The organism is Ferrovibrio sp., assembly GCF_964218355.1.
Classification (GTDB): Bacteria; Pseudomonadota; Alphaproteobacteria; order Ferrovibrionales; family Ferrovibrionaceae; genus Ferrovibrio.
In genome coordinates this window covers 1-55,714 of sequence record NZ_CAXPMC010000024.1, presented here as the reverse complement: position 1 = coordinate 55,714, position 55,714 = coordinate 1, and the positions used below count along the sequence as shown (strand labels likewise).

The 55,714-nt window shown below is 67.6% G+C and carries 55 protein-coding genes and 1 tRNA gene; 26 read left to right on the top strand and 30 right to left on the bottom strand.

Features of this window, described 5'->3' with window-relative positions; genetic code table 11:
- Positions 1-169: 169 nt before the first annotated feature.
- Positions 170-706, bottom strand: a complete 537-nt coding sequence (locus ACEQZY_RS17520) for a hypothetical protein (RefSeq protein WP_341705182.1) — start codon at positions 704-706, stop codon at positions 170-172.
- A 56-nt stretch (positions 707-762) separates the two neighbouring features.
- On the bottom strand, positions 763-1,356 hold the full coding sequence (locus ACEQZY_RS17515) for a TMEM165/GDT1 family protein (RefSeq protein WP_370156150.1): 594 nt from the start codon (positions 1,354-1,356) through the stop codon (positions 763-765).
- 461 nt (positions 1,357-1,817) lie between these two features.
- Between ACEQZY_RS17515 and ACEQZY_RS17510 the strand changes: the two genes are divergently transcribed.
- Complete coding sequence (locus tag ACEQZY_RS17510) at positions 1,818-2,561, top strand: hypothetical protein (protein WP_370156148.1); 744 nt, start codon at positions 1,818-1,820, stop codon at positions 2,559-2,561.
- Positions 2,562-2,627: 66 nt separating this feature from the next.
- Complete coding sequence (locus ACEQZY_RS17505; protein ID WP_370156146.1) at positions 2,628-4,142, top strand: YifB family Mg chelatase-like AAA ATPase; 1,515 nt, start codon at positions 2,628-2,630, stop codon at positions 4,140-4,142.
- A 16-nt stretch (positions 4,143-4,158) separates the two neighbouring features.
- Here ACEQZY_RS17505 and ACEQZY_RS17500 read toward each other — a convergent pair whose 3' ends face one another.
- Genes ACEQZY_RS17500 through ACEQZY_RS17490 form a run of 3 tightly spaced genes read right to left on the bottom strand, consistent with a single transcriptional unit; the run spans position 4,159 to position 8,559 of the window.
- A complete protein-coding gene (locus ACEQZY_RS17500) occupies positions 4,159-6,984 on the bottom strand; it encodes a hypothetical protein (RefSeq protein ID WP_341703438.1) in 2,826 nt (941 codons plus the stop codon).
- A complete protein-coding gene (gene grrM / locus ACEQZY_RS17495) occupies positions 6,984-8,213 on the bottom strand; it encodes a cyclophane-forming radical SAM/SPASM peptide maturase GrrM/OscB (protein WP_370156144.1) in 1,230 nt (409 codons plus the stop codon). The genes ACEQZY_RS17500 and grrM overlap by 1 nt, the downstream gene beginning before the upstream one ends.
- A gap of 16 nt (positions 8,214-8,229) precedes the next feature.
- Positions 8,230-8,559, bottom strand: coding sequence for a hypothetical protein (locus ACEQZY_RS17490; RefSeq protein WP_341703436.1), 330 nt, complete (start codon positions 8,557-8,559; stop codon positions 8,230-8,232).
- Positions 8,560-9,293: 734 nt separating this feature from the next.
- Here ACEQZY_RS17490 and ACEQZY_RS17485 point away from each other — a divergent pair.
- Positions 9,294-10,766 (top strand): AMP-binding protein, encoded by a 1,473-nt coding sequence (locus tag ACEQZY_RS17485; protein ID WP_341703435.1) that lies wholly within the window; start codon positions 9,294-9,296, stop codon positions 10,764-10,766.
- Positions 10,763-11,413 carry a hypothetical protein gene (locus ACEQZY_RS17480; RefSeq protein ID WP_341703434.1) on the top strand — a complete coding sequence of 217 codons (651 nt, stop codon included), beginning with the start codon at positions 10,763-10,765 and terminating at the stop codon, positions 11,411-11,413. Before ACEQZY_RS17485 ends, ACEQZY_RS17480 begins: the two co-directional genes overlap by 4 nt.
- Before the next feature lie 17 nt (positions 11,414-11,430).
- On the opposite strand, the gene ACEQZY_RS17475 is transcribed toward ACEQZY_RS17480, so the two are convergent.
- The 3 genes from ACEQZY_RS17475 to ACEQZY_RS17465 form a co-directional block, all read right to left on the bottom strand.
- Positions 11,431-11,895 carry a hypothetical protein gene (locus ACEQZY_RS17475; protein ID WP_370156141.1) on the bottom strand — a complete coding sequence of 155 codons (465 nt, stop codon included), beginning with the start codon at positions 11,893-11,895 and terminating at the stop codon, positions 11,431-11,433.
- Between the two features lie 87 nt (positions 11,896-11,982).
- Positions 11,983-12,852, bottom strand: coding sequence for a hypothetical protein (locus tag ACEQZY_RS17470; protein WP_341703432.1), 870 nt, complete (start codon positions 12,850-12,852; stop codon positions 11,983-11,985).
- A 62-nt stretch (positions 12,853-12,914) separates the two neighbouring features.
- Positions 12,915-13,328: a hypothetical protein gene (locus ACEQZY_RS17465; RefSeq protein WP_370156139.1), complete on the bottom strand. Its 414-nt coding sequence runs from the start codon at positions 13,326-13,328 to the stop codon at positions 12,915-12,917.
- 62 nt (positions 13,329-13,390) lie between these two features.
- Between ACEQZY_RS17465 and ACEQZY_RS17460 the strand changes: the two genes are divergently transcribed.
- Positions 13,391-13,513 (top strand): hypothetical protein, encoded by a 123-nt coding sequence (locus tag ACEQZY_RS17460; RefSeq protein ID WP_341703430.1) that lies wholly within the window; start codon positions 13,391-13,393, stop codon positions 13,511-13,513.
- 460 nt (positions 13,514-13,973) lie between these two features.
- On the opposite strand, the gene ACEQZY_RS17455 is transcribed toward ACEQZY_RS17460, so the two are convergent.
- The 6 genes from ACEQZY_RS17455 to ACEQZY_RS17430 all read right to left on the bottom strand — a co-directional run bounded on the left by ACEQZY_RS17455 (position 13,974) and on the right by ACEQZY_RS17430 (position 17,732).
- Positions 13,974-14,201, bottom strand: a complete 228-nt coding sequence (locus ACEQZY_RS17455; RefSeq protein WP_341703429.1) for a hypothetical protein — start codon at positions 14,199-14,201, stop codon at positions 13,974-13,976.
- A 20-nt stretch (positions 14,202-14,221) separates the two neighbouring features.
- Positions 14,222-14,488: a hypothetical protein gene (locus ACEQZY_RS17450; protein WP_341703428.1), complete on the bottom strand. Its 267-nt coding sequence runs from the start codon at positions 14,486-14,488 to the stop codon at positions 14,222-14,224.
- A 22-nt stretch (positions 14,489-14,510) separates the two neighbouring features.
- A complete protein-coding gene (locus ACEQZY_RS17445; RefSeq protein ID WP_341703427.1) occupies positions 14,511-14,846 on the bottom strand; it encodes a hypothetical protein in 336 nt (111 codons plus the stop codon).
- A 14-nt stretch (positions 14,847-14,860) separates the two neighbouring features.
- On the bottom strand, positions 14,861-16,084 hold the full coding sequence (locus tag ACEQZY_RS17440) for a hypothetical protein (protein ID WP_341703426.1): 1,224 nt from the start codon (positions 16,082-16,084) through the stop codon (positions 14,861-14,863).
- 34 nt (positions 16,085-16,118) lie between these two features.
- On the bottom strand, positions 16,119-16,913 hold the full coding sequence (locus ACEQZY_RS17435) for a hypothetical protein (RefSeq protein WP_341703425.1): 795 nt from the start codon (positions 16,911-16,913) through the stop codon (positions 16,119-16,121).
- Positions 16,914-17,066: 153 nt separating this feature from the next.
- Positions 17,067-17,732, bottom strand: coding sequence for a DUF2589 domain-containing protein (locus tag ACEQZY_RS17430; RefSeq protein ID WP_341703424.1), 666 nt, complete (start codon positions 17,730-17,732; stop codon positions 17,067-17,069).
- Between the two features lie 428 nt (positions 17,733-18,160).
- Here ACEQZY_RS17430 and ACEQZY_RS17425 point away from each other — a divergent pair, with 428 nt between their 5' ends.
- From ACEQZY_RS17425 to ACEQZY_RS17395, 7 genes are all read left to right on the top strand, one after another.
- Positions 18,161-18,820, top strand: a complete 660-nt coding sequence (locus tag ACEQZY_RS17425) for a TetR/AcrR family transcriptional regulator (protein WP_341703423.1) — start codon at positions 18,161-18,163, stop codon at positions 18,818-18,820.
- Positions 18,821-18,859: 39 nt separating this feature from the next.
- Positions 18,860-19,855 (top strand): nitronate monooxygenase family protein, encoded by a 996-nt coding sequence (locus ACEQZY_RS17420; RefSeq protein ID WP_341703422.1) that lies wholly within the window; start codon positions 18,860-18,862, stop codon positions 19,853-19,855.
- A gap of 5 nt (positions 19,856-19,860) precedes the next feature.
- Positions 19,861-21,387: an acyl-CoA synthetase gene (locus ACEQZY_RS17415; protein ID WP_370156132.1), complete on the top strand. Its 1,527-nt coding sequence runs from the start codon at positions 19,861-19,863 to the stop codon at positions 21,385-21,387.
- Positions 21,388-21,410: 23 nt separating this feature from the next.
- Positions 21,411-22,400 carry a zinc-dependent alcohol dehydrogenase family protein gene (locus ACEQZY_RS17410; protein ID WP_370156130.1) on the top strand — a complete coding sequence of 330 codons (990 nt, stop codon included), beginning with the start codon at positions 21,411-21,413 and terminating at the stop codon, positions 22,398-22,400.
- 158 nt (positions 22,401-22,558) lie between these two features.
- The gene (locus ACEQZY_RS17405) at positions 22,559-23,317 is read left to right on the top strand and encodes a Crp/Fnr family transcriptional regulator (protein WP_370156128.1); all 759 of its coding nucleotides are present in this window, start codon (positions 22,559-22,561) and stop codon (positions 23,315-23,317) included.
- A 99-nt stretch (positions 23,318-23,416) separates the two neighbouring features.
- Positions 23,417-24,454, top strand: a complete 1,038-nt coding sequence (locus ACEQZY_RS17400) for an NAD(P)/FAD-dependent oxidoreductase (protein ID WP_370156126.1) — start codon at positions 23,417-23,419, stop codon at positions 24,452-24,454.
- Between the two features lie 109 nt (positions 24,455-24,563).
- Entirely contained in the window at positions 24,564-25,160 is a 597-nt protein-coding gene (locus ACEQZY_RS17395) for an HD domain-containing protein (protein ID WP_341703417.1), read from the top strand.
- Between the two features lie 15 nt (positions 25,161-25,175).
- Here ACEQZY_RS17395 and ACEQZY_RS17390 read toward each other — a convergent pair whose 3' ends face one another.
- From ACEQZY_RS17390 to ribA, 7 genes are all read right to left on the bottom strand, one after another.
- Complete coding sequence (locus ACEQZY_RS17390) at positions 25,176-26,711, bottom strand: long-chain fatty acid--CoA ligase (protein WP_341703416.1); 1,536 nt, start codon at positions 26,709-26,711, stop codon at positions 25,176-25,178.
- 112 nt (positions 26,712-26,823) lie between these two features.
- Positions 26,824-27,684 (bottom strand): GNAT family N-acetyltransferase, encoded by an 861-nt coding sequence (locus ACEQZY_RS17385; protein WP_370156122.1) that lies wholly within the window; start codon positions 27,682-27,684, stop codon positions 26,824-26,826.
- A 166-nt stretch (positions 27,685-27,850) separates the two neighbouring features.
- Positions 27,851-29,257: an AmpG family muropeptide MFS transporter gene (locus ACEQZY_RS17380; protein WP_341703414.1), complete on the bottom strand. Its 1,407-nt coding sequence runs from the start codon at positions 29,255-29,257 to the stop codon at positions 27,851-27,853.
- A 3-nt stretch (positions 29,258-29,260) separates the two neighbouring features.
- Positions 29,261-31,162 (bottom strand): propionyl-CoA synthetase, encoded by a 1,902-nt coding sequence (locus tag ACEQZY_RS17375; protein WP_370156120.1) that lies wholly within the window; start codon positions 31,160-31,162, stop codon positions 29,261-29,263.
- A 157-nt stretch (positions 31,163-31,319) separates the two neighbouring features.
- On the bottom strand, positions 31,320-31,832 hold the full coding sequence (locus tag ACEQZY_RS17370) for a L,D-transpeptidase (RefSeq protein ID WP_370156118.1): 513 nt from the start codon (positions 31,830-31,832) through the stop codon (positions 31,320-31,322).
- A gap of 46 nt (positions 31,833-31,878) precedes the next feature.
- Positions 31,879-33,018 (bottom strand): hypothetical protein, encoded by a 1,140-nt coding sequence (locus ACEQZY_RS17365; protein WP_370156116.1) that lies wholly within the window; start codon positions 33,016-33,018, stop codon positions 31,879-31,881.
- Positions 33,019-33,148: 130 nt separating this feature from the next.
- Positions 33,149-34,306 (bottom strand): GTP cyclohydrolase II, encoded by a 1,158-nt coding sequence (gene ribA, locus ACEQZY_RS17360; RefSeq protein WP_370156114.1) that lies wholly within the window; start codon positions 34,304-34,306, stop codon positions 33,149-33,151.
- Between the two features lie 92 nt (positions 34,307-34,398).
- Between ribA and ACEQZY_RS17355 the strand changes: the two genes are divergently transcribed.
- From ACEQZY_RS17355 to ACEQZY_RS17335, 5 genes are all read left to right on the top strand, one after another.
- Positions 34,399-35,319: an alpha/beta hydrolase gene (locus ACEQZY_RS17355; RefSeq protein ID WP_370156111.1), complete on the top strand. Its 921-nt coding sequence runs from the start codon at positions 34,399-34,401 to the stop codon at positions 35,317-35,319.
- Positions 35,320-35,391: 72 nt separating this feature from the next.
- Complete coding sequence (locus ACEQZY_RS17350; RefSeq protein ID WP_370156108.1) at positions 35,392-37,872, top strand: patatin-like protein; 2,481 nt, start codon at positions 35,392-35,394, stop codon at positions 37,870-37,872.
- A gap of 90 nt (positions 37,873-37,962) precedes the next feature.
- On the top strand, positions 37,963-38,862 hold the full coding sequence (locus ACEQZY_RS17345) for a peptidylprolyl isomerase (RefSeq protein ID WP_370156105.1): 900 nt from the start codon (positions 37,963-37,965) through the stop codon (positions 38,860-38,862).
- Between the two features lie 26 nt (positions 38,863-38,888).
- On the top strand, positions 38,889-40,124 hold the full coding sequence (gene argJ, locus ACEQZY_RS17340) for a bifunctional glutamate N-acetyltransferase/amino-acid acetyltransferase ArgJ (RefSeq protein WP_370156102.1): 1,236 nt from the start codon (positions 38,889-38,891) through the stop codon (positions 40,122-40,124).
- Positions 40,125-40,158: 34 nt separating this feature from the next.
- Positions 40,159-40,566 carry a (deoxy)nucleoside triphosphate pyrophosphohydrolase gene (locus tag ACEQZY_RS17335; RefSeq protein ID WP_370156179.1) on the top strand — a complete coding sequence of 136 codons (408 nt, stop codon included), beginning with the start codon at positions 40,159-40,161 and terminating at the stop codon, positions 40,564-40,566.
- Here the strand turns inward: ACEQZY_RS17335 and ACEQZY_RS17330 are convergent.
- Positions 40,563-41,003, bottom strand: coding sequence for a VOC family protein (locus ACEQZY_RS17330; protein WP_341705059.1), 441 nt, complete (start codon positions 41,001-41,003; stop codon positions 40,563-40,565). The two genes, ACEQZY_RS17335 and ACEQZY_RS17330, sit on opposite strands and share 4 nt — an antisense overlap.
- Positions 41,004-41,117: 114 nt before the next feature.
- Here ACEQZY_RS17330 and ACEQZY_RS17325 point away from each other — a divergent pair, with 114 nt between their 5' ends.
- Positions 41,118-41,729: a TetR/AcrR family transcriptional regulator gene (locus ACEQZY_RS17325; RefSeq protein WP_370156100.1), complete on the top strand. Its 612-nt coding sequence runs from the start codon at positions 41,118-41,120 to the stop codon at positions 41,727-41,729.
- Here the strand turns inward: ACEQZY_RS17325 and ACEQZY_RS17320 are convergent.
- The 4 genes from ACEQZY_RS17320 to ACEQZY_RS17305 all read right to left on the bottom strand — a co-directional run bounded on the left by ACEQZY_RS17320 (position 41,726) and on the right by ACEQZY_RS17305 (position 46,142).
- A complete protein-coding gene (locus ACEQZY_RS17320) occupies positions 41,726-42,625 on the bottom strand; it encodes a methyltransferase domain-containing protein (RefSeq protein WP_370156098.1) in 900 nt (299 codons plus the stop codon). The two genes, ACEQZY_RS17325 and ACEQZY_RS17320, sit on opposite strands and share 4 nt — an antisense overlap.
- 38 nt (positions 42,626-42,663) lie before the next feature.
- A complete protein-coding gene (locus ACEQZY_RS17315) occupies positions 42,664-43,290 on the bottom strand; it encodes a 2-dehydro-3-deoxy-6-phosphogalactonate aldolase (RefSeq protein WP_370156096.1) in 627 nt (208 codons plus the stop codon).
- A gap of 164 nt (positions 43,291-43,454) precedes the next feature.
- The gene (locus tag ACEQZY_RS17310; protein WP_370156094.1) at positions 43,455-45,233 is read right to left on the bottom strand and encodes an IlvD/Edd family dehydratase; all 1,779 of its coding nucleotides are present in this window, start codon (positions 45,231-45,233) and stop codon (positions 43,455-43,457) included.
- 12 nt (positions 45,234-45,245) lie between these two features.
- The gene (locus ACEQZY_RS17305) at positions 45,246-46,142 is read right to left on the bottom strand and encodes a DMT family transporter (protein WP_341704506.1); all 897 of its coding nucleotides are present in this window, start codon (positions 46,140-46,142) and stop codon (positions 45,246-45,248) included.
- 168 nt (positions 46,143-46,310) lie between these two features.
- On the opposite strand from ACEQZY_RS17305, the gene ACEQZY_RS17300 reads away from it, so the two are divergent.
- Complete coding sequence (locus ACEQZY_RS17300; protein WP_370156092.1) at positions 46,311-47,108, top strand: hypothetical protein; 798 nt, start codon at positions 46,311-46,313, stop codon at positions 47,106-47,108.
- An 89-nt stretch (positions 47,109-47,197) separates the two neighbouring features.
- Positions 47,198-48,367: a YbfB/YjiJ family MFS transporter gene (locus ACEQZY_RS17295; RefSeq protein ID WP_370156090.1), complete on the top strand. Its 1,170-nt coding sequence runs from the start codon at positions 47,198-47,200 to the stop codon at positions 48,365-48,367.
- Here ACEQZY_RS17295 and ACEQZY_RS17290 read toward each other — a convergent pair.
- Positions 48,364-48,789: an OsmC family protein gene (locus tag ACEQZY_RS17290; RefSeq protein ID WP_341704502.1), complete on the bottom strand. Its 426-nt coding sequence runs from the start codon at positions 48,787-48,789 to the stop codon at positions 48,364-48,366. The two genes, ACEQZY_RS17295 and ACEQZY_RS17290, sit on opposite strands and share 4 nt — an antisense overlap.
- A 169-nt stretch (positions 48,790-48,958) precedes the next feature.
- Between ACEQZY_RS17290 and ACEQZY_RS17285 the strand changes: the two genes are divergently transcribed.
- The 5 genes from ACEQZY_RS17285 (at position 48,959) to ACEQZY_RS17265 (ending at position 53,056) form a co-directional block, all read left to right on the top strand.
- Positions 48,959-50,425, top strand: a complete 1,467-nt coding sequence (locus ACEQZY_RS17285; protein WP_341704501.1) for an ATP-binding protein — start codon at positions 48,959-48,961, stop codon at positions 50,423-50,425.
- A gap of 107 nt (positions 50,426-50,532) precedes the next feature.
- Positions 50,533-50,844, top strand: a complete 312-nt coding sequence (locus tag ACEQZY_RS17280; RefSeq protein ID WP_341704500.1) for a metalloregulator ArsR/SmtB family transcription factor — start codon at positions 50,533-50,535, stop codon at positions 50,842-50,844.
- A 14-nt stretch (positions 50,845-50,858) separates the two neighbouring features.
- The gene (locus tag ACEQZY_RS17275) at positions 50,859-51,401 is read left to right on the top strand and encodes a rhodanese family protein (RefSeq protein WP_341704499.1); all 543 of its coding nucleotides are present in this window, start codon (positions 50,859-50,861) and stop codon (positions 51,399-51,401) included.
- Positions 51,398-52,261, top strand: coding sequence for an MBL fold metallo-hydrolase (locus ACEQZY_RS17270; protein WP_370156085.1), 864 nt, complete (start codon positions 51,398-51,400; stop codon positions 52,259-52,261). Before ACEQZY_RS17275 ends, ACEQZY_RS17270 begins: the two co-directional genes overlap by 4 nt.
- A 15-nt stretch (positions 52,262-52,276) precedes the next feature.
- The gene (locus tag ACEQZY_RS17265; RefSeq protein WP_341704497.1) at positions 52,277-53,056 is read left to right on the top strand and encodes a sulfite exporter TauE/SafE family protein; all 780 of its coding nucleotides are present in this window, start codon (positions 52,277-52,279) and stop codon (positions 53,054-53,056) included.
- On the opposite strand, the gene ACEQZY_RS17260 is transcribed toward ACEQZY_RS17265, so the two are convergent.
- The 3 genes from ACEQZY_RS17260 to ACEQZY_RS17250 all read right to left on the bottom strand — a co-directional run bounded on the left by ACEQZY_RS17260 (position 53,053) and on the right by ACEQZY_RS17250 (position 55,411).
- On the bottom strand, positions 53,053-54,240 hold the full coding sequence (locus tag ACEQZY_RS17260; protein ID WP_341704496.1) for a 3-hydroxybenzoate 6-monooxygenase: 1,188 nt from the start codon (positions 54,238-54,240) through the stop codon (positions 53,053-53,055). The two genes, ACEQZY_RS17265 and ACEQZY_RS17260, sit on opposite strands and share 4 nt — an antisense overlap.
- A gap of 143 nt (positions 54,241-54,383) precedes the next feature.
- Positions 54,384-55,271: a pirin family protein gene (locus tag ACEQZY_RS17255; RefSeq protein ID WP_341704495.1), complete on the bottom strand. Its 888-nt coding sequence runs from the start codon at positions 55,269-55,271 to the stop codon at positions 54,384-54,386.
- Positions 55,272-55,334: 63 nt separating this feature from the next.
- Positions 55,335-55,411: transfer RNA gene (locus ACEQZY_RS17250), tRNA-Arg, on the bottom strand.
- 82 nt (positions 55,412-55,493) lie between these two features.
- Between ACEQZY_RS17250 and ACEQZY_RS17245 the strand changes: the two genes are divergently transcribed.
- Positions 55,494-55,714, top strand: a 221-nt coding sequence (locus ACEQZY_RS17245; protein ID WP_370156082.1) for a hypothetical protein, incomplete at its 3' end; no start/stop codon positions are given.

The following is a 55,714-nucleotide window of genomic DNA, read 5'->3' as shown; positions in this document are numbered from 1 at the left end:
TTTTCATGACGGAGGCGGGGCCGGCGGGTCATTTCGCCGCAGGGCGCACCGGCCGGGGCGCACCGGCCGGGGCGCACTGGCCGGGGCGCACTGGCCGGGCGGTTCGCCGGGCCAGGGGTGCCAGGCCAAGCCGGACAGGTCAGGATTGTCAGGCCGCCGGCCGGGCCGGTCAGTCCGTCCGGGCCGCCTTTTCGGCCAGTTCCATCAGTTTCGGCGCCCGGTCGGAGACTTCCTGCAGGATGGTTTCTGCCACGGTCAGCCGCTTGCGGGCATCGTCGTCCAGTACGCCCTCGATATGCTCGCGGTCGATACGGTCGACGGTTTCCTTCAGTTCCCAGATGGTCGAGAGGAACACCTTCTGGGTGCCCATCGGCAGCACCTCGGTATTCTCCAGCGCCGGGAAAACCCGCAGCACCACATCGATCTTCATGCGCAGCAGATCGACGATCAGGTTGCTGTGATAGTCCTTCAGCTGTGCCAGCGCGGCGGGATCGGCATGCTCCATCCGGTCCTCGATCAGCACCAGCACGCCCTCGATCTCGGTCAGCGCCTCGCGGTATTCGTAATAGGGTTCGTAGGCCGCCTTGGTGATGCGCTCGATGGCGCTTTCGGCCATCTTCCTGGCCCGCCGGGTCTGGCGTTCCAGGGCCTGCAGCAGGCTTTCGATCTCGGTCTTGTTGTAGGTCTTCTGGCTGAACTTGGGCATGGCGGGGATAATCTGACAGGGCTGATGCAATCTAACCGGGAGGCCCGGCAGCGTCATCAGGCAAATGCCGTAACCAGAGCGAGAATTGCGAAGGCAACAGCCGTCGCACGCCTGACCCAGCGCAGCGGCAGCCGCGCCAGCACGCGGTGTCCCCACAGCACCACCGGCGCATTGGCCAGCAGCATGCCCGCCGTGCTGCCGGCAGTCACCAGCAGCACCGACTCAAAGCGCGCCGCCAGCGCCGTGGTGGCGATCTGGGTCTTGTCGCCGATCTCGGCCAGGAAGAAGACGAATAGCGTGGTGAGGAAGGCACCCCAGCGCCGCTCGCGCCCGGTCTCGCCGGCATCCAGCTTGTCGGGGATCAGGGTCCAGACCGCCATGGCGGCGAAAGACGCCGCCAGCGCCCAGCGCAGCACGCGCGGTTCGACCAGGCCCTGCACGAACACGCCGAGCAGGGCGGCCAGCAGGTGGTTGGCGATGGTGGCCAGCAGGATCGCCGCCAGCACCGGCAGCGGCCGGCGGTAGCGGGTGGCCAGCAGCAGGCTGAGCAGCTGGGTCTTGTCGCCGATCTCGGCGATGGCGACGAGGCCGGTGGTGGTCAGCAGGGCCGACATGCTGTCGGAAAACACGGACTGGGAAATGGGGATCACGGGGCCGTCTCGCATGGACCGGGCGGCGGATGCCAGAGGCCGTCCGTCGCCGCCCGGTCCGGGGTTGCGACGGTACAGGCCTAAGGTCTCGCCTTGCCGGTGGGCATGCTGGATGCCGGAACCGGCCCGGAAGCGCCAAGGCGGCAGGGCTGGTCGCCCGTCGCCTAGTCTGTTGACGTTCCCCCCGCTCAAAGCCGTGACACGGCGCGGCGGGCGGCTACTCCCCAAAGGGTGCGGGCGCAGGTTTAGCCGGCTTTGCCGGGCCGGGCAAGCAGGGCAGATGCCGGCGGTCACAGGATAGTCATGGCGATGTCCCGGTTATGTCGCGGCAATGTCTCGGGGATTAGCCCTAGTCTGCCCAGAGAGACGGGCGTTTTTCCCGGTGGACTACAGATTTCCATCCAGCCAATCATATAAAGGGGCATCCCATGAATACCGCACGATTTCTCCGGCGTGGCACCATGCTGGCAGCCATCCTGCTTGCCGTGGCCGCCTGCGAGACCCGGTCAATCTCGAATTCCGGGTATCAGACTTCCCGCCAAACGACCGCCAATCCATTCTACCGGGGCGAATTAACGGCCTATGACGTGCTTGGAGTCGACACTGATCGGCCGATCACCGAGGAGGACATCCGCAGGGCTGTCACCGAGAAGCAGCCGATCGGGATGCGCAAGGGCTCGACAATCATGCTGGTACAGTCGGGCGCACCCTTCCCCGACCACGACATGGTGGCAGCCCTCGAACGCTACTACACAGTGGCAGCCTTCACCGGCATGCCGCTGCCTGCCAGCAGCGAGGGCGCGAAATACGCACAGCTCTTCCGGCTGGCCGCGGCCAGAGGCGGATACCAGACTGTCGTGGTCTACTGGGGCATGCTGGAATCGGCCCGGGAAGGGACCGGTGCCAAGGTGCTGTCGTGGCTGCCGATCATCGGCGGCTCCATCCCCGACGAAACACAGGGCATGCGCATCCGCCTGATGATGGCAGTGATCGACGTGAAGACCGGACAATGGGACACCTTTGCCCCCGAACCCTTCACCGAAACGGCAGGCAGTTCGGACCGCGGCCGGGCCGTGGCAGACCAGAGACTGGTCGAGGACCTGAAGAGCCGCCTACCGGGCGGCCGCCGAGCTGCTGGTCCAGCGCTACAGCCGGTCATAGCTGGCCGGCAGCGAGAAAATACATTCTTATGCGAGCCCATATAAGGAATATTGCAATCTGGGATAAACAATCGTAGGGATCAAAACAGGAATAACGGCTCGGGCGGCTGCATGGTCGCGCATTGCAGGACGGTGGCGTTCCAGGGCATCGAGGTGATGCCGGTGGATGTGCAGGTGCAGCTTTCCAACGGCCTGCCGGCCTTTGCGGTGGTCGGCCTGCCCGACAAGGCGGTCGGCGAAAGCCGCGAGCGGGTGCGCGGCGCGCTCGGCGCCATCGGCCTGTCGCTGCCGCCGAAACGCATCACCGTCAATCTCGCCCCGGCCGACCTGCCCAAGGAAGGCAGCCATTACGACCTGCCGATCGCGCTGGCTTTGCTCGGCGCCATGGGCGTGCTGCCGCCGGATGCGCTGGAAGAGTATGTCGCGCTCGGCGAACTCGGGCTCGATGGCGCGCTGGGTCCGGTGGCCGGCGTGCTGCCGGCGGCTCTGGCCGCCCATGGCGAGGCGCGCGGCCTGATCTGCCCGGCGGCGCAGGGCGGCGAGGCCGCCTGGGCCGGCGATCCGGCGCGGGTGCTGGCGGCGCCCTCCCTGCTGGCCCTGGTCAACCATATCAGGGGCGCGCAGGTGCTGAGCCCGCCGGTGGCCGCCAGTGCCGCCGGCGACGACGCACCGGCCCCGGACCTGCGCGACATCAAGGGCCAGGACAGCGCCAAACGCGCGCTGGAGATCGCGGCGGCCGGCGCCCATAACCTGCTGCTGGTCGGGCCGCCCGGCGCCGGCAAGTCGATGCTGGCCCAGCGCCTGCCCGGCATCCTGCCGCCGCTGGATGCCGCCGAGATTCTCGAGGTCAGCATGATCGCCTCGCTGGCCGGCCAGCTGCCGGGCGGACGGCTGACCCGCCGGCGGCCGTTCCGCAGCCCCCATCATTCCGCCTCGATGGCAGCCCTGGTCGGCGGCGGCCTGCGTGCGCGGCCCGGCGAGGTCAGCCTCGCGCATCTGGGCGTGCTGTTCCTCGACGAGCTGCCGGAATTCAGCCGCCAGACCCTCGACTCCCTGCGCCAGCCGCTGGAATCCGGCCAGGCGGTGGTGGCGCGCGCCAATGCCCATGTCACCTATCCGGCGCGGGTGCAGCTGGTGGCGGCGATGAACCCGTGCCGCTGCGGCCATCTCGGCGATCCGGCCCTGGCCTGCGCGCGGGCACCGCGCTGCGCCGGCGAATACCAGGCGCGCATCTCGGGGCCTTTGCTCGACCGCATCGACCTGGCGCTGGAAGTACCCGCCGTCAGCGCCACCGACCTGTCGGCGCCGCCGCCGCGCGAAGGCAGCGAAGCGGTCGCCGCCCGCGTTGCCCGCGCCCGCGACATCCAGCGCGACCGCTATCGCAGCCATGGCATCCGCACCAATGCCGAGGCCGATGGCGAACTGCTCGACCGCGTGGCGGCACCGGAGCCGGCCGGCCGTGACCTGCTGACCGAGGCCGCCGGCATGCTGCACCTGACCGCGCGCGGCTATCACCGGGTGCTGCGGGTGGCGCGCACCCTGGCCGACCTGCAGGGCGACGCCGCCGTGCGCCGCATCCACATCGCCGAAGCGCTGGGCTACAGAAGGCTGGCCTTCGCACGGTGACGGGGCAGCGGCGAGGCTAGCGGTAACGGGGGTTTTCCCAGCAGGGAGACTGGACGGGAACCGCCAGGGCTGACGGCAGAGAGCCGGCCTTTTCCCTGGCCGTGTCTTTCGTGGCCGTCTGGCCGGCCGGCTGCATGGCCGGCCCCGCAGCCGCAACCTGCACCATGCCCATGCGGAATGGCTTCAGCGTGACCGGCATCGGCGTGGTCCGGCCCTCGCTGGTCCAGACCACCGCATTGGCGAAATGCCCGGTGAACGGCGCTGCAGCTGTGGTGGTATCGAAATCGGCCACGATGCGCGGGCGGCCGGACGGCCAATCGGCCGGCGGCAGGACACAGTTGAAGACGGCAATGATTCCCTGCATGTGCGGCGTCACGATGATCTGGTCGGCGCGCTGCATGCCGAGCGTGACGACGGTACTGCGCCACAGCCGCCCGCCCTCGAGAACGATCTGGCCCGGCCGGCCAATCTCGAGGGCCTGCTGCGTGAAGGTTGTCGAGACCTTGACATACGGTTCCTCGATGACCTGGAAACCGAGATGCCGCGATATATCAACCACCGAACGCGGCAGATCGATGCGAACCGGCTTCGGCTCCTCCATCATATTCTTCCTGCAGTATTCGAGCAGGTCTTTGCCGCGTGCCGGCGTATTGCCATCCGCGATGACGAACTCGCCCCGTGACCGCTCCGGCAGCCAGCAGCGGTAGATATAGAGGTCCAGCGTCCGCCACCAGCTCGGCAGCGATACCGTGGCCGACAGGGTGCGCTCGACAGCGACATGGCTGATCCGGCCGCCCGAACGGGCTGCCGGCGGCCGGATCAGCCAGCCGAACATCGTTTCACTGCGGTATTTCCTGGAAGCCCCCCCACTATTCCCGCGCTGCTCGGCAAAACCGACGACCAGCGGATGCCGCCGCAGACCCTCGTCGCTGCGGGCGCTTTCCCTGAAATAGGACAATGCCGCCGCCATATCGGCTGGACGGCCGGATGCGTTGCCGCGCACCTGCCCCAGCAGCTGCATCATCTGCCCGATCTCGGACCGGAGGTGGGTGCGCTCGGCCAGCTGCTTGGGATTCACCGCATAGGTGAACATCCGGTTTTCCTCAAGTGCCGTCTTGAGGGCATTCACACCGCCGTCCTTCGGCGTCAGCACCAGGCGGCAGCGATAGATCCCGCAATCCTCCACGGTGACAAAATAGTATTTGCTGACCAGCGACCGCGCATCCTGATCGCCCTCGGCATTCCTGATGATGTTGGCCAGATAATGCGCTATCGCCCGCCGCACCTGCGGCTCGCGCGAGGTATAGTCGCGCAGAATGGCTTCCGGCGGCAGGCTTTCGACCTTACAGCCCTGACGCGTCGCTTCCTGACGCAACTGGCATTCCAGGCTTTCCGACATGTGGCCGGCAATGCCCTTGACGCCGCCGGCTATTCTCTCGGCCGGATGCGCCGGCGTGACATGGAAGAAATCGAAAAGCAGGAAGTCGGCATCCAGTTTGTCGCGGACAGAATCCGGCAGTTCCGGGCAGGGCAGATCGTCGCCCTCGATATTCACGGTCCGGCCAGCTGACGGCCCACCGCCCTCCGCGCTCGTCGATGACTGCCGACACTGGATCGTGGCATTGACAAACCACCCCTTGATGACCTCCTGGATCGGGTCGGTGTGAGAGCCGGCAGCCCGCGGCACATTGTCCGGCCCCGCCTGCCTGCTGTTGAGCTTGCTGTCCAGCCCGGGATTCTTCTGCGCGAGGGCCCGGACCTGCATCTCGAACGACTGCGCCCGCCGCCGTTCCAGTGAGTATTTCAGGCCGTTGACGACATAGCGGTACAGCACATAGGCGCGACAGGTTGCGTCATGCACGGCGGCCTGCTGTTCCCCTGCAGGGGCCATGAAAGCCTCGCGGAACTCGATGCAGGAATCGACAATATCCGGGGTGATCGCGATTCCGGACAGCGCCTGCGGATACTGTGCGAGATTGCGCACGATCTCGCGGGTCATGTACTGGCCGATCCGCGCCAGATCCTGCCCCGTCGTCTTCTCGATCTCACCGCCTTTCGCCTGCGCCAGCTGCGTCAGATTGTCGACCGCCGCGTCATACTGTGTCTGCAGGTGGAAGCGCCATTCCCGGTAGATGTCCTCATAAGGCTCGCGCGGCAATTCGGGCTTGCTGCCCTCGCCCGCTTCCTTCGCCACGACCGCGATCAGGGCAGGCACGCTGGTTTCCGCAGTCGGCAGAACGGTCGCATTGAAATCGAGCCGGACAAGGGTATTGCCGGCAATATCGTGACTGTCGTCCAGTTCGGTCTGCATCAGCTCCTGCCGGATCGCATCGCGATAGGCGCTCTGATCGCGGAAACGGTCAATCGGCAGGGCTTCCAGCCGTGGCCCATCGGCCGCGACCGGCCGCTCTCTTTCAGGTTTCTCGGTTTCGCCGTCCTTCTTCTTGTCTTTCTCGGCCTCAGCCGGCGCACCGCCAAACCCCACCAGGGCCCGCGCCGCGATGCCGCGCCGGTCCATCTCGCTGCCGCGCGCCTGGACGGAGTCGAAGGCGCCGGTCGCCGTCAGCCTGACGGTGTCTTCCAGCATGGCCTGCAGCCAGTGCTGCTGCTGGAAACGGTCGTTGACCAGCCGCTCGCGGGTATAGACCACCGGATCGGCAATCAGGATCAGGCCCCTGCCGCGATCGCCATCGGCCCAGGGCATCCGGCGGTACCAGTCCCAGCCGGCCCACAGCATCACGCCATGCGCGCCATACAGCACCAGACAGGCCACGACGACAGCGCCGGTCCCTTTCAGGCCGGTGCGAATGCGCGGATGGTCACCCAGTCGGTACGAGGCCATCAGTCATCCCTCCCACAACTGCCGCCGGCCGGGCCCGCGAAGCCGAGCCGCGTCTCCAGCGCGCCCAGTACCGTTTCCAGCACAGCCTTTTTGGTCAGCCGACAGTACAACGTCTCGGTCACATCAAGGCGGCCGGTCTCGGCCAGCTTGTTGGCCGGCGCGCCGCCGCCGCAGAACCGGAAACACGGGCAGTCGCGCCGGCAGGCGGCCACACCCGCATCGATCTCGCGCTGCAGGGCGTGCAGATACGGTTGCGCCGTCATGTCCTGCAGGCTGTCGCGATGCACATTGCCGATGATGAAATCGCCGAGCCGCGCATCGCGCAGGCCGAGCAGTTCCGGCGAGAAGGTGCTGACATTGCCGTCGACATCGACGCAGAGGATGCCGAAGGCATCGGCCTGGTGGTTGGCCGCCTGCACGTCCGGCGGGCCGGCGATGGCCGCCGCCGCACCGGCCAGTTCGCGGACGACGATGGCGCTGCCGGGCGCGGCCAGCGCCCGGTCCAGGAAATGCCCGAGGAAAGCCCCGTAGGCAGCCTCGGCACCGGCGAAGTCCATTGACGAGCGGCGCTGGGCGCCATCCTGCTCGTCGTAATTGAAGCCGACCTGCCGGATGCCGTGCGCGGCGAAGAAATCGTGGATCTCGGCGGCGTGGCCGAGACTGTCGGCACTGAGCACGGCGATCACATGAAACGGGATGCCGGCCGCCTGCAGCACGCGAACCCCCGCCATGGTGCGGTCGAAGGTTCCGCCGCCCGTGCGGGTACGGCGATGCGCATCGTGCAGCGCCTGCGGCCCGTCGAGGCTGACGCCGATCTGGATGTTGTGGGCGCGGATGAAGGCCGCCCAGTCCGCGTCCAGCAGCGTCGCGTTGGTCTGCATCGCATGGCTGACCGACAGCCCCGCCGGTCGCAGCCGGTCGATCACGGCGAAGGCCTGGTCGTAGAACCGGCGCGGCACGGCGAGCGGTTCGCCGGCATGCCAGACGATGCTGAGATGGCCGCCAAGCATGTCGCTGCCGAACACCCGGTCGAGCGCGCGCTCCAGCGTGTCCAGGCTCATCCGGCGGCGGTTGCCGCGATCCGGCAGATAGCAGTAGTCGCAGTCGATGTTGCAGAAGGCCGAGGGCTGCAGGACCAGCAGGTCGATGCGCGGCATGCTGGCGGCCGCCCGGATGGCCGGGACGATGGCCGGGGCGATGGCGGAGGAACTGGCTGTGCGGATCGCCATGATCGTCGCCCGCGCGTCAGAAGTTGCGCCAGAAGTTGCCCCAGTTGTTCCAGAAATTGGGCCAGTTCGCCCAGTTGTACCATTGCGCGAAGCGCCGGGCGGCGCCCGCGCCATCGTCTGCCCCGCCCTGGCCGCCGGCGCCGGATGCATCGGTCGTCAGCGCCGCGCGCACCCGCGCCACCCGTGCCTCGAAACCGGAGAGGCCGGAGACCTCCGGCTGCGGCGCAGCGGCCGCCGCACTGCCGGCACCGGACAGGGAAAACGCGGCCAGCAGGATTGCCGGCAGGCCACGTGAAGCACGTCGGAACTTCGCCCCGAATCCCATCATGATCCGCCCCCAGTTCATGACGCCTTCATATCTTTAAAGTAGCAATCTATTAATCATGCAACCATATGTCAAATAATCCTTATTTTCTGCTGATTATTGGTGTATGCACCTGCTGAAATACCATGAAACCCGACCACTTGTCTTGGATGCGCTGGTGAAATCAGGGCATCCAAGACACCGGAATGTTGCCACCCACCCCGCACGCCGTCAGCGCAGCACCAAAATCATCGCAGGCCGGCAGCCGCGGCATCCACTGCAGTGTTCTTATTTAACCTGGATGAAATTGCGCAAATGCCGGTGAGATGTTCGCGGCGACATACCGAGACGCTCCTGAAGCATTTGCCCGGGCGGTTGCGCCGGCCGCAATCAATCTCGCCCGGGCTCCGGCTCTGATCGCGCAGAGAGTTGTCGAGATGTCTCTGCATCACAGACAAGGCAAAATACACGATGGTGCGGATTGATCGCCGCATTCCACTGTACAGCATTCCGCTGTGCCGCATGCAGCTGCAATCTCGTGAACGGGATTGCCATGACTGCTTCGCGGATCTGCCTCCCATCGCCGGCATACGGTCCACACGGACCTCGAAGCACCCTCTGCGCAGAAGTGGTGCATCAGGCCTGCCGTTGTGAACAGGCGGATTGTTTACGATAGCATTCATCCGCGAATATCCGTCGTGACAGCGGTGGCGCGGAGGGTCCGGTTCCACTACGCTCCGCGGATAATCGTCATGGAGTTCGGGGAAGACGTATTGATGGCTCGTGATGCTGAATCTGGCGCCCCCAGCGCTGCGACATCACTCGAGTTCTTCAGCCAGATCAGCCAGACCGAATGGCCGCAGATCCCCAATCCCTGGGCAGCCGGGATCGCGGCGCTTCTGTACCAACTCGAGCAGACGCAATGGTGGCCGGAGGCTGATCTTGCCGAACGGCAATGGCGGCAGACCAAGGCAATTCTGCAGCATGCCTGGGCGACGACACCGCTCTATCGCGAGATCTACGGGCGGGCGGGCCTCGCACCGGATGATATCCGCTCGCGGAAAGACTGGCAGCGCCTGCCAGTGGTCGACCGGTCGATGCTGCAGGCTGCCGGCGCGGCCTGGCGGAGTGACAGCCCGCCGCAGGACCATGGCGCCCTGCTGCAGCATTTCACCAGCGGATCATCGGGCCGGCCGCTGCATTCCATCAGCACCACGCTGACCCATCTGTTCAAGACCGCACTGGTGCTGCGCCAGCATCAATGGGCCGGTCGCAAGCTGGGCTGCAAGGCGGCATTCATCGAGGAAGTGGATGGGGGCGCCGCCGCAGGCATACGCCATTCCGGCACCTGGGAAAAAGCCACCGAGCATGTGGTGAGAACGGGGCCCGCCCTTGCCATCAGCCTGCGCCTGGACACGGCCACCCAGCTGGAACAGCTGCGCGCCTTCGAGCCGTCCTACCTGATAGCCTATCCTTCCGTGATCGAGGCGCTGGCGCGGCACTGCCTGTCGCACCGGATTTCCCTGCCGTTCCTGCAGCAGGTCGGCTGCTTCGGCGAGGTGCTTGACCCGGCCTGCCGCACGCTTGCCCGGCAGGCATGGAATGTGCGGATCGTCGACATGTATTCCGCCAAGGAGGCCGGTCCGATCGCCCTGCAATGCCCTGTGCATGACTGCTATCACGAGCAGCCGGAAGCCATGCTGGTCGAGATTCTCGATGCCGATGGCCGCGAATGCCGGCCGGGCGAGACGGGCCGGGTGGTGCTGACGTCGCTGCACAATTTTGCCGCCCCCCTGATCCGCTACGAAATCGGCGACCTGGCAACCCGAGGCAGGACCTGCGCCTGTGGCCGCACATTGCCCGTGATCGAGCGTATCCTCGGCCGCCAGCGCAACATGCTGCGCTATCCCGACGGCAGTGCCCGCTGGCCGAGCCTGAGCGAGACAGGCTTTGCCGCCGTTTTCGCACAGGCCGGCGACATGCCGCCGGTGCAGCAGTTCCAGCTGGTCCAGCACAGCCTTGCCCGGATCGAGGCCCGGCTGGTCACCGCCCGTCCCTATACCGCGGCCGAGGAGGCTCTGCTGGCGGATTACCTGCATGGGGAATTCGGGCCGCACTGGCAGATCGATTTCAGCTATCCGGATGCCATTGCGCGCGGGCCGACCGGAAAATTCGAGGATTTCCTGTCCCATGTGGCGCCGGAAGCCATGCCGCCGGATGCAGGACCGCAGGAGGGGGACGCCGCATGATCGCGTCCCTAACCGAAGCCGATCTCGACGAGATCATGGATTTCGAGGCGGCCGCCTTCGCCGCAGACATGCAGGCCAGCGCGGCAACCTACCGGGCGCGCTTCCGCCTCGGCCATGTCATGCTGGGCTACCGGCAGCAGCAGGCGCTGCGCGGCGTGATTTCGTTTTCCTACGGCCAGTTCGACCCGCGCGACCCGGCCACCCTGCCGGCCGATTTCAAGACCTGGTCGATGCAGCCGGTGCCGCCGGTTTTCGACACCGTGTTCATCTACAATCTCGGCCTGCGGCCCGGCACCCGCGGCACCGGCGCGATCCAGGCCCTGATCGTCGGTGCACTGCGGCGCGCGGTGGCCGATGGCTGCCGCCAGGTGGTGGGCGAAGGGCCGATCCCCTCCTATGCCGGCGCCGGCCACGTGCGGGCCAATCCGGACATCCGTTCCGCGCTGGATGCCTATGCCGCCGGCGGCCCGGAGCCGGATGGCGAATTGCTGTTCCGCGATCCGCATCTGGCGTTGTATCGCCGCATCTCACCCTGCCGGATTGTGCGGGTGATGCCGGGTTTCCTGCCATCCGACACCGCCAGCGGCGGCTTCCGCGCCATGCTGTACCGCGACCTGGTGGCCTGCCCGCCGGCACCGGAGGACTAGGCCCGGCGCCCGGTCCGCTACCTGCGCCGCTTCGGCCAGGTGCCGTCGATCTTGCGCGCCTCATGGAAACAGGCGCTGGCGACATCGCCCATCGCCTGCTGCACGCCGCGCAGATAGCCGACCGCCCGCTGGTGCCCGCGCAGCTGGCGGTGCACATCCGGGGCCTTGCCCTGCCCGGACGGCGCTGCGGCCCGGCCGGCCGCCAGCTCCTGCTGCAGCAGCTGGCGCCCGCGCGGCGACAATGCCTGCATGCGCTGGCCGATGGCATCGGCCACCAGTTTCCGCGCACCGGGCAGATCACGTCCCTTCAGTGCCGCCCGCGCATCATTCTCTCTCGCCGCCGCCGCCTGCGCGGCCGTACCGCCGGTGCCGCGGCTGTCCGGCTGCCGCATCCAGCCGGCCAGGCCCATCTTGTTCGCCACGGCACGGTCGAAAGCCGCCTGCTTGCGGGAATCCACGTCGCGACCGGTCTGTTTTTTCATACTCGCGCAGCCTCCCTATCTGTTGCCGATCAGCGCGCCTGCGGTGTCCCCAGCAACCTGATGCCGGCACCGGCGGGCTGTTCTCGGCTATCTCCAGGCTGGCCCCGGTTTGCTGTTGGGAATACTCCCTGTTGCCTGAGCGGCGTATAGCTTCACCAAGGCGAGAACCCCTTTAAGATCTTCCCGAGTCCCGTTATCGAGACCTGACATCCCAGAAAAATTGAGTCCTTTATCCTTGACGACCTTCGCTTTCATCACAACGTGTTTGCAGATGTAGCTGTCGGGAGGCTCACGTCCCCATTGCCCGACAGTCTTGACCGTGACCTGTATGCCGCATCCGCTATCCGACCATGTCTTCAGCGCTTTGTTGTCCGGTGCCGCCTTGAGCAGGGCCTTGTAGAGTTGATTCAGATAATAGACCGCCTTTTTTAAGTTTGCTTCATACCCCCTCATATCAGCATTGGCCTGGGAGGTCAGGATTGTCATGTTCTTCCAATCTTTCCCGTCTCCCCCGAGATCGGAATTCAGCATATGTCCGGCGATGAACTTGCATTTTCCTTCGTATGTATTTCTGGCCGAGGTTATGCCTGAAGGCAGTCTCGGGTTGGCATCGTTTGCGCCGCCGCGATCCGATTTCGGACCAAGAATAACCTCGATTTCCGCGCTCCCTGCGGCCGGATCACTTTTCCCTGTATAGTCCGGGAGCTCCTTGCTTACAGCAAGGTTGTCCAGCCAGTGCTCCAGGCTTGGGCGGTGAACCCTTGGGGCTGTAGCATCATGTTCAGAATTGGCTTCGAGCCTTCGTCTCTTTGGCACCCGTTCATCAGGATCGGCCTGCGAAGGTCCCGGACCGAACGATACAGGGGCCTCTCGCTCAGTTTTTCTTGACCCAGGTGGTCTTACCGGCGGCTGATAGTTTTGGCCTGCCGGCCCTTTTCTAACCTTCCGGAGCGTCATGATTCTCCCTCCTCCATGCTGGAGCCGTTCGCCTCGGCCGGCTGTACCGGCAGTGATGCGGGCTATGCCCGCCTCCCCCGCATCGCCTGGGCATATTTGATCCTGGCGGTTCCCACGTCCGTCTGAATCTTCATCAGTCTGCCCATTGACTTTGGCCGCTCGTGGTCATCGTCATCACTGCCCTCCGGCGGCCGCCGGCACAGGGCGATAGCGCGGCCGAGCAACCGGTCGGCAGCCTCGAAATCGTGATGCTGCAGCAGCGCGTTGCGCGCCGCATTCTCGGCGCTCTGTTCCGGGGCGGTGCCGCGCCCCCGTTCGTCCCGGGTGCCATCCACATTGGGCTCGTGCAGCCAGCGATCCAGCACGGAGCCGGCCGGCACCGCCGTGCTGAAAACCGCCGCCTGCCTGTTTTTCTTCTCGTCCCGCCTGAGCCGGTCCTGCTTTTCCGCCTGCCGGCGCTGCTCTTGCGTCGGCACCGTCTTCCAGCGGCCATCCTTCGGCGCTGGGCGAGTTGCAACCGGTGGCGGCGACGAAGATCGTGAAGACGACGAAGGCGTCGGAGATGGTGACGAAGATCGTGAAGATGACGAGGCGGGCGGAGGTGGTGGCGCTGGAGGTGGTGGCGCTGGAGGTGGTGGCGCTACGAAACCTGCTGCAGTAGCCGGCAGAGCGATGGTACCGTTGCCATCCCGAAAGCAAACGGACTTCATGCGGTTCGCCATGTTTGTAACCGTATTAAACTCCCCCGGGGAGAGGGGGATAGGACGGGGTCCGCTGTACCTTCTTTCATAGCTGAAGCTGACATCATACCCGGACGTCCTCGGATTCCAGTCCCAGTACCAGCCGCAAGCTTTCTCGCGATTGGCGATGTTGTAGATCGAGATGTGAAAGCTCTTGATCCTATCCAGCTCAAAGCTCTCGATGGTTGCGTGGATGTTGAAGGATGTAGATGTGACATTGAACTTAGGAGACAGGCCGTTGTGTCTGAGGCCACCCGCGTTGAATCCGGAAACCTCCTTTTTTTCGCTGTAGACTTTCCTCATGTCAGGTGGCATCGATTCCTCCTGAGGTCGGAGTTGACTGGTAGGGTCAGCGAGCTGACTGAACCTAGGGGATAACCATCATCGCTCATGGCGGCCTCGTCGCCTGTCATCCCGGCCCGCCGGGCGGGCCCGGGGCAGGCGGCGGCGCTGCAGGCTGACGCCGGCCGCCGGCATCGGGATGCCGTCATGCCCGGACTCGGTGAAGCAGATTGCCCGCATGCCACGGGCCAGTTCCCGCGCCGCGGTCAGCACGCCGGAGGTGCCGACGGCGCCGATGTCGACGTGATTGCCGATGGCATAGGACAATGTGTCGTCTGACGGGGAACTCAGTGCCAGTCCCACAGGCCGAACTTGCGCCGGCCGCTGGTATCCTGGCTGGCGGCTATCCAGTTCGGATAGTGATAGATCGAGATATGGAATGCCTTGATCCGTCCGGCCTGGTCCTGCCGCTCGATCGTGACATGGATTTCGAAGGGCCCGGAATACTGTTTGAAACGGCCGCCATCGCAGGCATTCCAGCGCCCCTGGCCGGGCATGAAGCCCGGGATCGGCGACTGGCCATAGGCCTTGCGGGGATCGGTGGGCGGCGACATGGCAGACAGTTTCCATTGGCGCCTATTGCCGCACACCGGTACCGGTCCAGCCCTTCGCCTTCTGCGCGGCTGCATAGAATTTCGGCAAGGCCAGGGTGCGCATCCGCCCGCCGCGGTTGAAGGCGCCCTGGCAGAAGCTGAATGCAGATTTCAGCTCTTCCTTTTCGTGCCGTGCCTGCGTATCAGCGCCGGGTTCGAAGCCTTTGACGTAGTTGAGCATAGTGATGCTGAAGGTCTGCAGATCTGTATCGTCGTGTGTGCCAAGCGTCGTCGCCCCGAGGGCCATGATCACATCCGGCGTGTATTCCCACGCTTCCTTTTTCGATACGGCCTTTTTCAGCTTCGCTTTCAGCGGCATTCGGCTCCCTCCGGCTAAAGGTCTCCGGTCGCAGCAGGCGCTTCCGCCAGCACTGACATCCCCCGCCTTGCATTCTCGGCCAGCGCCGCATCGCGGCTGGTGGCGATGCAGGCCTCGAACCAGCGGCGGGCCTGCGTCGCGTCGCGCAGGGAGCCCGTGGCGGACTGGTGCAGCAGGGCGAGATTGTACTGCGCCGGCGCATGGCCCTTCTCGGCGGCGCGGCGATACCAGCCGGCCGCCGCGGCAGGATCATTCAGGTCTTCGTCATGCAAGCTGCCGAGCATGAACATGGCGTCGACATTGCCCTGCTCGGCCAGCCGGTCCAGCCACTGCGCGGCCCTGCGCGGGTCGCGGTCGACATCCTTGCCCTGCGCATACATCATGCCGAGCGCGTAGATCGCCTCCGGCATGCCTTTCTCGGCGGCCCGGGTGAAATGCTCCAGCAGGCGGACCGGATCGCGCGGACCGCCCAGGCCCTGGGCATGGAGCAGGCCAAGCTGGAAATCCGCGGCCGGATGCCCCTGCCCGGCCGCCAGCCCGAACCAGTGGCGGCTGCGCCCGTAATCCTGCAGCACCAGTTCGCCCTGCAGGTATATCCGGCCCAGTTCGAACTGCGCCAGCAGATGGCCCGCTTCAGCCGCGCGTTCCAGCCACGACACGGCCTCGATGCTGGCAGTGCCGGGCCGACGGCCCTCGCGGATCATGAGGCCGATGGAATAGGCCGCATCGGCATTCTTTGTATCAAGCTCCAGCGCGCGACTGAACCAGACAAAGGCCTGTTCGTCATCGCGCGGCACACCGCGGCCATCCTCGTAAAGCCGGGCCAGCGTGACCGCGCCCGCGGCAGACCCGGCCAGGGCCGCCCGTTCGAGGCAGTATCGGGCATGATCGTCGCTTTGCGGCACGCCGGTACCCGACAGGAACATGGCCGCCAGATTCAGCTGGGCCTGCACATGGTCCTGCTCGGCCGCCCGGCGATACCAGGCGGCCGCGACCTCGCTGTCCTGCTGGACGGCCGTGCCGAAATAGTAGCACTGGCCAAGCAGGTACTGGGCCTCGCGGTTGTTCTGTTCGGCCGCCTGCGTCCACCAGTGGACCGCCTTCTGCGGGTCGGGCGCGGTGTTGAGACCGAGATGATAGGACATGCCGAGATAGAACTGTGCCACCACGTTGCCGGATTCCGACAGGGCGGCCAGCTGTTCGATGCTCATGCCGGTCTGGTCGGGACTGATCAGCACTGTCACGTCTCCTGCATGATGGTCCTGCCGCCGCTCAGCGGTCGAGGATGAAGGTTCTGGCGCCATCCTTCTCGGAGGCGACCCATTTGCGGTCTTCCGAAGTGAAGCTTAGTTTCGCCTTGTGCAGCTGGCCGGCACTCCTGCCCTCAAGCTCGCCGCCCCCGACCAGAATCTGCAGGTCGGGCTCCTCATCGAGGCCGTCGAGGCCGCCCGGGATTGCCGCGCCCAGCACGCTGCCGACCTGCTGCGTCGTCCAGCTGCGGATCGCATCGGTGCGGGCGGCATCGGTGCGGGTGTCGCCGCCGGCGGCGGGTGTCGCCGCCGCGCCGAACATGCCACGCAGTCCGGCCAGCAATCCGGCCTGCGGTCGCGCCTGGTGCATGCGGTAGAAGAAGTTTTCCGTCGCCAGGGTCAGCAGGTGCTGCAGGGTCGCCTTGTCGGATGGCGGCTCGGCCAGGATTTTCTGCACGGCGTCGATCAGCTCGTCGGTGCCGCTCTTCCAGTCCTCGTCGCGGAAGGCTCGCTGGCCGAACTGGCTGCGGAACATGTCGCTGTTCGGCAGATCATGCAGCAGGTCGCGGAACCGGTTGACGATGTTGCGGCCGATTTCCGGCTGTTTCATCAGGCTGGCCAGCTGCGTGGTCGCCCCCACGGCGAAATTCACCTCGACCTCGACAGTCTTCAGGCTCATGCGCGGAACCGGAAAGCCGCGCAGGTAATCGTGCTGCAGATAGCGATCGGCGATCTGCACCGATACCTGATCGGACAGGGTCCGCCCCTTGGACAGCGCCTGCATCAGCGCTCCGACGAAATTGCCGACAGTGATCATGACCAGACAGCCATATTACCTGACCCCGCAGATGTGCCGGATGGGGGCGGCCGGGCGTCGACGCCTGGCCCGTGATGCCAGCGCCGGCCGCGCCGGCCCCGTCTGGCGGGAATCGGGCGCGTTACGCCGGCCGTATTGGAGCGGGCCGGAAAGCTAGTTTGCCGGTGTGCCGCCGCCGCCGGCGCCGCCGCTCTGGGCCGCGAGGGCCTTCGTCTGCGCCGCGATCGATGCACTCATCACCTGCTGGATCAGCGACGACTGCTGCTGAATGACGCTGGAAAAGATGTTCAGCACATTCTGCATGCCGCCGGGCATCTGGTCCTGCACCGCATGCACGGTGACATGCAGGCTGTAGGTGTCGTCGATCACCATGTCGTTCTGGTAGGTGTTCTTGTCGGTCACGCTGCAATTGAAGGTCGTGCCGAAATACTCGCCGCTGGCGGAGCCGGTCGTCGTCGCTTCATTGCTTTCCTTGGTGGTGTGCGTGGAATGCAGCGAGACATTGAGGTCGATGGTCATGCTGTCGACACGAATGAACGGGATCGGCAGCATGGTCAGCAGCGGCACCTTGATGACCAGCGCATCGCCCGAGGGACCGCCGGCGACGCTCCCCATCATCTGGCCGTAGTCGAATGCGACGACCTTCAGCTTTTGCGGGCCGGTGGCGGCCCCGCCGCTACTGGGTTCGAATGCCGTAGCCTGGATGAACTGCGTGGTGACATTGGCGGCCTGGGCCTGCGCGGTGATGACCGCCTCAAGAGGCCCGCCGATGATCTGGGCGAAATCAAGCGCCGCAAGTTCTTTACCTTGGCTAAGCATGCCTTACCCCCCTCTGTGTCAAGCTGTGTTGTTTGTGTTGAGCTGCTTCAGTGTTGGACTGCCTTTGGGTTGAGCCGCTACCGATGCCATTCAACTGAATTCTCTTCAGCTGACCTCTGTCACAACAAAAGCCGCTGCGTCTGCATTCCCCCGGACAGACAGCATCTGCGCATCCAGCAGATACGCCTTCTAGCATACACAGATTGAGTTTTTAAGTAGGTTTGGTTGTATTTTTTGATAAAAATTTATACCTAATATAGTATTCACCCCTCGGACCTGCCTCCATACACCAGCGATATCTGCCGCACGCCCTGTCCCGATCCTTTCGACGGCTTCTGCAGCGGCCGGGGCGGCTTGCATTCCCGGAGCTTTAATTTACAGTGTACATTAATAACCGGGACGGAAACACGAAGGGTCAGCACGGCGCCATGCCGAAAATCCTCTCGCAGGACGAGATCGATGCCTTCCGCGCGCGGCTCTGCGCCGCCGCCGAGAAGCGCTTCGCCGCCCAGGGCGTTGCCGGCGTTTCCCTGCGCCAGCTGGCCGGGGATCTCGGCTGCTCGGCCATGACCCCCTACCGCTATTTCCGCGACAAGGACGCGATCGTCGCCGCCGTGCGCACCGCGGCGCTGGACAGCTTCGCGGAAGCCCTGGAGACCGCGGCCCGCAGCGAGGGCAGCGCCCGGCGCCGCGGCCGTGCCGTGGGCGAGGCCTATATCCGCTTCGCGCTGGACAACCCGGACCGCTACCGCCTGATGCACGAGGCGCTGCAATGCGATCCCGGCGCCTTCCCCGATCTCGCCCGCGCCCAGGCGCGCTCCCGCCGCACCCTGACCGACTATATCCGCGACCTGGTCGCCGAAGGCGAACTCGAAGGCGACCCCGAGGTGCTGGGCTATGTCTTCTGGGCCACGACGCATGGACTGCTCAGCCTGCAGCTGGCCGGCCGCATCGCCGGCAGCCCCGATTTCGACACCCTGTACCGCACCGCCATGCGCCTGCTGGCCAGAGGCGCAGCGCCCGCTGTGATGCCCAGTGCGGCAGCCACAGCCGATGACAAGCCCGCGCGGCAGCGCCGCCGCGCCTGACACAGCCACCAGAACACCAAGCCCGGAGGAAACACTGCCATGCCCATTCCCAGCGTCATGAACGGCAAGCTCAGCCTGCCGGTGATCGGCTCGCCGCTGTTCATCGTTTCCGGCCCCGATCTCGTCATCGCCCAGTGCAAGGCCGGCATCGTCGGTTCCTTCCCGGCGCTGAATGCCCGGCCGAAGGAACTGCTGGAGGAATGGATCATCCGCATCAAGGAAGAGCTGGCCGCCTACCAGAAGGCCAACCCGAACGCCAAGGTGGCGCCCTTTGCGGTGAACCAGATCGTGCACGGCTCCAACGACCGGCTGGAGCATGATGTCGAGATCTGCATCAAGCACCAGGTGCCGATCATGATCACCTCGCTGCGGCCGCCGGCCGACGTGGTGAAGGCGGCGCATTCCTATGGCGGCATCGTCATGCATGACGTGATCAGCGTGCGCCACGCCGAGAAGGCGCTGGAGCAGGGCGTCGACGGCCTGATCCTGGTCTGCGCCGGTGCCGGCGGCCATGCCGGCACGCTCAGCCCCTTCGCACTGGTTTCCGAGGTGCGCCGCTTCTACCAGGGCACCATCGCGCTGTCGGGGGCCATTGCCAACGGCCGTTCGATCCTCGCCGCCCAGGCCATGGGCGCCGACCTCGCCTATATGGGCACGCGCTTCATCGCCACCAGGGAAGCCAATGCCGATGCGACCTACAAGCAGATGCTGGTCGAAACGGCCGCCACCGATATCGTCTATTCGCCGCTGTTCACCGGTGTGCATGGCAACTACCTGAAGCCGAGCATCGCCAGGGCCGGCCTCGATCCCGACAACCTGCCCATTGCCGACAAGACGACGATGAATTTCGGCTCCGGCGGGGGTTCGAAATCCAAGGCCTGGCGCGACATCTGGGGTGCCGGCCAGGGCGTCGGCAGCATCGATGACGTGCCCAGCGTCGCCGAGCTGGTCGGCCGGCTGCACCGCGAATACGACGAGGCGCAGGCCCAGCTGATGGCCGCCCGTTTCGCGCCCGCCGCCGTCGCCGCCGAGTAAGTCGCATGGCCGAACTGATTTCCGGCGACCGCCGGCTGGACCAGGCCGAATTGCAGGCGCGGGTGGCCCGTGCCGCCGGCGGCTTCAGGGCGCTGGGTATCGGCGAGGGCGATGTGGTGGCGCTGTTCCTGCGCAACGACTTCGCCTTTTTCGAGGCCGCGCTCGGCGCCGCCCAGGCCGGCGCCTATGCCACTCCGGTGAACTGGCATTTCACCGCCGAGGAAACCGCCTACATCCTGCAGGATTCGGCCGCGAAAATCCTGGTGGTGCACAGCGACCTGTGGCCGCGCATCGCCGAAGCCGTGCCGGAGGACGTGAAGGTCTTCCTCGTGCCGACCCCGCCCGAGATCGCGGCGGCCTATGGCGTGACCGATCCGGGCATGCCCGCCGGCAGCACGGTATGGAACGACTGGCTGGACCGGCAGCCAAGCGATCCCGGCACGCCGACCCCGCGCAATGCCATGATCTACACCTCGGGAACCACCGGCCGGCCCAAGGGCGTGCGGCGCGAAAAGCCGACCCCCGAGCAGCTGGCGGCGAATGCCGTGGCACTCGGCACGTATTTTGGCCTCCGCGCCGCCGAACCCGGCGTGATCCTGATGAACGGCCCGATGTATCACTCGGCGCCGAATTCCTACGGCCTGACCGCGGCACGGCAGGGCCATACCATCGTGCTGCAGGCCCGTTTCGACCCCGAGGAGATGCTGGCCCTGATCGAACGCCACCGCATCACCCACATGCATATCGTGCCGACCATGTTCGTGCGGCTGCTGAAGCTGCCGGAAGAGGCGCGGCGGAAATACGACCTCTCATCCCTGCGCAACGTGGTGCATGGCGCCGCCCCCTGTGCGCCGCCGGTGAAGCAGGCCATGCTCGACTGGTGGGGCCCTGTCATCAACGAATATTACGGCTCCACCGAGACCGGCATCGCCGTCTGGCTGTCGGCTGCCGATGCGCAAACCCACCCGGGCAGCGTCGGCCGCGTCCTGCCCGGCGCCACCGTTGTCGCCATCGACGAGCAGGGCCGCGAACTGCCGCCGGGCGAGATCGGCGAACTGTATATCCGCGCCAGCTATGTGCCGGATTTCACCTATAACCGGCTGGACGAAAAACGCCGGGAAGTGGCCCATGGCGACCTGATCACCGTCGGCGATGTCGGTTATGTCGACGCGGACGGATTCGTCTATCTGCGCGACCGCAAGCGCGACATGGTGATATCGGGCGGCGTCAACATCTATCCGGCCGAGATCGAAAGCGTGCTGATCACCATGCCGGGGGTGAAGGACTGCGCCGTATTCGGCATTCCCGACGAGGAATTCGGCGAAAGCCTCTGCGCCTATATCGAACCCGACCAGGCTGCGGCACCGCCCTCGCCGGCCGATGTGCAGGCTTTCCTGCTGCCGCGCATCGCCAAATACAAGCTGCCGCGCCGTATCGAGATCGCCGCCAGCCTGCCCCGCGAGGATTCCGGCAAGATCTTCAAACGCAAGCTGCGCGAGCCCTTCTGGCAGGCTGCCGGCCGCAGCATCTGAATGACAGCGACAGGATCCGTCCCATGACCAAAGCCATCCAGTTCTCTTCCTTCGGCGTGCCCCATGACGTGGCCGAGCTCGTCGACCTGCCGGAACCCGGGAAGCCCGGCCCCGGTGAAGTCGTGATCGACATGGAGGCAGCCGCGATCAACCCCGCCGACCTGCTGCAGCTGGAAGGCCGCTACGGCACCGAACGGCCGCCACTGCCCTCGATCGGCGGCGGCGAAGGGGTCGGCATCGTGCGCGAATGCGGCGAGGGCGTGACGCATCTCAGGCCCGGCGACCGCGTGCTGATGCTGTTTGCCGCCCGCGGCAACTGGCGCAGCGCGACGCTGGCCAAGGCAGCCCGGCTGTTCCCGCTGCCGCCGGCCGACCCGCAGCAGCTGGCCATGCTGACGGTCAATCCGGCCACGGCGCTGGTGATGCTGAAAACTTTCGTCGACCTCAAAGCCGGAGACTGGGTGATCCAGAATGCCGCCAATTCCGGGGTCGGCCACAACCTGATCAAGCTGGCGAAGAAACTCGGGTTCCGCAGCCTGAATGTGGTGCGCCGGGCCGAACTGGCCGATGCCCTGAAGGCCGAGGGTGCCGACGAGGTGCTGGTCGACGGCCCCGACCTCGCCGCGCGCGTGCGCGCCATCACCGGAAAGGACGCGCTGCCGAAGCTCGGCATCGACTGCATCGGCGGCGAAGGCACACGCCGCATCGCCGGCACGCTGGCCGAGGGCGGCACGGTGGTGAATTACGGCCTGCTGTCGGGCCAGCCCTGCATGGTGGATGCCGCCGACACCGTGTTCCGCAACATTGCATTGCGCGGCTTCTGGCTGGTGCGCTGGTTCGCCTCGGCCACTCCGCAGGACATCCAGAAAACCTATGCCGAGCTGACCGCCATGGTGGTCGACGGCACCATCCATGTACCGGTCGAGGCCACCTATCCGCTGGCACAGTACAAGGCTGCCCTGGCCCATGCCGCGCGCGAGGGCCGCAGCGGGAAAATCCTGTTCACACCGTGACAGCCGCCAGGCCATGACGATATCGGGTCGATATCCTGTCGACCCGATATCCCACGGAAAACTGCGGCAGGTTGTCGCTGCGACGACCATGCTGCGCCGCCATCGCCGGCATTGCGCTAGGCTTGCCTCCGTTCCGCTCACGGACCGGAGTGCCTGCCATGACCGTCATTGCCTTCGAGACCGCCAGCCGCCCTGCGCCCGCGCCGGTGCGCGGCGCCGTCAGCGATCCCTGCACGACCTGCACCGTCAGGCAGCTCAGCCTCTGCGCCGGTCTTGATGGTGAAACCCAGGGCCGGCTGAAGGCGATCAACCAGACCGCCGTGCTGGAACCGCACCGCCTGCTGTTCCAGGAAGGCGATGCCGCGGATTACGTCTATACCGTCACCTCCGGACAGGTCAGCCTGTCGATGTCGCTGCCCGATGGTCGTCGCCAGATCACCGAATTCCTGGGCCCCGGCGACTTCATCGGCCTCGGCCTCGACAGCGACACGGCCAGTCACAGCCTGACCGCCGAGACCCTGACCGAGGTGCATGCCTGCCGGTTTCCGCGCCGTGCCTTTGCCGGCCTGATGGAAGAAACCCCGGCATTGGGCCGCCGGGTGCTGAATTTCGCCAGCCGGCGCATCGCCGCCGCCCGCGAGCAGCAGCTGATGCTCGGCCGCAAGACGGCGGTGGAGCGCGTGGCCTCGTTCCTGCTGCAGGCAGCCCGCCGCAGCGTGGCGCGCGGGGCCGCCGCCTCGCCGCTGACCCTGGCGATGACCCGCGGCGAGATCGCCGACCATCTCGGCCTGACCCTGGAAACGGTCAGCCGCGGCTTCAGCCGGCTGCGCCAGCTCGGCGTGATCCGGCTGGATGGCGCCGACCGCGTGACCCTGAACGACCTCGACAGGCTGGCGGAGCTGGCCGGCTGCGACTAGGCGGCGGCGATCGCCGGCAGGATGTCCCGGGTGGCGCCCGCCGCCCGGACCGGCTAAAACAGCTCTGCCCCGCCAGAGCCGAACCGATTCCGCAAGCCGATGATCCATTCCACCGATGTAGCCATCATAGGCGCCGGCCCCGTCGGGCTGTTCGCCGTGTTCGAATGCGGCATGCTGGGTTTCCGCGCCCATGTGATCGACACGCTGGACGCCATCGGCGGCCAGTGCAGCGCGCTGTATCCGGAAAAGCCGATCTACGACATCCCGGGCTATCCGCGGATTTCCGGCGGCGACCTGGTGGCACGGCTGGAGGAACAGGCGGCACCGCTGCGGCCGGTCTACCATCTGGGCCAGCGGGTCGAGACGCTGGAGCGGCTGGAGCCGGCTGCGGCAAAAGACGGCCGCCGTTTCCGCCTGACCACCTCGAAAGGCACCGTGATCGAGGCCGGCGCCGTGATCATCGCCGCCGGTGCCGGTGCCTTCGGGCCGAACCGGCCGCCGCTTGCCGGCATCGACGCCTATGAGGGACAGCCGGAAGGCGGCGGCGTGCAGTATCTGGTCCGCCGCGCCGAGGCCTATCGCGACAGGTCCGTCGTGATTGCCGGCGGCGGCGACAGTGCGGTGGACTGGGCCCTGGCCCTGCACGGCATCGCCCGGCAGATCTTTTTCGTGCATCGCCGCGACCAGTTCCGTGCCGCGCCCGACAATGTCGCGAAGCTGCGCGCGCTCAATGGCAATGGCATCGAAATCGTGGTGCCGTTCCAGCTGGCGGCCCTGGAGGGCGACGGCGCGGCGTTGCAGGCCGTGCAGGTCACGTCGCTGGACGGCGCCGGCCGCTGCCTGCCCGCCGACGCACTGCTGGCTTTCTTCGGACTGAAAAGCGATCTGGGGCCGATTGCCGGCTGGGGCATCGAGCTGGAACGCCATCACCTGCCCGTGTCGCCCGCCACCTGCCAGACCACAGCGCCCGGCATCTTTGCCATCGGCGATGTCGCCGCCTATCCCGGCAAGCTGAAACTGATCCTCACCGGCTTCGCCGAGGCGGCGGCGGCGGCCCATGCCATCTTCCCGCTGCTGCGCGACGGCCAGGCCCTGCATTTCGAATACTCGACCACCAGGGGTGCACCCGGCATCTGACTGACGCTGCGGAAACCCGCACGGCTGCATGGCGAAAGCGACAGACGCCCGCCGCATCCTGTCCTATGATGGCGGCGACAGAGCAGGACAGAAAAGCCGGGAGGAAAGCATGACGCACGACACCGCCGAACCGCGCGCGCAGTTCCGCGCGATGACCGATGGCACCCGCGAAGACTGGGCGATCATCGCCACCTCGGCGAAAGCCTTCAATGCCACCCTGCCCGACCGCGTCATCGCCCACCTGCGGCTGCTGGACGGCGATTTCGGTGGCTACCAGGTCGACCGGCTGACCCATTCGCTGCAGACCGCGACGTTTGCACACCGGGCTGGCATGGACGAGGAATACGTGCTCTGCGCCCTGCTGCATGACATCGGCGATACTCTCGGTTCGATGAACCACGCCGATATCGGCGCCGCCATCCTCAAGCCCTTCGTGTCTGAAAAGAACCACTGGATGCTGGAACACCACGGCATCTTCCAGGGCTATTACTTTTTCCATTTCGTCGGGCTCGACCGCGATCTGCGCGAGCAGTTCCGCGGGCATCCGCATTTCGCCCACACGGCCGAGTTCTGCGAGAAGTTCGACCAGTGCGCCTTCGATCCCGACGCCGAGGCCATGCCGCTGGATGCCTTCGAGCCGATGCTGCGCCGCCTGATGGCGCAGCCGAAGCGCTCGATCTACCTCAAGGCCATGGAGCAGGCCTGACAAGCCGCCGAAGCTTCAGCCCTCGGCCTGCAGCAGCGCACGCAGTTCGGTCTTCAGCACCTTGCCGTAATTGTTTTTCGGCAGCGCATCGACGAAGCGGTACTGCTTGGGCCGCTTGAAGCGGGCGATATGATCGAGGCACAGCGCGTCCAGCGCCGCTGCATTCAGGCCGACGCCGGCGCGGCCGACCACGAAGGCGATCACCTCCTCGCCCCAGTCGGCATGCGGCCGCCCCACCACCGAGACCTCGGCCACATCCGGATGCTGCAGCAGCACCTCCTCGATCTCGCGCGGATAGATGTTGCTGCCGCCCGAGATGATCATGTCCTTGCTGCGGTCCTTCAGGGTCAGCCAGCCATCCTCGTCGAAGCTGCCGACATCGCCGGTATGCAGCCAGCCGCCGCGCAGGGCCTGAGCCGTCGCTTCCGGATTGCGCCAGTAACCGGCCATCACGATCGGACCGCGGCAGACGATCTCGCCGATCTCGCCCGCCGGCAGCGGATTGTCGTCGGCATCCACCACGCGCACTTCGACATCGGTGCGCGCCACCCCGGCCGAGCCGAGCCGCGCCAGATAACGCGGATGACCGTCATCGACATGCATCTGCTTGTCCATGCCGGTGATGGTCATCGGCGCCTCGCCCTGGCCATAGATCTGCGCCAGCTTTGGCCCCAGCACGTGCAGGGCATGCTGCAGATCGGCCACATACATCGGACCGCCGCCATAGACGATGGTCTTCAGGTTCGAGGTGTCTGCCGTGGCAATCTGCGGTGCATGTACCAGCCGGTGCACCATGGTGGGTGCGAAAAAGAAGCTGCAGCCCGGCCAGTGCGCGATCAGCTCCAGCGTCTCGGCCGGATCGAAACCGCCCGAGTCCGGGATCACCTGGTTGGCGCCGCGCGCCACATGGGGCAGGCCATAGAGACCGGAGCCATGGCTGATCGGCGCGCAGTGGATGATGCAGTCCTGCGGCCCGACACGGTCGACATCGGCGAAGTAGTTCATGGTGGCGACCCAGAGATTGCGATGGGTCAGCATGGCCCCCTTGGGCCGGCCGGTGGTGCCGGATGTATAGAACAGCCAGGCCAGCGCATCGGCGTCGATATCGTCGGCCAGCGGCAGCGGCGCGGCATCGTACAGCCGGGCGAAATCGGCGCTCTCGGCTTCGACCAGCCGCGGCGCATCTTTCTGTTCCGCCAGCAGCGGCGCGAGATCAGCAGCCAGCGAAGCCGAGGCGATCACCAGCTTCGCGCCGGCATTCTCGGTGATCCAGGCCACCTCGCGGGCATGCAGCTTGGCATTGACCGGCACCGCGGCCAGCCCGGCATGCCACAGGGCGAACATCAGTTCCCAGTATTCCGGGCCGTTCTTCAGCAGCAGGGCGACGCGGTCGCCGCGCTGCAGGCCGCCCGCCGCCATCAGGCCGCCCGCCAGCCGCGGCACCCGGCTGCCCATTTCGGCATAGGTCAGCCGCACCGCACGGCCGACCGACAGCGCCGGCCGCTCGCCCCACACCTTCGCCGCACGATGCAGCAGATTCGCCAGATTCATGTCCGGTCCCGCCGTTTCCTCGCATTTCTTGGGACCGGATGTTACGCAAGCGGCGCCACAAACGAAAGCGGCGCCCGGAGGGCGCCGCTGAAGACGTCAGGCCACCGGTGCCTCAGGCGTGGTGGACCAGCCCCTCGTCGGAATTGAAGCGGTTGTGGTATTTCGGCGCGATGCGTTCGACCGGCAGCAGGATGAAGACATCAGTGGTGCCGAACTGGCGGTCGACCACGGCGCCATCGCCGATATAGGCGCCAAGCCGCAGATAGGCCTTCACCAGCGGCGGCAGGGCATGCAGCGCGGCGCGCGGGCTGATCTGGTCCGGCGGCAGCAGGTTCATCGGCTCGTAGCGGCCAGGCACGGCCCGCACGCGCCATTCCGGCGGCGGCAGGTGATGGGCATGCAGGTAGCTGAGCGCCAGCGCATGGGCCTGCGGATCGGTGCCGGAAAACGACGCGCAGCCGAACATGAAGCTGATGCCGTGATCCGAGATATAGGTCGAGATGCCGCGCCACAGCAGCTGGATGGTGGCATTGGTGCGGTAATCCCGGTGCACGCAGGAGCGGCCCAGTTCCAGCAGCCCGCCCATCGGGCCGACATAGTCCAGCATCGGCTGCAGGTCGTATTCGGCGGAGGAATAGAAGCCGCCATGCTGCTCGGCCACCTCGCGGCGCAGCAGCCGGTAGGTGCCGACCACCTGCTCGCCGGCCGGGCGATTGCGGTCGAACACCATCAGATGGTCGCACTGGCTGTCGAAATCGTCGAAGTCGAGGCCCAGCCGTGCCATCTCGGCCGAGGGCTCGGCCGCCATCTCCTCGTAGAAGACGCGGAAGCGCAGCCGCTGGGCGGCGGCGATGTCCTCGGGGCTGCGGGTGAGGCGGACCTCGAAGCGGCCATCGGCGGAAACGCACTGCCAGCCGCTCCGCGGTTGACGGGACGCCTGTACGGCCTGTGGCACGGAGAGTGGCAGCTGCATGTTCATGCTCCGACTATGGCCATACACTGTGACTCGAACATGTCAAATATATGACACATCTGCGAAAACGCGTCCCTAATAAAATATCTGGGGCCGATTCGCAAATGTCGCAGCTAGATATTGGGGGTCGGATGAAACAGAGCAGACATCACCGCGTCGCCGCGGCTCAGTCCTCGGCCAGCAGCGGTCCGTCGCTGCGGCGCTCGACGATGCGGGTCGGTGCGCCGCGCCGCGTCAGCCAGGCCAGCAGCGCAAGCCCCGGCAATGCCGCCACGGTGGTGGCAACGAAGAAGAGCGGCCAGCCGAGCCCGGCTGCCAGATAGCCCGCATAGGAAGACAGCACCGTCCGCGCCACCGCGGTCAGCGAGGACAGCAGTGCATACTGCGTGGCCGTGTAGGCGATGTCGCACAGCGCCGAGAGATAGGCGACCAGCGCCGCCGTGCCCATGCCGCCGGCCAGATTCTCAAAGCCGACGGTCAGCGCCAGCAGCCAGATGTCATGGCCATGCAGCGCCAGCACGGCGAACATCAGGTTCGAGCCCATCTGCAGGATGCCGCAGACCCACAGCGCGCGATACAGCCCGACCGCCTGCATCAGCCAGCCGCCGATGAACAGCCCGGCCATGGTGGCAACGAAGCCGTAGAGCTTGCTGACCTCGGCAATCTCGGCCTTGGTGAAGCCGGTCTGCAGGTAGAAGCTGGTGGCGAGCACGCCGGCGAGGCTGTCGCCCAGCTTGAACAGCAGCACGAAGAGCAGGATGCCGATCCAGCCCCTGCGTGACATGAACTGCAGGAAGGGCCCGGCGACGCTGGCATAGAGCCAGGCAAGCAGTCGTGCGGCGCCGCCCGACAGATGCGGCCGGGCCGCCAGCCAGTCCTGCGCCTCGGCCAGCCGGCGCTCGGCATCCCCGCGCGGCCGCGCTTCCGGCTCGCCGGCCAGCAGGACGGTGATGCTGCCGACCACGAGGATGCCGGCCATGGCGGCATAGACCAGCGGCCAGGCAAACAGGGTGGCGAGATACAATGCGCCCGCCGACGAGACCAGCATGCCGACGCGATAGCCGAACACGATGGCGGCGGCGCCGGCGGCAAGCTGGCGTTCCTCGAGGATCTCGACACGCCAGGCGTCGATCACGATATCCTGGGTGGCCGAGGCGAAAGCGACGGCGATGGCGCAGAGCGCCGTTGCCAGCAGGGCGTCGCGCGGGTTGCTGGCCGAGAGCGCGACGATGGCCGCCATCAGCAGGACCTGTGCAAAGACCAGCCAGCCGCGCCGCCGCCCGAGCAGCCGCGTCAGCACCGGCAGCGGCAGGCGGTCGACCAGCGGCGCCCACAGGTATTTCAGGGTGTAGGGCACGCCGACCAGGGCGAACAGGCCGATCTCGCCCAGCGGGATATCCGACTCGGTCAGCCACGCCTGCAGGGTCTGGCCGGTCAGGGCCAGCGGCAGACCGGAGGCAAAGCCGAGGATGGCAATGGCGATGACCCGGCGGTCGCGGTAGACCGCCAGCGCCGCCAGCCAGCCGCGCAGGCGCGAACCCGGTTCCGGCGCGGAATCCCGCTCTGCCGTCACGGATCAGGGCTGCCGGGCATAGCCGAGCGGCTGCAGCGCCTCCGAGATCTCGCCAAGGATGGCGGGGTCGTCGATGGTGGCGGGCATGCGGTAATCCTGCGCATCGGCAATCTTCTGCATCGTGCCGCGCAGTATCTTGCCCGAGCGGGTTTTCGGCAACCGTTTCACCACCACCGCCTGCTTGAAGGCCGCCACCGGACCGATCTTCTCGCGCACCAGCTGCACCAGCTCGCGGGTGATCTGTTCCTCCGGCCGGGTAACCCCCGCCTTCAGCACCACGAAGCCGAGCGGCACCTGGCCCTTGAGCTGGTCGGCCACGCCGACGACGGCGCATTCTGCCACGTCGGGATGCGCGGCCAGCACCTCCTCCATGCCGCCGGTGGACAGGCGGTGACCGGCGACATTGATGATGTCGTCGGTGCGGCTCATGATGAAGAGATAGCCGTCCTCGTCGATGAAGCCGGCATCGCCGGTGTTGTAATAGCCGGGAAACCGCGACAGGTAGCTTTTGCGGAAACCGTCGTCATTGTTCCACAGGGTCGGCAGGCAGCCCGGCGGCAGCGGCAGCCGGATCACGATATTGCCGATATCGCCGGCCTTCACCGGCTGGCCCTCGTCGTCGATCACCTGCACGTCGTAGCCCGGCACCACGCGGGTCGGCGAGCCGTGCTTGACCGGCAGATGCTCGATGCCCATGCAGTTGGACACGATCGGCCAGCCGGTCTCGGTCTGCCACCAGTGATCGATCACCGGTTTTTTCAGATTGTCCTCGGCCCAGTGCACGGTATCCGGATCGGCGCGCTCGCCGGCCAGGAACAGGGTGCGGAAATGCGTCAGGTCGTACTGCTTCAGCAATGCGGCCTTCGGGTCTTCCTTCTTGATGGCGCGGAAGGCGGTCGGCGCAGTGAACAGCGCAGCGACCTTGTGCTGCTGGATCACCCGCCAGTAGGCGCCGGCATCGGGCGTGCCGACCGGCTTGCCCTCGTAGAGCACGGTGGTGCAGCCGTAGATCAGCGGCGCGTAGACGATATAGGAATGCCCCACCACCCAGCCAACATCTGAGGCCGCCCAGAACACCTCGCCGGGTTCGACGCCATAGACATTCTTCATCGACCAGTTCAGCGCCACCATGTGGCCGCCATTATGGCGCACCACGCCTTTCGGCACGCCGGTCGTGCCCGAGGTGTAGAGGATGTACAGCGGATCGGTTGCCGCCACCGGCACGCAATCGGCTGGCGCGGCCTTCTCCGTTTCGGCATCGAAATCGAGATCGCGGCCGGGCTGCATGGGCGCCTGGTACATCGGCCGCTGGAACACCAGGCAATGGGCCGGCTTGTGCGCGGCGATCTCGATCGCCTGGTCCAGCAGCGGCTTGTATTCGACCACGCGACCCGGTTCGAGGCCGCAGGACGAGGCGATGATCATCACCGGTTTCGCATCGTCGATGCGGGTGGCCAGCTCGCGCGGGGCGAAGCCGCCGAACACCACCGAATGGATGGCGCCGATGCGGGCGCAGGCCAGCATCGCCATCGCGGCTTCCGGCGTCATCGCCATGTAGATGATGACGCGGTCGCCTTTCTTCACGCCATGCGCCTGCAGGGCGCCGGCCAGTTTCGCCACGCGGTCGCGCAGCGCGCGGGTGGTGAAGCTGCGCACCGTGCCGGTGACGGGAGAATCGTAGATCAGCGCCGTGCGGTCGCCATGTCCGGCCGCGACATGGCGGTCGAGCGCGTTGTAGCAGGTGTTGGTCTCGGCGCCGGGGAACCAGCGGTAGAAAGGCGGGTTCGAGGCATCCAGAACCCGGTCCCAGCGTTTCGTCCAGTGCAGGTCTTCCGCGGCGGCGGCCCAGAAGCCCTCCGGATCGGCCTTCGCGGCGTCATAGACCTGCTGATAGCGGCTTGCCATCCCGTCCTCCCGTCATTCTTTCCGTCTTTGCACCGATCTATAGCAGACCGGCCGGGTGCCCTTTAAGGCTTTCGGCAGTGAAAGCCCCTGCCACTTTGGGCGCATTGACCGGCATCAAACCGGCCCGGCGCCATGGCGGGCAGGCCGGCGCCCGTGGTCAGGCGGCGCGGATTTCCAGCAGGCTGCGCGGCGATACCGCCTGCAGCAGCACCAGCAGGTCGGCCAGCGCCAGCGCCACGCAGCCTTCGGTGGGTGCGTAATCCGGCTTTGCCACATGCACGAAGATCGCGCTGCCCAGCCCCGGGATCGGGGGATCGTCGTTATGGCCCGGCACCAGGATCACATCGTAGAGCCCGTCGTCGCGCCACAGCCTTTCATGGCTGCCGGCATGGGGCAGCGTTACCGGCCGGTTGTAGGCGGCCTCGGCCGGGTCGTCGCACCAGCCGTCGGCCGGGGTCAGCGGCGCCAGCGGCAGGCGGGTCTGCGGCGGCGCGGCGAAACGGTCGGGCCGGTACAGGACCTGGCGCAGCGGGTAGAGACCGAGCGGCGTGGCGCCGTCGCCCTCGCGCTTGTCGGCTTCCGGCCGGCAGCCGCCGCGCCCCAGCGCGCAGCGGAAATCGAGACCGCCGAAACGCAGCCGGCCATCGGCCGTGACAAGAAGGGTGCTCATGGCTGGATGAAGCGCGAATCCGGCCGCTCAGGCAAGGGCCGCGCGGCTATTGCCCGCGCAGGCGGTCGGTCTGCTGCTGCATGTCGAAATATTTCTGGTAAGCGGCGGCGGCACGATCGGCCCAGTCTCCCGCCGCCGTGCTGCCGTCCGGCGCGGCGCCGGCCGCGGCCGGCATGCTGCCGGCAAGGGTCGGCCGCGCGGCACCGAACTTGCTGGTCACGTTCTGCTGGGTGACGGGCTGGGTGCCGACGGCACGCTGTGCCACCGGTGCGCCCTGCGGGAAGGCCGGGAACCAGGTGCGGCCATTGGCCGTATAGGGCGCCGCCGGCGCCACCATTGCCTGCGGATTGCCGGTCTGCTGATTGCCGGTCTGCGGATTGCCGGTGCCGCCGGCTATCGAGCGGGCACCCGGCTGCGGCCCCTGGGCCAGCGCCGCCATCAGGGCGGCCGGATCGTTCTTCAGCGGCGTGGCGGCATTGGTGGCCATCGCCATGTCCTGCTGGACCTGTTTGTCGGCCTGCTGCTGGCCGAGCTGTTCGGCCATCATCTGCCGCACCGCCAGTTCGGACGCCGCGCGCTGTTCGGCCATCTCGCGCGCCATCTGGCGGCGCCGGTCCTCGGCCTCGCCGGCGGCGGGAGCGGTGGCCGGAGCGGTGGCCGGAGCAGTAACCGGGGCGGCGGCTGTAGCTGCGGCGGGAGCCGCTTCGGCGGCTGCCGATACCGCGCGGGCCTGCGGCGCGGTCACTGCCGGCGCCAATGCCGCCGCTGCTTCCGGTGCAGGGGCCGCCGCCAGCCGGGTTGCCGCCGGCGCGGTATTGCCGGGGCCGAGATCGATGCCGACCATGGCCAGCGCCTGCTCGCCCAGATCCTTGCCGGTCTTCTCCTCGATCATCGCGCTGGCAACGGCGGTGACCAGGCCCAGCGGGCCGCCGAACAGGGTGTCGCCGGCAATGCGGGCACCCGGTTCGATATGGTCGCCGGTCACCGCCCGGTAGATGGTGGAGACGATCGGGATATGCTGCAGCGGATTGATGATGTCGAGGAAGTCCGAGAACTTGAAGCCGTCCGGCCCGAACAGGCCGTTGCGCGCCGGTGCCGCCGCCGCCTCGGCCGCCGCACGGCTGGCGGCCGCGCCCGGCTGGTAGCGCGGATTGTCGAGAACGAGATCGTTGCCTTCGTAATACACGGCTGTGCTGCCCCGGATTCCTTTCCGGCAGCCTGCTGCAAGCCACGGGCCAGCGTCGCCATGTGGAAAATCAACAGGTTACAGGCATATCCGGAATGCCGGCCGGCAAATTCTGCCGGGCTTTCCGGCCCTAGAGGTAATGGCCGGATTTCTTCCGTTTCGCCGCCAGATAGGCCTCGTTATGGGCGTTCGGCGGAAACTTGTGCGGCACCCGTTCGGCCACGGTGATGCCGCAGGCGGCCAGGCCCTTCACCTTTTCCGGATTGTTGGTCAGCAGCCGCACCTGCAGGAAGCCCAGCCGCTGCAGCATTTTCGCCGCCGGCAGGAACCAGCGTTCGTCGGCATCGAAGCCGAGCCGCTGGTTCGCCTCGATGGTATCGAAGCCCTGGTCCTGCAGCTGGTAGGCGCGCAGCTTGTTGACCAGGCCGATGCCGCGCCCCTCCTGCGCCAGATACAGCAGCACGCCGCCGCCGGCCTCGCTGATGGTGCGCACGGCGCCGCGCAGCTGCTCGCCGCAATCGCAGCGCAGGCTGCCCAGCAGGTCGCCGGTGAAGCATTCCGAATGCAGCCGCACCAGCACCGGCTGCTGCGGATCCGGCTCGCCGATCACCAGCGCGAAATGCTCCTGGCGGCCGTCGCCGGGGCGGAAGGCATAGAGGCGCGCATGCTCGGCATCGGCCACCGGCAGCCGCGCCTGGCTGACCGGCACCAGCGTCTCGGCGGCGGCCAGGTCATAGGCGGCGACCGCCTCGCCCGTCACCGCCAGGATACCGGCATCGACCGGCGCGGCGGCCTCCAGCGGCACATGCAATGCGGCCGGCAGCAGGAAGGCGGTCTTCGCCAGCTTCACCGCCAGCCGCGCGGTTTCCGGCGGCGGCGCCTTGATGCGGCTGAACGGGCCGCGCAGCGGCGCGGCAAGATCGCGGCCGGCATCGGCAAGATCGCGGATCAGCGCCGCATGACCGGCGGCCGGCGCCGGCAGTTCGGCCAGCGGCAGCAGGATGGTGTCATGCCCGGTCGGCCCCACATGCAGCACCGAGGCCCGCGCCGCGGTCAGCGCCAGTGCGGCGGCGCCCGCCGGCAGGGCGGCCAGGGCCGCCTCGGTCAGGGTTTCGGCAGCCAGCACCAGCGCGCGCTGCTGCGCCGCGCCGCTGCCCAGGGTCAGCAGCACCGGGCGGCCGCGGCGCAGCTCGTGGCCGGCGCGGTCGACGGCGACCGCGGCCGCAAGATGGGGGCTCTGTGCCATGGCCCATGGATGTACGACGACGACGGCGCTGCGGCAAGCCATGGGCCCTGCCCCCACGGCAGCCGGGCGGGCCATCCGGCGCGCCATTGCGGCCCCATTGTGACGGCTGCCACGCCCGGCTAGGCTCGCGGCCCATGAGCCGCCATCCGCCCCGCCTCACGCCCAGTCCGCAGGCCCGGCTGATCGCGCGCGGCCTGCGGCGCATGGTGAAACCGCGCAAATTCTCCCGCCGCGACATCCCGCTGATCCGCGCGCTGATGCATGCCTTCACCCGCGCCCGCCTGCCGGCCGGGGTGAAGGCCGAGCGCGTCAAGGCGCCGGTGCGCGGCGAGTGGCTGCGGCCATCGCAGCCGCGCCGCGGCCGGGCGCTGCTCTATCTGCATGGCGGCGGCTATATCAGCGGCGCCCCGCGCACCCATCGCGCGATCACCGCGCGGCTGGCGAAACGGCTCGGCATTGCCGTCTTTGCCCTCGATTACCGGCTGGCCCCGGAGCATCCCTTCCCGGCGGCCCTCGACGACGCACTGGCGACCTGGCGCTGGCTGCTGGCGCAGGGCTATCGCGCCGACCGCATCTGGCTCGCGGGAGATTCCGCCGGCGGCGGCCTCGCCCTCGCCCTGATGCTGGCGGCACGGCAGCAGGCCCTGCCGCTGCCGGCTGCCTGCGCCCTGTTCTCGCCATGGACGGATCTCGCCTGCACCGGCGCGGCGATCACCGAGAATGCCGGCCGCTGCGCCTGGTTCATGCCGGCGCAGGTCGGTTTCGCCGCCGGGCTCTATGCCGGTGCGACGGCAACCGACCATCCGCTGGTCTCGCCGCTCTACGGTGATCTTGCCGGCCTGCCGCCGCTGCTGGTCCATGCCAGCGACAGCGAGCTGCTGCGCGACGATGCCGTCCGGCTGGCCGACCGCGCCGCCGCCGCCGGCGTGCGGGTGGCCCTGCACCTGTGGCACGGCCTGCCCCATGCCTGGCCGAATTTTGCCGGCCTGATGCCCGAGGGCGATGCCTGCCTTGACGAAACCGTCGCTGCCCTTCTGGCCCTGCCGGCGAAGTAAATTCCGCACCCGCTTGAGGAATTCCGGCCGAACGGGCAGACTCCGACTCGGCCCTGCCACCGGAGGAAACGCGTGCAGGAAAAGGAACTGCGCCTCGCCCTGGTCTGCTTCGGCGGCGTCTCGCTCGCCATCTACATGCATGGCGTGACCAAGGAAGTCCTCAAGCTGGCCCGGGCCTCGAAGGTCTTTCACAGCCTGCCGAAGGATAACGGCCGCGGGACCGCGCGTTTCGCCGACCATGTGCGGGCCGGCGACCCCGAATACGACAGCGAGCATGTCTATTTCGAGCTGCTGCAGGAACTGGGCAGGCATGTCGACCTGCGCGTCGTCGTCGACGTGATTTCCGGGGCCTCGGCCGGCGGCATCAACGGCATCATCCTCGGCCGCGCGCTGGCCCATGACCTGCGCATCGACCATTTCCGCGACCTGTGGCTGCGCGAATCCGATGTCTCGCGCCTGCTGGACCCGGAAAAACGGGCCAGCCGCTGGAGCAAACTCTACATGCGGCCGCTGCTGTGGCTGATGGCACGCTCCAGGCTCGGCCGCCTGCTGGCCGACGAGGAGGTGCGCCAGAAGATCTCGATGTTCACCCGCTCGCGCTGGTTCCAGCCGCCCTTCGACGGCCAGCACCTGATGCGCCAGCTGATGGCCGGGCTGGAGGCGATGGGCGATCCGGAGCAGCCGGGCGCCTCGCTGGTGCCGGCCGGCCTGTCGCTGGAAATGTTCGTCACCCTGACCGACTTCTACGGCTATCTGCAGCATATCCCGATCCACGATCCGCCGGCGATCCGCGACCGCGAGCACCGCCACACGCTCCGCTTCGGCTACCGCCGCTGGCCGAATGGCGGCGAACAGTCGGACTTCACCCGCGCCGATGCCCCGGCGCTGGCCTTCGCCGGCCGCGCCACCTCGGCCTTTCCCGGCGCCTTCCCACCGGCGCAGATCGGCGACATGGACAAGCTGCTGGAGGAGCAGGGCCGGCGCTGGACCCTGAAACGCGCCTTCCTGCAGAAGAATTTCGCCAGCTATGTCCGCGCCGAACTCGATCCCGAACTGACCTCCTTCGTCGATGGCGGCGTGCTGGCCAACAAGCCCTTCGCCGCCGCGATGAAGGCGATCCGCGGCCGGCCCGCCGCCCGCCAGGTCGACCGCCGGCTGGTCTATATCGACCCGGTGCCGATGCGGCCGGCGCCGCCGCCCAGCGGCCGGGTGCCCGGCTTCTTCCGCACCCTCAAGGGCGCGCTCAGCGACATCCCGCGCAACGAGCCGGTGGCCGACGAACTGATCTGGGTGAACCGCTTCAACGAGCGGGTGCGCCATCTGCGCGGCGTGATCGACGCCACCCAGCCGCAGGTGACGAAGCTGGTGCTGGACAGCGCCCCGCGCAACATCGATGAACCCCTGGGGCTGGAAGACATCCGCAGCTGGCGCCTGCAGGCCAGCGAGCGGGCCGTGCAGGATGCCGGCTTCGCCTATGAGGGCTATGTCCGCCTGAAGCTCGGCGCCGTCCTCGATTTCGTGTCCAGGCTGGTCTGCGCCTCCTGCCGCTACGGCGAACAGTCGACCGAGCGGCGCTGGGTTGCCATGGTGCTGCAGCGCTGGGCCGAGGAACGGCAGGTCTGCTTCAACACCGCACATTTCGAACGGGCGCCGGCCGGCACGCCGCCGGACCAGCTGCCCGGCTGGACCCGTTTCCTGCTGCGATTCGATGTCGCCTTCCGCCAGCGCCGGCTGCGGTTTCTGGTGCAGCGCCTGAACCAGCTCTACGGCCGGCTCGGCGATCCCGGCCATCGCGGCCTGCAGGCGGACCAGCTCGACCGGCTGAAGCGCACGCTCTACGACGCGCAGGAAGAGTTGCGCCAGTTCGACAGCACCGCCAGCGTCGGCGTCGACACCGTGGCGCAGATCACCCACCTGTTCTTCCGCCGCATGCCGGCCGCCGATGCCGATACGCTGGCCCGCGACGCGGCCGGTTTCGCCATGGAGAACCTTGCCGGCATCGACGCGGCCGTGGATGCGCTGGCCCATGACATCGACCTGAACCGCGCCACCGGCGAGCTCGATGCGGTGCTGGCCGGTCTGCAGCCCGAGGACTGGAGCCCGGCCGCCCGCCGCGACCTGCTGGTCGCCTATATCGGCTTTCCGTTCTGGGACGTGCTCACCTTCACCATCACCAACTGGCGCGACCTCGGCGAGTTCAACGAAATCCGCATCGACCGCATCAGCCCGGAAGACGCCGTGGCGATCCGCAAGGGCAATACGCTGAAGGGCGTCAATCTCGGCCGGTTCGGCGGGTTTTTCAGCCGTGCCCATCGCGAGAACGACTATCTCTGGGGCCGCCTGCATGCCGCCGACCGCCTGATCGACATCGCCTGCGATGCCGGTCTCGGCCAGGCCGCCGCACAGATGATCGACCGGCAGGCATTGAAGCTGCGGATTTTCCGCCTGATCCTTGACCGCGAAGCCACCAGTCTGGCAGTCAGCCGCAAGCTGATCGACGAGCTCTATGCCGAACTCGACATGCTGGCGGCCGGGACCGTCAAACCCGCCTGAAGCAGCGCCGCCGGCGCCGGACCGCGGCTTGTTCCAGGCCTGAAAAAGCGTATGCTCGGCGGCCCCGGACACCCCTTTTGCGAGCCCCCCGTGACCCATCTTTTCCGCGCCGCCCTGATCGCCACGAGCCTTGCCGTGCTCGCCCCGGCCCTGCCGCTGCAGGCGCAGACCGCCAAGCCCGCCGCCAAGGCCGAAGGCGACGATCCCGTGGTCGCCCGCGTCAACGGCCAGCCGATCACCCGTTCGGCCGTGCTGGGCTTCTACAGCCAGCTGCCGGCGCCGATGAACCAGATTCCGCTGGAACAGATCCTGCCCGGCCTGATCAACGAGCTGGCCGCCCGCAAGCTGATCGGCATGGCCGCCGAGAAGACCAAGCTGGATGCCGATCCGGCCGTGAAGGCCCGGCTGCAATCGGCCCGCGAGCAGGTGCTGCAGAACGCCTATCTCGAAAAGCGGGTGAATACCGAGATCACCGAGGCCACCATGAAGGCGCGCTACGAGAAGATGCTGAAGGACCAGCCGCCGCAGGAGGAGGTGCATGCCCGCCACATCCTCAGCGCCTCCGAGGCCGATGCCCAGGCCGCCCTCGATGAAGTGAAGAAGGGTGCCGATTTCGCCGAAGTGTCGCGCAAGCGCTCGACCGGGCCGACTGCGGCCACCGGTGGCGATCTCGGCTTCTTCACCAAGGACAAGATGGTGCCGGAATTCGCCGAGGCCGCCTTCAAGCTGCAGGCCGGCCAGGTCAGCGACAAGCCGGTGAAATCGCAGTTCGGCTGGCATGTCATCAAGGTCGAGGCCCGCCGCAAGGCCGAGCCGCCGTCCTTCGCCGATGCCCGCGAGCAGATTTACGAGATCATGACCCAGGAAGTGGTCGAGAAGACGGTTGCCGATCTGCGCAAGGATGCCAAGATCGAGACCTATGACTGGCCCGCGGCGGGCGGCGGCAGGCAGCTGCCGACCCTGGCGCCGGTCGAGCCGAAGAAGAAATAACCACAGTCGATCCGGGAGTCATTGTCATGGCCGCGCATCCGGTCTCGCCGCTCGCGCCCACCAGCTACCCCTCGCTGCCCGCCATCGCCGGCGCGCAGCTTGCCACCGGCCTGTCCGGCATGCGCTACAAGGGCCGCGACGACCTGCTGGTGATGCAGTTCGCCGCCGGCACCACGGTGGCCGGCGTGTTCACCCGCTCGTCGATGCCCGGCGCGCCGGTGGAATGGTGCCGCAAGATGCTGCCGGCCGGTCGCGCCCGCGCGCTGGTGGTCAATGCCGGCATCGCCAATGTCTTCACCGGCAAGGCCGGCCAGCAGGCGGTGAAGGCCACCGCCGATGGTGCCGCCAAGGCGCTGGGCTGCAAGGCGGCCGAGGTCTTCCTCGCCTCGACCGGCGTGATCGGCCAGATCCTGCCGGCCGAGAAGATCGTCGCCCAGCTGCCGAAGCTGAAGGCAGCGCTGGCGCCCGGCGACTGGATGAAGGCCGCCCGCGCCATCATGACCACCGACACCTTCCCCAAGCTGGCCAGCACCACCTGCCAGATCGACGGCAGGCCGGTCACCATCAACGGCTTCTGCAAGGGCTCGGGCATGATCGCGCCGGACATGGCGACCATGCTGGCCTTCTTCGTCACCGACGCCAAGCTGCCGGCCGAAACCCTGCAGGGCCTGCTGAAGGCGGCGGCGAACCAGAGCTTCAACTGCCTGACGGTGGACGGCGACACCTCGACCTCGGATACCGTGCTGCTGTTCGCCACCGGCCAGGCCGGCAATACGCCGCATGCCAAACCGTCCGACAAGCGGCTGGCGGATTTCCGCCGCGCCCTGACCGAGGTGATGGCCGAACTGGCGCAGCAGGTGGCACGCGACGGCGAAGGCGCCCAGAAGCTGGTCACCATCGACGTGACCGGCGCCAAGAGCGACGCCTCGGCCCGCATCATTGCGCGGGCCATCGCCAATTCGCCGCTGGTGAAGACGGCGATTGCCGGCGCCGATGCCAACTGGGGCCGCATCGTCATGGCGGTCGGCAAGTCGGCCGAGCCGGCCGACCGCGACCGGCTGGTGATCAGGATCGGCGACCGGCCGGTCACCCGCAACGGCATGGTGCGGCCCGATCACGACGATGCCTATGCGACCAAGCATTTCAAGGGCAGCGACGTGCGCATTGCCGTCGATGTCGGCATCGGCAAGGGTGCCGCACGCGTGTGGACCTGCGACCTGACCCACGGCTATATCGACATCAATGCCGACTATCGCAGCTGACGATCCGCTCTGCCCCGGCGATGCCGGGGCATTGATGGCGCCGAAACCGGTGGTGCTGGTGGTTGCCGTGGCACTGGTCGATGCCGATGGCCGCGTGCTGCTGACCCAGCGGCCGGAAGGCAAGAAGCTGGCCGGCATGTGGGAATTCCCGGGCGGCAAGGTCGAGGCGGACGAGACGCCGGAGGCCGCGCTGGTGCGCGAGCTGCAGGAAGAACTCGGCCTCGATATCAGCGCCGCCTGCCTCGCGCCCTACACCTTTGCCAGCCATGCCTATGACGACTTCCACCTGCTGATGCCGCTGTATGTCTGCCGGCGCTGGGCCGGCCAGCCCAGTCCGCGCGAGGGGCAGGCGATGAAATGGGTGCGGCCGGTGAAGATGGGCAGCCTGGACATGCCGCCGGCCGACCGGCCGCTGGTGGCGATGCTGATCGACCTGCTCTAGGCGCCAGCGCCGGTTTCGGCCAGGGCCGCGGCCGAGAACTGCGCGGCGAATTCCTCGGAAGGCGGGATCGGCTTGATCACATCGACCAGCACGCCGGCCGGGTCGGCCAGGATGAAATGCCGCTGGCCAAAGGCCTCGTCGCGCAGGGACAGCCGGATATCCAGCCCCGCCGCCTGCGCCTTCGCGTATTCCGCATCCACATCCTCGACCTCGAAATTGAGCAGCAGCCCCTGCACCGGCCGGCGATAGCCTTCCGGGATGGTCGGATGGCTGTGGTCCAGCACCGCCAGATGCACGCCCGGCGCCGCCGCGCTGCTGAGATGGACATACCAGTCGCTTTCGAAAGCGGGCACGAAGCCGAAATGCTGCCGCCAGAAGGCCACGGTCGCCGGCAGCCGGTCGGTGCAGATGACGGGGTAATAGCTGGTGAGTTTCATGACGAGGCTCCTTTCCGGCATGATCCGGAGGTCTGGGCTTCCGGGCGAATCGCTGCCATTGCGGGGATCGACAGCGGCAGCGGTCGGGGATATATAAACATACAGGGTGTATGTATGCAAGAGAGAAGGCAGAGCAAGGCGGAGAAACACGCGGCGACCCGGGCAGCCCTGCTGGCCACCGCCCGCGCCCTGTTTGCCGCCCGCGGCTATGCCGGCACCGGCACCGAGGATGTGGTGGCCGCCGCCGGGGTGACCCGCGGCGCGCTCTACTATCACTTCGCCGACAAGCGGGCCCTGTTCGAGGCGGTGGTGGAAACCGTCGCCCAGGATGTGCTGGCGGCCATCGAGGCGGCGGCCGGTCAGGCCGCCTCGCCCGTCGACGCCCTGGTGCGCGGCACCGGTGCCTTCCTCGATGCCTGCCTGGAGCCCGGCACCCGGCAGATCTACCTGATCGACGCCCCCTCGGTGATCGGCTGGCCGCGCTGGCGCGAGATCGATGCACGCCATGGCGGCCGCTCGCTGCGCGCCGGCATCGATGCGGCACTGGCCGCGCTGCCGGCCGGCCGCCGCCTGCCGGCCGAGGCCCTGACCTACCTGCTCAGCGGCGCCATGAACGAGGCCGTGCTGTGGCTGGCGGATGCGAAGGACGAGCGCGCCGCGCGGGCCGCCGCCGACGCGGTCTTCGACCGCATCCTGCGCATGCTGTTTGCAGCGGGCGACGGCTAGCGCCGCGGCCCTGTCCTGTCGCCCAGCGGATATTCCACGGTGTCCAGCGCCGCCGCCAGGCTGTGCGCGGCACTGCCGGGCCGCAGCGGCTTCTGCTGGCTTTCATGCGGCGACCAGCCGGTCAGGGTGATCACCTCGAAACTGGCCGGGATGCGGCCGTCTTCCCCGGCATGGCGCTGGCGGTACAGTTCGGCCATGCGCAGCAGGGTCGCCCGCCGGGTGAAGCCGCGCCGGCGGCCGGCGGCGGCATTGGTCTCGCCCATGCCGCGCAGGTCCTGCATCAGGCGGAAGGGATCGCCATAGGTGACGGTCAGCATCTCGCTGTCGGCCACCGGCAGCGCGAAGCCGGCGCGCTGCAGCAGGGCGGCACCGTCCAGGGTTTCCGCCATCGGCGAGACCCGCGGGCTGACGCCACCCTCGATCTCGCTTTCGGCCGCCAGCCAGGCCTGCCGCAATTCGGTCAGCGTCTGGCCGCCCAGCATGGCGCCGAGGAACAGGCCGTCGGGCTTCAGGGCGCGGCGGATCTGGATCAGGGCACCGGGCAGGTCGTTGATCCAGTGCAGGTTCATCAGCGCGATCACCAGGTCGAACTGCCCGGCGGCGAAAGGCAGGAATTCCTCGTCGCCCACCACATGCAGCGGCGCGGCGGAGGCCACCGGATCCAGCGAAACCAGCGTTTCGATGCCGCCACGGCCGGCGAGATGCGGCTGCAGCCACGCACCGTCGCAGCCCTGCACCAGGGTCAGCGGAAAACGGCGCTTGATGTCGTCGAGCCGGTCGAGCAGGCGGTCGGCCACGGCCGCGCGCAGGAAATCATGGTCGCCCGCCAGGGCGGCGGCGCGGCGGCGCTGGCGCCGTTTGGCGGCGCGGTCGAATACCTGCATGGTGTCGGTCATGGCGTCATTCTGCCATGACCGGCCACCAGGCGACAGGCTCAGGCGTAGACGTGGCCCATCAGCCGGCGGGCGCGCTGGCCCACCTCGGCGGCCGGCCGGCCCGGCACGTAGAGGGCGCGGCCGATGCCGAAGCCGGCGGCGCCCTCGGCGCGCCAGTCCGGCATCGTATGCTCGTCCATGCCGCCGACCGGCAGCACCGGCATCTCGCGCGGCAGCACCGAACGCAGGCCGCGCAGCATCGCCGGCGTGAAGGCCTCGGCCGGGAACAGCTTCAGCCCGTCGGCGCCGGCGGCGATCATGCGGAAGGCCTCGGTGGGCGTGGCGAAGCCGGGCACCGCGATCATGTTCAGGATCTTGGCCTTCTGCACGACATCGGCATCGGCATGGGGGGTGACGATCAGCTGCGCGCCGGCCATGGCGATGCGGCGCACCGTGCCGCAGTCCATCACCGTGCCGGCGCCGATCAGGGCGCGGTCGCCGAAGCGGTCGGACAGCCGGGCAATGCTTTCCAGCGGATCGGGCGAATTCATCGCCACTTCGAGAATGCGGAAGCCGGCGTCATACAGCGCCTCGCCGACCGGCAGCGCCTCGTCGGGCGTGATGCCGCGCAGCATGGCGATGAGGGGACACTGGCCGAGCCAGTGGGAAAGCGGTTGCACGGCCATGGCCATATCCGGTCCTCCCGATCAGGGGCCCGGCGGTTGTCCGGTGCGGCGGCGGCTTCCGGTCCGCCTGCAATGCCGCCCGGCGCGGGCCTTCTGTCCGCCATGATAGACCCGCGCGGCAGCCGGCGCACCGGCTTTTAGCGGCGGGCCGCTTACGGTCCGGCCTAGTGGCTGTGCCGCGGGATTCCGGCGGTCTCGTCGATCTTCTGGTACTGCACTGCGAAATCGAGGCAGCCGCCGCGGTCGAGCTGGCCGACATGCTGGCGGTGCAGGTCCTGCCACGGCGTCGCATTCGGCAGCGCCGGCGGCGCCCAGGCGGCACGGCGCTTCTGCAGCTCGGCATCGTCGATCAGGATATCGGCGCGGCGCCGGCGCAGGTCGATGCGCACGCGGTCGCCGGTGGCAAGCAGCGCCAGCCCGCCGCCCGCCGCCGCCTCCGGCGCCGCATTCAGGATCGACGGGCTGGCCGAGGTGCCGCTCTGCCGGCCGTCGCCGATGCAGGGCAGCAGGGTGATCCCGGCACGCACCAGCCGGTCGGGCGGCAGCATGTTGACCACCTCGGCACCGCCCGGATAGCCGACCGGCCCGCAATAGCGGATGAACAGGATGCTGTTCGCATCCACCGGCAGGGCCGGATCGTTGATCCGCGCGTGATAATCCTCCGGCCCGTCGAACACGATGGCGGTGCCCTCGAAGGCATCGGGGTCGCCTGACCGTTCGAGATACTGTTTCCGGAAGGCGGCCGAGATCACCGAGGTCTTCATCACGGCCGCGTCGAACAGGCTGCCCGACAGCACGGCGAAGCCGGCCTCGGGCAGCAGCGGTGCATCGTGGCTGCGGATCACCGCGCGGTCGGGTGCCGGCACGGCTGCCAGGTTTTCCGCCATGGTGCGGCCGTTGACGGTGAGCGCGTCGCCGCGCAGTTCGCCGGCCTGCAGCAGTTCCTTCAGCACCGCCGGCACGCCGCCGGCGCGGTGGAAGGCCTCGCCGAGATATTCGCCGGCCGGCATGCAGTTCACCAGCAGCGGCACATGATAGCCGACCGTGTCCCAGTCCTTCACATCCAGTTCGACGCCGGCATGGCGGGCGATGGCGGTGACATGCGGCGGACAGTTGGTGGAGGCCCCCAGCGCGCTGGCCGCCACGATGGCATTCTCGAAGGCGGCGCGGGTCAGGATCTTCGACGGACGCAGATCCTCGTGCACGATCTCGACGGCGCGGCGGCCGGTCTCGTAGGCCATCTGGCCGCGCTCGCGGTACGGCGCCGGAATCGCCGCACAGCCCGGCAGCGACATGCCGAGCGCCTCGGCCAGGCTGTTCATCGACAAAGCCGTGCCCATGGTGTTGCAATGCCCGGCCGACGGCGCCGACGAGGCCACCATCTCGAGGAATTCGTCGTAATCGATCGAGCCGGCCGCCAGCAGCTCGCGGGCATGCCACAGCACGGTGCCCGAACCGGCCAGCTTGCCCTTGTACCAGCCGTCCAGCATCGGGCCGCCCGACAGCACGATGGCCGGAATATCGACGCCGGCCGCCGCCATCAGCATGCCCGGCGTGGTCTTGTCGCAGCCGGTGGTCAGCACCACGCCATCCAGCGGATAGCCGTGCAGCAGCTCGGTCAGGGTCAGGTACAGCAGGTTGCGGTCCAGCGCGGCGGTCGGCCGGCGGCTGCTTTCCTGGATCGGATGGGTCGGGAATTCGATGGGAATGCCACCGGCATCGCGGATGCCGTCGCGCACGCGCGCAGCCAGTTCCAGATGATGCCGGTTGCAGGGCGACAGGTCGCTGCCCGACTGGGCGATGCCGATGATCGGCTTGCCGCCGCGCAGCTCGCCCAGGGTCAGGCCGTAATTCAGGTAGCGTTCCAGATACAGGGCGGTCATGCCCGGATCGCTGGGATCGTCGAACCAGGCGCGGCTGCGCAGGCGTTTCCTGCCGGTCATCGTGTCACTCCCTCATGACGGTTTTATCTGGCGTTCGCGGTGCAGCACGAACAGGCCGCTGGCGACGATGATGGCACCGCCGGCCAGCATCGGCATGGTCGGCCGGTCGGCAAAGACCAGCCAGCCCAGCAGAATGGCCCATAGCAGCGACGTGTAGGTATAGGGCACCACGGTGGCGGCCGGTGCCAGCCGCAGGGCCTGGTTCACGCACATATGCCCCGCCGTCGCCACCACGCCCATCAGCGCCAGCAGCAGCACGGCGTCCATGTCGAGCGGATGCCAGCCCCAGGGCAGGGCCAGCAGGCCGGCCAGCCCCACCGCCAGCGTGTGGAAGACGATCAGCGACAGCGCGCTGGCGGCACGCAGGTCGCGGGTGGCGATCATCATCAAAGCGTAACCGAGGCTGCCGGCCAGCGCGATCAGGGCCGGCGCGCTGAACACGCCCGCCTCGGGCTGCAGCACCAGCAGCACGCCGCCGAACCCTGCCAGCACGGCAAAGCCGCGGCGCCAGCCGACCCGTTCGCCCAGCAGCGGGATCGCCAGCACGGTAACCAGCAGGGGCGTCGCCTGGTAAACCGCCATCACATCGGCCAGCGGCAGGTGGCGGACGGAAAGGTAGAAGCAGCTCACTTCCGCCACGATCAGCACCAGCCGCAGCAGGTGGCGGCCGGGCTGCGGCACCACGAAGGTCTCGCGCCAGCCGGCACGGATCACCAGCGGCAGCAGGATCAGCATCGCCGACAGCGAGCGGACGAACAGGATCTGGCCGACCGCAAGGCTCGCCACCATCCATTTGCCCAGCGCGTCATTGAAGGTGAACAGCGCCGATCCCAGCAGCATGAAGGCGATACCCTGCCAGTGCGCCGCCGCCATCGCCGCCGCGCCATCCGCTGACCTGGCCTCTGTCATTGAGTCTTCTTTCCGCCGTTCTCTTCCGGGTGGCCCCGCACGCTAGCAGTGCCGCCTGTCCCGCTCAAGCACGGCCCTGCCGCCCATGCCCGCAACGGATGGTTGCCGCGGGCTGCCGGGCGGCCGATACTGGCCGCCGGTATCGCAGCCGACCGGAAGGACCGCGCCATGATGAAGAAAATCGCCCTCGCCATTGCCGTCGTCGTGATCGCCATCGCCGGCGGCGCCTATTTCCTCGCCAGCAACCTCGACGGCATCGTCAAGGCGGCCATCGAGAAATACGGCTCGGAAGCCACCCAGGCCAGCGTCACCCTGAAAGGCGTCGATATCGCGGCGACCGAAGGCCGGGCCGGCCTGCGCGGGCTGGTGGTCGGCAACCCGAAGGGCTTCAATACGCCGGAGGCGATGTCGCTGGGCGATATCAGCGTCACCCTGGACATCGCCTCGCTGCAGTCCAATCCCATCGTGATCAAGCAGGTGCTGATCCAGCAGCCGGCGATCACCTATGAATTCGCCTCGGGCGGCAGCAATCTCGACGTGCTGCAGAAAAACCTGCAGGCCTATGCCGCACAGTTCGGCGGCGGCGGCAAGTCCGGCGGCAGCAGCAGCCCGGCTGCATCCCCGGAGGACAAGGCCGGGGAGCGCAAGATCGTCATCGAGGACCTGGTGATCAGTGGCGGCAGGATCGGCATCAGCGCGGCGGCCCTGCAGGGCAGGAGCCTGTCTTCCACCCTGCCGACCATCCAGCTGAAGAATATCGGCCGGGACAAGGGCGGCGCCTCGCCGGCGGAAGTGGCGCAGCGCGTGCTCGGCACGATCAGCGCCGAAGCCTCGAAGATTGCCGCCAGCGACCTGCAGAAGCAGCTCGGCACGCTGCTCAAGGATGGGCTGAAAGACGGGGCCGGCAGTGTCGGCGGCGCCGCCGGCGGGGCCGCCGAGAAGCTGAAGGGCCTGTTCGGCAAGTGAATAATTCCGGCGGCGGGGCCGTCGCGGCCGGCCATGGCATGCGCTAGCATGTCGCGGCCTTCTCGCTTCCCCCGGCCCGGCCAACCATCATGATTCCTACCTTCTGGCGCGACTCCCTCGCCGGACTCTGCGCGCTGCTCGTCGGCATCGGCATTGCCCGCTTCGGCTACACGCCGCTGATCCCGGTTCTGATCCAGCATCGCTGGCTCGATGCCGGCGATGCCGCCTATCTGGGCGCCACCAACCTGGCCGGCTATGTCGGCGGCAGCCTGCTGGCGGCCTGGCTGTCGCGGCTGGTGCCGCCGGCGCGGCTGGCACAGGCCGCCATGGCTGTCACCGCCGCCAGCCTGCTGGCTTGCAGCCTGCCCTGGGGCTTTGCCTGGCTGGCGCCCTGGCGTTTCCTGGCCGGCTTTACCGGCGGCCTGCTGATGGTGGCGGCCGTGCCGGTGATGCTGGCCCGCGCCCCGGTCGCGCTGCGCGCCCGCAGCAACGGCATCGTCTTCACCGGGGTCGGCATCGGCGTGATCGCGTCGGGCACGCTGGTGCCGGCGCTGGCTGACCGTGGCCCCGCGGCGATCTGGCTGGGCATGGCCGCGGTGACGGCCGTGCTGGCCGTGCTGACCTGGCGGCAATGGGCCGCCGAACCGGCCGCCGATGCGACGGCGCCGGCCATCGCCCTGGCGGTGCCGGCCCGTTACTTCACGCGGCCGGTGGCGCTGCTGCTGGTCGCCTACATGCTCGACTGCGCCGCCTTCGTGCCGCATACCGTGTTCTGGGCCGACTTCATCGCCCGCGGGCTCGGCCGCGGCATCGAGGCTGGCGGCTTCTTCTGGATCTTCTTCGGGCTGGGCGCCATGTGCGGCCCGGTGCTGGCCGGGCTGGTGGCCGAACGGCTCGGCTTCTACCGCAGCATGACCGCCGGCATCGGCATCAAGGCGGCTTTCGTGGTACTGCCGATCGCCACCCAGCATCCGGTGGCACTGGCCGCCTCCGCCCTGGTGGTCGGCGCGCTGACGCCGGGCATCTCGGCACTGGCCTCGGGCCGGGTCGCCGAACTGGTCGGCTTTGCCGGCCACCGGCAGGTCTGGGGCTGGCTGACCGGCGGCTTCGCCATTTCGACGGCGGCCACCGGCTATGCGATGTCGTGGCTGTTCGACACCTGGCATTCCTATTACATGCTGTTCGCCATCGGCGGCATCGGCCTGACCGTGGCGATGATCCTGTCGGTCTTCGTACGCAACCCCGGTGAACAGCCCTAGACCAGGGCGGTATCGATGTCGGAGCCGCGGGTCAGGGTCTGGTGCACCGGGCATTTGTTGGCGATCGCCAGCAGTTTCTCGCGCTGCTCGGCCGACAGTTCGCCCTCCAGGGTGATCAGCCGCTCGAAACGGTCGCGCGGCTTGCCATCGGTACCGGGCTGCTTGCTGTGGCGCACCGTCACCGACGACCGGCGCAGCGGGATGCCCTTCTGGTCGGCATACATGCGCATCGTCATCGCCGTGCAGCAGCCCAGGCCAGACATCAGGAACGCGTAGGGATCCGGCCCGGTATCGCGGCCGCCGAGACTTTCCGCCTCGTCCGCCCCCATGACATGGCGGCCGGCCACCACGATCTGGCCATAGGGGCCGAGGCCGCTTTCGCCGACGGTGACCTCGCGCGTTTCCGCAGGTGTCGCGTTCATCATTCTCTCCCGGATCATGCCGCCCGGCTGGGCGGGTCATACTGCCGCAAGGCCGGCAGCAGGGAAACCGCCGCATACGTCCCAGTCACACACGCCCAGTCACACAACCGGGACTCCTGTGGCCGCATACCATATACTTCCATGCGTGGCACAGGACGGGGGACCGGATTTGCCGCACTGGACCGACAGACTGCGCATCGTCAGCCTTGCCGTGGGCGTGGCTGCGCTGGTGATTCTTCTGGCCAGCGCCGTCATTCTCGACCACGTGATCCGCCGCAATGCCTACGAGAATATCGCCCGGGTCAGCGAAGATACGGCGCTGTCGCTCAACCGCCTGTTCATCAACATGATCTGGCCCCGCTACGCGGCTTTCCTGACCACGGCGCATCGGTTTGATGCCCAGACCATCTACAATCACCTGCTGACCCAGAATCTGCTGTCCGAGGCGGCCGCCCTCACCGAGGGGACCCGGATCCTCAAATTCAAGCTGTATGACCGCCGCGGCCTGACGGTGTTTTCCTCGCGCCCCGAGGAAATCGGCAGCAACAAGTACAGCAGTCCGGCATTGCAGGCGGCGCTGACCGGGACCGTGACCAGTGCGCTGGAACACCGCGCCCGCTTTGCCGCCGCGCAGGGCGACCTGCAGGACGTGCATATTGTGCAGAGCTACATGCCGATGATCGACCACGCACATGGGCCGGAACCGGTTGCCGTGCTTGAAGTCTATGCCGATGTGACCGACACCTACCATGCGGTCACCGCCAGGGTGAACCAGAGCCGGATCGTGATTGCCGCGGTATTCGGCGCCGCCTTCCTGCTGATCCTGTGGGTTGCCTTCTGGGCCGAGCGCGAGATCGACCGCCGGCGTCGCGAGAATACCGATCTCGTCTTCGCCAAGCGCGAGGCGGAGCTCGCCAGCGAGGCGAAATCGCAGTTCCTCGCCAACATGAGCCACGAACTGCGCACCCCGCTGAATGCCATCATCGGCTTTACCGAGCTGATCGAGCAGCAGTATTTCGGTCCGATCGGCAACCGCCGCTATATCGGCTATGCCCGGAATGTGCTGGATGCCGGGCGGCATCTGCTGCAGATCATCAACGACGTGCTCGACCTGTCCAAGATCGAAGCCGGCAAGATGGAGGTCACCCCGGTCGATTATGATGCGGATGCACTGGCCCGCAGCACGCTGGCATTGTTCGAAAAGGAAGCCGCTGCCGCAGGCGTGGAACTGGCACTGGACATTCCCGCGCCCCTGCCGCCGGCCGCCAGCGATGCCGGCAAGCTGCGCCAGGTCCTGCTCAACCTGCTGAGCAATGCCGTGAAATTCACCCCGCCCGGCGGCCGCGTGCTGCTGACGGTGCGTTCCGTGCAGGGCTGGCTCAGTTTCCGGATCAGCGATACCGGCATCGGCATCCACGGCCGGGACATGGCGAAGGTGATGGCGCCATTCGGTCAGGTCGGCCACCCGTTCAGCCGGCGCCGGGGCGGCACCGGGCTCGGCCTGCCGCTGACGCGGCAGATGGCCGAATTGCTGGGCGGGCGGCTCGAGATCAGCAGCCAGCCCGGGCGTGGCACCGTGGCCGAGGTCTGGCTGCCGGTCCGCCTGCAGGCCGGTGAAGCCGCCAATGCCGCCTGAATCCCCTTAATTCACTGAAATAGAATACTTTAATTTATCATCAATTGCCTGTTGAATATTATATTAGAATATACTAAATAATGAACAGCTAAAGTATGAGGCCGCCCGTGAAGCCTGCCGACCTGGAACGCATGACCGCAAGCGCCGCCGAAGCCAGCCGCTTCCTGCGCATCCTCGCCAATGAAAAGCGGCTGCTGACCCTGTGCCGCCTGATGGAAGGCGAAAGTTCCGTCGGCCGGCTGGCCGACCTGGTCGGTCTCAGCCAGTCGGCCCTGTCGCAGCATCTCAACCGGCTGCGCCAGGACGGCCTGGTGGAAACCCGCCGGGAGGGCCAGACGATCCATTACCGGCTGGCCGACCGCCGCGTCGCCACCCTGATCGCCCTGCTCTACGAGCAGTTCTGCAACCCCGCGACCTGAACAGCGAGAGACCCATGAGCCTGCTTCCGAAAATCACCCCCCAGATCCTGCAGCAGCATCTGCAGGACGGCACCGCCATCCTGATCGACATCCGCGAGCCGGCGGAATATGCCCGCGAACATATCCGCGGCGCCCGCCTGGTGCCGCTCGCCGGCATCGATGCCCATGATTTCGATGCCGAGCGCGACCGCATCGCCGTCTTCACCTGCCGCTCCGGCAACCGCACGGCGCTCAATGCCGGCCGGCTGCTGGCCAAGGGTTTCCGCGAGGCCTATCTGCTCGATGGCGGCCTCGATGCCTGGAAGCAGGCCGGCCTGCCGGTGCATTTCGATGCCCGCGTGCCGCTCGACCTGCAGCGCCAGGTGCAGATCGGCGCCGGCGGCCTCGCCCTGCTGGGCGCGATACTGGCATTCCTCGTGCATCCCGCCTTCATCCTGCTCAGCGGCTTTGTCGGCGCCGGGCTGCTGATGGCCGGCCTGACCGGCTTCTGCGGCATGGCCCGGCTGCTGGCACTGATGCCGTGGAACCGCAAATTCCTGTCCGGAGCCGCCGCATGACCCCCGAAATCCGCGCCTTCTTCGATGAGGATACCTTCACTGTCAGCTACGTGGTCAGCGACCCGGCGACGAAGGCCTGCGCGATCGTCGATTCCGTGCTCGATTTCGACCCCGCCTCCGGCCGCACCTCGAAAAAGTCGGCCGAGGCCATCGTCGCCTTCGTGCGCGACCGGGGCCTGACCGTCGACTGGATCCTCGAGACCCATGTGCATGCCGATCACCTGTCGGCGGCGCCATGGCTGAAACAGCAGGTCGGCGGCAGGCTCGGCATCGGCTTCAACATCACCGTGGTGCAGGACACCTTCGGCAAGGTGTTCAATGCCGGCACCGAATTCGCCCGCGACGGCAGCCAGTTCGACCACCTGTTCCGCGACGGCGAAACCTTCCGCGTCGGCAGCATCGAGGCGCGCGCGATCCACACGCCGGGCCATACGCCGGCCTGCATGACCTATGTGATCGGCGATGCCGCCTTTGTCGGCGACACCCTGTTCATGCCCGATTACGGCACCGCGCGCTGCGATTTCCCCGGCGGCGATGCCCGCCAGCTCTACCGCTCGATCCGGAAAATCTTCGCCCTGCCGCCGCAGACCCGGCTGTTCCTCTGCCACGACTACAAGGCGCCCGGCCGCGACGATTACCGCTGGGAGACCACGGTGGCAGAAGAACGCGCGCACAACATCCATGTGCATGACGGCATCAGCGAGGATGCCTTCGCCGCCATGCGGCAGCAGCGCGACGCCACGCTGGGCATGCCGCGGCTGATCCTGCCCTCCGTGCAGGTGAACATGCGGGCCGGCAGCCTGCCGCCGCCGGAGCCCAATGGCATGCGCTATCTGAAGCTGCCGGTCGACGCCCTCTGAGCTGACGGCCGCACCATGATGCTTTCCGCCCTGCAGACCGGGCTGACGCTCGGCTCCGGCGCCGCCGTCGGCTTCTCGCTGGCCCTGGTCGGCGGCGGCGGCTCGATCCTTGCCGTTCCCGCGCTGCTGTATCTGGTCGGCATCGGCGACACCCATATGGCCATCGGCACCAGCGCGCTCGCCGTCTCGGTCAATGCCTTCGCCAACCTGGTCCAGCATGCCCGCCGCGGCACCGTGAAATGGCGCTGCGCGGCGGTGTTTGCCGCCAGCGGCATCACCGGCGCCGCCATCGGCGCCCAGATCGGCAAGGCGGTGGACGGCCGCGCCCTGGTGCTGGCCTTCGCCGCCGTCATGGTGGCGGTGGGACTGGCCATGCTGCGCCCGCAGGCGGCCGGCGGCGATCCCGCGGTGCGGCTGAATGCCGGCATCGCCGTGAAGCTGGTCGGGCTCGGCCTGCTGACCGGGCTGGTCAGCGGCTTTTTCGGCATCGGCGGCGGCTTCCTGATCGTGCCGGGCATCATGCTGGGCAGCGGCATGCCGATGCTGAACGCGATCGGCTCGTCGCTGTTCGCGGTCGGCACCTTCGGCCTGACCACGGCCGCCAGCTATGCGGCATCCGGCCTGATCGACTGGACCGTCGCCGGGCTGTTCATCGCCGGCGGGCTGGCCGGCGGCCTCGTCGGCACCCGGCTGGCGGTGAAGGCCGCGGCGAAGCGCGGCCTGCTGAACAAGATCTTCGCGGCGATGATCTTCCTGGTAGCCGCCTATGTGGTCTGGCGCACGCTGCTGCCCTAGCCGCCATACAGCCAGTCATTGCCGGCATAGGCCTGGTCGGCGGTGCGGCCGCCGAGCAGGGCGTTGCGCAATTCGCGCACCGGCCCGGTGGCGTGGTAGAAATCGCCGTAGACCCGCGCCATCACCTGCACCTTCGCCGTGCGCAGATAGCGTTCCTGCTGATAGGCCGTGAAGGCGGCATGGGGATCGTCGCGCCGCGCGGCCAGCTTCCCGGCGAGGCAGACGGCGTCTTCCATCGCCATGCAGGCGCCCTGGGCCAGATACTGCAGCATCGGATGCGCGGCATCGCCCAGCAGGGTCACGCGGCCCTTCGTCCAGCCGGCGACCGGCTCGCGGTCGCACAGCACCCACATGCGCCAGGAGTCGATCTTGTCGAGCAGGGCATGCACCTGCGGCTGCTGGTTGCGGAAGCGTTCGTCCAGCTCGGCCGCGTCGCCGAAGCTGTTCCAGCCTTCCTCGTAGCGGCTGGAATGGAAGACGGCGACAAGATTATACAGCTCGCCGCGGCGCAGGGGATAATGCACCAGATGGGTTTTCGGCCCCGCCCACAGCACCACGTTGTTCTCGTACTGGCCGGCGGGCACGTCGGCGGCCGGCAGCACCGCGCGGTAGGCGATATGGCCCGACACCCGCGGCTTGCCGTCGCCGACGATGCCCTCGCGGAAGGCCGACCACAGGCCGTCGCAGGCGATGATGCAGTCGCCGTCGATCGTCTCGCCGTCTTCCAGGGTGACGGTGACGCCGCGACCGTCATCGCTGTGCGACGCGACCCGGGCGCCGGTGCGGATGCTGACCAGCGGCTGCGCCTGCGCGGCCTGGTACAGCGCATCCAGCAGGTCGGCGCGGTGGATCACGCCATAGGGCTGGCCCCAGTGTTTGCGGGCGCGCTCGCCCATGGGCACGCGGGTGACTTCCTCGCCGGTCAGCGCATCGCGCATGATCAGGTTGTCGGGGAAAACGGCGATGGCATCGATGGCGGCGCGGATGCCGAGGGCATCGAAGCGGCGGAAGGCATTGGGACCGATCTGGATGCCGGCGCCGACCTCGCGGATCCCGGCCGACTGTTCCAGCAGCAGGGAGCGGATGCCCTGCAGCGCCAGCGCCAGCGCCGCGGCCATGCCGCCGATGCCGCCGCCGACGATGATGACCGGACGGTCCTGTATGCGGGCCGGGGCCTGAGCCATGCGCAATCTTCCTCCCATGCCAAAACGCGGCGCGTTTCTTATGCTATAAATCCGTACACTGATTATATGGATTTGTCAAGTCATCAATAAGTCAAATGACCCCGCCGGGCGGGCGGGGCTCAGCCGCAGACGCGGGGGGCCGCCTAGGCCGCAGGTTTGTTGAACAGGCCGGCCTGGTAGTCGCGCACGGCCTGGCGGATCTCGTCGGGGGTGTTCATCACGAAGGGCCCGTAGGCCACCACCGGCTCGCCGATCGGATCGGCATGGCCGAACAGCAGCGTCGCCCCCGCCTCGCCGGCCGCCACCTCGACCGCATCGCCCTCGCCCAGTTCCACCAGGTGGAAGGCCTCGGCCGCATGGCCATTTACCAGCACGCTGCCGCGCACGACATAGAGGAAGACATTGCGGCCGGCGAGCCCGTCCGCCGCGAAGCGCCCGCCCGGCTGCAGCAGCACCGTGCTCATCATCACCCCGGTCAGGGATTCGACCGGCCCCGCATGGCCGGCCCAGCGGCCGGCGATCAGGTTCACCGTCCCGCGGCCGTCTTCGGTGGGGAAGGCCGGGATCGCGTCGCTTTGCAGCCCGGTATAGCGCGGCTGCGTCATTTTCAGCCGGGCCGGCAGGTTGACCCAGAGCTGCAGGATTTCCAGCGGCCCGCCGCTCTTTTTGAAACTCGCGGGCGACAGCTCGGCATGCACGAGGCCGGAGCCGGCGGTCATCCACTGCATGCCGCCGGGGCCGATGATGCTTTCATGGCCGCCGGTATCGGAATGGGCCAGCTCGCCTTCCAGGATGAAGGTGACGGTCTCGAAGCCGCGATGGGGATGCGGCCCGAAGGGCAGGCCGGCATTGCCGGGCCGGTAGGTCTGCGGCCCGTGATGGTTGAGAAAGAGAAACGGATCGAGCAGGTCGATCTTCGGCCCCGGCAGCGGCCGCCGCGTGGTCAGGTCGCCGATATCGTCGCGCCCGGCCGGATGCAGGGCGAGAACGGGTTTCAGCGAACGATTCGGAGAGGCGGCGGAAGACGGCATGGCTGGCTCCTTCGGCGGCGGGTCCTGATGAAGGGATATGGGCCCGCAAGACCCTGAAAAGAATGGCGCACCCGACAAGATTCGAACTTGTGACCTCTGCCTTCGGAGGGCAGCGCTCTATCCAGCTGAGCTACGGGTGCCCGGGTCCGGAATACCATGCCGGAACGAACGCGGCGGACCATATCCGACCGCCCCGCCCGGTGCAAGGCGAGCCCCGGCCATATGAATCCCGGCCATGTAAATCCCAGCCATGTGAATCCGGCCCGGATCGGTCGCGGCCGGTTCGCCGGGGTTCGCTGCGGCTGGGTCTGGTTCATTCCGGTTCGTGGCGGTTCGTGGCGGTTCGTGGCGGTTCGTGGCGGTTCGTGGCGGTTCGTGGCGGTTCGTGGCGGTTCGTGGCGGTTCGTGGCGGTTCGTGGCGGTTCGTGGCGGTTCGTGGCGGT

Bases quoted from the DNA above. Each gene is read 5' to 3' on its own strand.
- ACEQZY_RS17520 (WP_341705182.1), bottom strand. From the start codon at position 706: ATGCCCAAGTTCAGCCAGAAGACCTACAACAAGACCGAGATCGAAAGC.
- ACEQZY_RS17510 (WP_370156148.1), top strand. From the start codon at position 1,818: ATGCTGGCAGCCATCCTGCTTGCCGTGGCCGCCTGCGAGACCCGGTCA.
- ACEQZY_RS17505 (WP_370156146.1), top strand. From the start codon at position 2,628: ATGGTCGCGCATTGCAGGACGGTGGCGTTCCAGGGCATCGAGGTGATG.
- ACEQZY_RS17500 (WP_341703438.1), bottom strand. From the start codon at position 6,984: ATGGCCTCGTACCGACTGGGTGACCATCCGCGCATTCGCACCGGCCTG.
- grrM (WP_370156144.1), bottom strand. From the start codon at position 8,213: ATGGCGATCCGCACAGCCAGTTCCTCCGCCATCGCCCCGGCCATCGTC.
- ACEQZY_RS17490 (WP_341703436.1), bottom strand. From the start codon at position 8,559: ATGAACTGGGGGCGGATCATGATGGGATTCGGGGCGAAGTTCCGACGT.
- ACEQZY_RS17485 (WP_341703435.1), top strand. From the start codon at position 9,294: ATGGCTCGTGATGCTGAATCTGGCGCCCCCAGCGCTGCGACATCACTC.
- ACEQZY_RS17480 (WP_341703434.1), top strand. From the start codon at position 10,763: ATGATCGCGTCCCTAACCGAAGCCGATCTCGACGAGATCATGGATTTC.
- ACEQZY_RS17475 (WP_370156141.1), bottom strand. From the start codon at position 11,895: ATGAAAAAACAGACCGGTCGCGACGTGGATTCCCGCAAGCAGGCGGCT.
- ACEQZY_RS17470 (WP_341703432.1), bottom strand. From the start codon at position 12,852: ATGACGCTCCGGAAGGTTAGAAAAGGGCCGGCAGGCCAAAACTATCAG.
- ACEQZY_RS17450 (WP_341703428.1), bottom strand. From the start codon at position 14,488: ATGTCGCCGCCCACCGATCCCCGCAAGGCCTATGGCCAGTCGCCGATC.
- ACEQZY_RS17445 (WP_341703427.1), bottom strand. From the start codon at position 14,846: ATGCCGCTGAAAGCGAAGCTGAAAAAGGCCGTATCGAAAAAGGAAGCG.
- ACEQZY_RS17435 (WP_341703425.1), bottom strand. From the start codon at position 16,913: ATGATCACTGTCGGCAATTTCGTCGGAGCGCTGATGCAGGCGCTGTCC.
- ACEQZY_RS17430 (WP_341703424.1), bottom strand. From the start codon at position 17,732: ATGCTTAGCCAAGGTAAAGAACTTGCGGCGCTTGATTTCGCCCAGATC.
- ACEQZY_RS17425 (WP_341703423.1), top strand. From the start codon at position 18,161: ATGCCGAAAATCCTCTCGCAGGACGAGATCGATGCCTTCCGCGCGCGG.
- ACEQZY_RS17420 (WP_341703422.1), top strand. From the start codon at position 18,860: ATGCCCATTCCCAGCGTCATGAACGGCAAGCTCAGCCTGCCGGTGATC.
- ACEQZY_RS17415 (WP_370156132.1), top strand. From the start codon at position 19,861: ATGGCCGAACTGATTTCCGGCGACCGCCGGCTGGACCAGGCCGAATTG.
- ACEQZY_RS17410 (WP_370156130.1), top strand. From the start codon at position 21,411: ATGACCAAAGCCATCCAGTTCTCTTCCTTCGGCGTGCCCCATGACGTG.
- ACEQZY_RS17405 (WP_370156128.1), top strand. From the start codon at position 22,559: ATGACCGTCATTGCCTTCGAGACCGCCAGCCGCCCTGCGCCCGCGCCG.
- ACEQZY_RS17400 (WP_370156126.1), top strand. From the start codon at position 23,417: ATGATCCATTCCACCGATGTAGCCATCATAGGCGCCGGCCCCGTCGGG.
- ACEQZY_RS17395 (WP_341703417.1), top strand. From the start codon at position 24,564: ATGACGCACGACACCGCCGAACCGCGCGCGCAGTTCCGCGCGATGACC.
- ACEQZY_RS17390 (WP_341703416.1), bottom strand. From the start codon at position 26,711: ATGAATCTGGCGAATCTGCTGCATCGTGCGGCGAAGGTGTGGGGCGAG.
- ACEQZY_RS17385 (WP_370156122.1), bottom strand. From the start codon at position 27,684: ATGCAGCTGCCACTCTCCGTGCCACAGGCCGTACAGGCGTCCCGTCAA.
- ACEQZY_RS17375 (WP_370156120.1), bottom strand. From the start codon at position 31,162: ATGGCAAGCCGCTATCAGCAGGTCTATGACGCCGCGAAGGCCGATCCG.
- ACEQZY_RS17370 (WP_370156118.1), bottom strand. From the start codon at position 31,832: ATGAGCACCCTTCTTGTCACGGCCGATGGCCGGCTGCGTTTCGGCGGT.
- ribA (WP_370156114.1), bottom strand. From the start codon at position 34,306: ATGGCTTGCCGCAGCGCCGTCGTCGTCGTACATCCATGGGCCATGGCA.
- ACEQZY_RS17355 (WP_370156111.1), top strand. From the start codon at position 34,399: ATGAGCCGCCATCCGCCCCGCCTCACGCCCAGTCCGCAGGCCCGGCTG.
- argJ (WP_370156102.1), top strand. From the start codon at position 38,889: ATGGCCGCGCATCCGGTCTCGCCGCTCGCGCCCACCAGCTACCCCTCG.
- ACEQZY_RS17335 (WP_370156179.1), top strand. From the start codon at position 40,159: ATGGCGCCGAAACCGGTGGTGCTGGTGGTTGCCGTGGCACTGGTCGAT.
- ACEQZY_RS17330 (WP_341705059.1), bottom strand. From the start codon at position 41,003: ATGAAACTCACCAGCTATTACCCCGTCATCTGCACCGACCGGCTGCCG.
- ACEQZY_RS17325 (WP_370156100.1), top strand. From the start codon at position 41,118: ATGCAAGAGAGAAGGCAGAGCAAGGCGGAGAAACACGCGGCGACCCGG.
- ACEQZY_RS17320 (WP_370156098.1), bottom strand. From the start codon at position 42,625: ATGACCGACACCATGCAGGTATTCGACCGCGCCGCCAAACGGCGCCAG.
- ACEQZY_RS17315 (WP_370156096.1), bottom strand. From the start codon at position 43,290: ATGGCCGTGCAACCGCTTTCCCACTGGCTCGGCCAGTGTCCCCTCATC.
- ACEQZY_RS17310 (WP_370156094.1), bottom strand. From the start codon at position 45,233: ATGACCGGCAGGAAACGCCTGCGCAGCCGCGCCTGGTTCGACGATCCC.
- ACEQZY_RS17305 (WP_341704506.1), bottom strand. From the start codon at position 46,142: ATGACAGAGGCCAGGTCAGCGGATGGCGCGGCGGCGATGGCGGCGGCG.
- ACEQZY_RS17300 (WP_370156092.1), top strand. From the start codon at position 46,311: ATGATGAAGAAAATCGCCCTCGCCATTGCCGTCGTCGTGATCGCCATC.
- ACEQZY_RS17295 (WP_370156090.1), top strand. From the start codon at position 47,198: ATGATTCCTACCTTCTGGCGCGACTCCCTCGCCGGACTCTGCGCGCTG.
- ACEQZY_RS17290 (WP_341704502.1), bottom strand. From the start codon at position 48,789: ATGAACGCGACACCTGCGGAAACGCGCGAGGTCACCGTCGGCGAAAGC.
- ACEQZY_RS17275 (WP_341704499.1), top strand. From the start codon at position 50,859: ATGAGCCTGCTTCCGAAAATCACCCCCCAGATCCTGCAGCAGCATCTG.
- ACEQZY_RS17270 (WP_370156085.1), top strand. From the start codon at position 51,398: ATGACCCCCGAAATCCGCGCCTTCTTCGATGAGGATACCTTCACTGTC.
- ACEQZY_RS17265 (WP_341704497.1), top strand. From the start codon at position 52,277: ATGATGCTTTCCGCCCTGCAGACCGGGCTGACGCTCGGCTCCGGCGCC.
- ACEQZY_RS17260 (WP_341704496.1), bottom strand. From the start codon at position 54,240: ATGGCTCAGGCCCCGGCCCGCATACAGGACCGTCCGGTCATCATCGTC.
- ACEQZY_RS17255 (WP_341704495.1), bottom strand. From the start codon at position 55,271: ATGCCGTCTTCCGCCGCCTCTCCGAATCGTTCGCTGAAACCCGTTCTC.